This is a genomic window from Winogradskyella sp. 3972H.M.0a.05 (genome assembly GCF_040493455.1).
GTDB lineage: Bacteria > Bacteroidota > Bacteroidia > Flavobacteriales > Flavobacteriaceae > Microcosmobacter.
This window is the reverse complement of record NZ_JANFDA010000001.1, coordinates 714929-766420: the sequence shown is the minus strand read 5'-3', so window position 1 is coordinate 766420 and position 51492 is coordinate 714929. Positions and strand designations below refer to the sequence as shown.

At 35.8% G+C, this 51492-nt stretch carries 48 protein-coding genes (1 of these 48 running past the window's edge); 28 read left to right on the top strand and 20 right to left on the bottom strand.

Features of this window, described 5'->3' with window-relative positions; genetic code table 11:
- Positions 1-5263 (bottom strand): choice-of-anchor L domain-containing protein (locus NCE97_RS03460; RefSeq protein ID WP_353777473.1); only part of this gene is annotated, 5263 nt, incomplete at its 3' end.
- Positions 5264-5494: 231 nt separating this feature from the next.
- The gene (locus tag NCE97_RS03455) at positions 5495-6451 is read right to left on the bottom strand and encodes an endonuclease/exonuclease/phosphatase family protein (RefSeq protein ID WP_353777472.1); all 957 of its coding nucleotides are present in this window, start codon (positions 6449-6451) and stop codon (positions 5495-5497) included.
- Between the two features lie 74 nt (positions 6452-6525).
- Here NCE97_RS03455 and hflX point away from each other — a divergent pair, with 74 nt between their 5' ends.
- Positions 6526-7740, top strand: coding sequence for a GTPase HflX (hflX, locus tag NCE97_RS03450; RefSeq protein WP_353777471.1), 1215 nt, complete (start codon positions 6526-6528; stop codon positions 7738-7740).
- Positions 7741-7788: 48 nt separating this feature from the next.
- Here the strand turns inward: hflX and NCE97_RS03445 are convergent, their stop codons facing one another.
- The 3 genes from NCE97_RS03445 to rsmI all read right to left on the bottom strand — a co-directional run bounded on the left by NCE97_RS03445 (position 7789) and on the right by rsmI (position 10084).
- Positions 7789-8727, bottom strand: coding sequence for a DUF3078 domain-containing protein (locus tag NCE97_RS03445; protein ID WP_353777470.1), 939 nt, complete (start codon positions 8725-8727; stop codon positions 7789-7791).
- A 116-nt stretch (positions 8728-8843) separates the two neighbouring features.
- Positions 8844-9416, bottom strand: a complete 573-nt coding sequence (locus NCE97_RS03440) for a uracil-DNA glycosylase family protein (RefSeq protein WP_353777468.1) — start codon at positions 9414-9416, stop codon at positions 8844-8846.
- The gene (gene rsmI, locus NCE97_RS03435; protein ID WP_353777467.1) at positions 9416-10084 is read right to left on the bottom strand and encodes a 16S rRNA (cytidine(1402)-2'-O)-methyltransferase; all 669 of its coding nucleotides are present in this window, start codon (positions 10082-10084) and stop codon (positions 9416-9418) included. The genes NCE97_RS03440 and rsmI overlap by 1 nt, the downstream gene beginning before the upstream one ends.
- 91 nt (positions 10085-10175) lie before the next feature.
- Here rsmI and NCE97_RS03430 point away from each other — a divergent pair, with 91 nt between their 5' ends.
- The gene (locus NCE97_RS03430) at positions 10176-13565 is read left to right on the top strand and encodes a DUF7933 domain-containing protein (protein WP_353777465.1); all 3390 of its coding nucleotides are present in this window, start codon (positions 10176-10178) and stop codon (positions 13563-13565) included.
- Here the strand turns inward: NCE97_RS03430 and NCE97_RS03425 are convergent.
- Both NCE97_RS03425 and NCE97_RS03420 read right to left on the bottom strand, forming a co-directional pair.
- Positions 13562-13915 carry a DoxX family protein gene (locus NCE97_RS03425; protein WP_353777464.1) on the bottom strand — a complete coding sequence of 118 codons (354 nt, stop codon included), beginning with the start codon at positions 13913-13915 and terminating at the stop codon, positions 13562-13564. The two genes, NCE97_RS03430 and NCE97_RS03425, sit on opposite strands and share 4 nt — an antisense overlap.
- A 2-nt stretch (positions 13916-13917) precedes the next feature.
- Positions 13918-14664, bottom strand: a complete 747-nt coding sequence (locus tag NCE97_RS03420) for a DUF8457 domain-containing protein (protein WP_353777463.1) — start codon at positions 14662-14664, stop codon at positions 13918-13920.
- Positions 14665-14766: 102 nt separating this feature from the next.
- Here NCE97_RS03420 and NCE97_RS03415 point away from each other — a divergent pair, with 102 nt between their 5' ends.
- The 6 genes from NCE97_RS03415 (at position 14767) to NCE97_RS03390 (ending at position 21755) form a co-directional block, all read left to right on the top strand.
- The gene (locus NCE97_RS03415; RefSeq protein ID WP_353777462.1) at positions 14767-15417 is read left to right on the top strand and encodes a thymidine kinase; all 651 of its coding nucleotides are present in this window, start codon (positions 14767-14769) and stop codon (positions 15415-15417) included.
- Positions 15410-16516, top strand: a complete 1107-nt coding sequence (gene alr, locus NCE97_RS03410; RefSeq protein WP_353777461.1) for an alanine racemase — start codon at positions 15410-15412, stop codon at positions 16514-16516. The genes NCE97_RS03415 and alr overlap by 8 nt, the downstream gene beginning before the upstream one ends.
- Positions 16517-16600: 84 nt before the next feature.
- Positions 16601-16996: a large conductance mechanosensitive channel protein MscL gene (gene mscL, locus NCE97_RS03405; protein ID WP_353777486.1), complete on the top strand. Its 396-nt coding sequence runs from the start codon at positions 16601-16603 to the stop codon at positions 16994-16996.
- 97 nt (positions 16997-17093) lie between these two features.
- A complete protein-coding gene (locus tag NCE97_RS03400; RefSeq protein WP_353777460.1) occupies positions 17094-18083 on the top strand; it encodes an aspartate-semialdehyde dehydrogenase in 990 nt (329 codons plus the stop codon).
- Positions 18084-18207: 124 nt separating this feature from the next.
- Positions 18208-19584 carry an Ig-like domain-containing protein gene (locus NCE97_RS03395; protein ID WP_353777459.1) on the top strand — a complete coding sequence of 459 codons (1377 nt, stop codon included), beginning with the start codon at positions 18208-18210 and terminating at the stop codon, positions 19582-19584.
- A 68-nt stretch (positions 19585-19652) separates the two neighbouring features.
- On the top strand, positions 19653-21755 hold the full coding sequence (locus tag NCE97_RS03390) for an FG-GAP-like repeat-containing protein (protein ID WP_353777458.1): 2103 nt from the start codon (positions 19653-19655) through the stop codon (positions 21753-21755).
- Between the two features lie 68 nt (positions 21756-21823).
- On the opposite strand, the gene NCE97_RS03385 is transcribed toward NCE97_RS03390, so the two are convergent.
- Positions 21824-23368, bottom strand: a complete 1545-nt coding sequence (locus NCE97_RS03385; RefSeq protein ID WP_353777457.1) for a glycine--tRNA ligase — start codon at positions 23366-23368, stop codon at positions 21824-21826.
- 68 nt (positions 23369-23436) lie between these two features.
- A complete protein-coding gene (locus NCE97_RS03380) occupies positions 23437-24321 on the bottom strand; it encodes a DUF8428 domain-containing protein (protein WP_353777456.1) in 885 nt (294 codons plus the stop codon).
- Positions 24322-24391: 70 nt separating this feature from the next.
- On the opposite strand from NCE97_RS03380, the gene NCE97_RS03375 reads away from it, so the two are divergent.
- Positions 24392-25072: a ComF family protein gene (locus NCE97_RS03375; RefSeq protein ID WP_353777455.1), complete on the top strand. Its 681-nt coding sequence runs from the start codon at positions 24392-24394 to the stop codon at positions 25070-25072.
- Positions 25073-25126: 54 nt separating this feature from the next.
- Positions 25127-26731, top strand: coding sequence for an Ig-like domain-containing domain (locus tag NCE97_RS03370; RefSeq protein WP_353777454.1), 1605 nt, complete (start codon positions 25127-25129; stop codon positions 26729-26731).
- Here NCE97_RS03370 and NCE97_RS03365 read toward each other — a convergent pair.
- The 3 genes from NCE97_RS03365 to NCE97_RS03355 form a co-directional block, all read right to left on the bottom strand.
- Positions 26718-27497: an amidohydrolase gene (locus NCE97_RS03365; RefSeq protein ID WP_353777453.1), complete on the bottom strand. Its 780-nt coding sequence runs from the start codon at positions 27495-27497 to the stop codon at positions 26718-26720. The genes NCE97_RS03370 and NCE97_RS03365 overlap by 14 nt on opposite strands.
- Before the next feature lie 87 nt (positions 27498-27584).
- Entirely contained in the window at positions 27585-28061 is a 477-nt protein-coding gene (locus tag NCE97_RS03360) for a hypothetical protein (RefSeq protein ID WP_353777452.1), read from the bottom strand.
- 58 nt (positions 28062-28119) lie between these two features.
- Positions 28120-29262 (bottom strand): methionine aminotransferase, encoded by a 1143-nt coding sequence (locus tag NCE97_RS03355; RefSeq protein ID WP_353777451.1) that lies wholly within the window; start codon positions 29260-29262, stop codon positions 28120-28122.
- A 103-nt stretch (positions 29263-29365) separates the two neighbouring features.
- On the opposite strand from NCE97_RS03355, the gene NCE97_RS03350 reads away from it, so the two are divergent.
- Complete coding sequence (locus NCE97_RS03350) at positions 29366-30103, top strand: hypothetical protein (RefSeq protein WP_353777450.1); 738 nt, start codon at positions 29366-29368, stop codon at positions 30101-30103.
- A 46-nt stretch (positions 30104-30149) separates the two neighbouring features.
- Positions 30150-32240: a S46 family peptidase gene (locus NCE97_RS03345; RefSeq protein ID WP_353777449.1), complete on the top strand. Its 2091-nt coding sequence runs from the start codon at positions 30150-30152 to the stop codon at positions 32238-32240.
- Here NCE97_RS03345 and NCE97_RS03340 read toward each other — a convergent pair.
- Entirely contained in the window at positions 32237-32707 is a 471-nt protein-coding gene (locus tag NCE97_RS03340; protein WP_353777448.1) for a very short patch repair endonuclease, read from the bottom strand. The two genes, NCE97_RS03345 and NCE97_RS03340, sit on opposite strands and share 4 nt — an antisense overlap.
- 25 nt (positions 32708-32732) lie before the next feature.
- Between NCE97_RS03340 and NCE97_RS03335 the strand changes: the two genes are divergently transcribed.
- A complete protein-coding gene (locus NCE97_RS03335) occupies positions 32733-33515 on the top strand; it encodes an Eco47II family restriction endonuclease (RefSeq protein ID WP_353777447.1) in 783 nt (260 codons plus the stop codon).
- Positions 33516-33679: 164 nt separating this feature from the next.
- Positions 33680-34405 carry a PmeII family type II restriction endonuclease gene (locus NCE97_RS03330; RefSeq protein WP_353777446.1) on the top strand — a complete coding sequence of 242 codons (726 nt, stop codon included), beginning with the start codon at positions 33680-33682 and terminating at the stop codon, positions 34403-34405.
- On the opposite strand, the gene dcm is transcribed toward NCE97_RS03330, so the two are convergent.
- Both dcm and ahcY read right to left on the bottom strand, forming a co-directional pair.
- Positions 34339-35622, bottom strand: a complete 1284-nt coding sequence (dcm, locus tag NCE97_RS03325) for a DNA (cytosine-5-)-methyltransferase (RefSeq protein ID WP_353777485.1) — start codon at positions 35620-35622, stop codon at positions 34339-34341. The genes NCE97_RS03330 and dcm overlap by 67 nt on opposite strands.
- Before the next feature lie 139 nt (positions 35623-35761).
- Complete coding sequence (gene ahcY, locus NCE97_RS03320) at positions 35762-37078, bottom strand: adenosylhomocysteinase (protein WP_353777445.1); 1317 nt, start codon at positions 37076-37078, stop codon at positions 35762-35764.
- 66 nt (positions 37079-37144) lie between these two features.
- On the opposite strand from ahcY, the gene NCE97_RS03315 reads away from it, so the two are divergent.
- From NCE97_RS03315 to NCE97_RS03280, 8 genes are all read left to right on the top strand, one after another.
- Positions 37145-37771: a 4'-phosphopantetheinyl transferase family protein gene (locus NCE97_RS03315; RefSeq protein WP_353777444.1), complete on the top strand. Its 627-nt coding sequence runs from the start codon at positions 37145-37147 to the stop codon at positions 37769-37771.
- The gene (locus tag NCE97_RS03310) at positions 37771-38514 is read left to right on the top strand and encodes a phosphoglycerol geranylgeranyltransferase (RefSeq protein ID WP_353777443.1); all 744 of its coding nucleotides are present in this window, start codon (positions 37771-37773) and stop codon (positions 38512-38514) included. Before NCE97_RS03315 ends, NCE97_RS03310 begins: the two co-directional genes overlap by 1 nt.
- Positions 38498-38758 (top strand): thiamine-binding protein, encoded by a 261-nt coding sequence (locus tag NCE97_RS03305; protein WP_353777442.1) that lies wholly within the window; start codon positions 38498-38500, stop codon positions 38756-38758. Before NCE97_RS03310 ends, NCE97_RS03305 begins: the two co-directional genes overlap by 17 nt.
- Complete coding sequence (gene pnuC, locus NCE97_RS03300; protein WP_353777441.1) at positions 38742-39374, top strand: nicotinamide riboside transporter PnuC; 633 nt, start codon at positions 38742-38744, stop codon at positions 39372-39374. The genes NCE97_RS03305 and pnuC overlap by 17 nt, the downstream gene beginning before the upstream one ends.
- Positions 39335-39895, top strand: coding sequence for an AAA family ATPase (locus tag NCE97_RS03295; RefSeq protein WP_353777440.1), 561 nt, complete (start codon positions 39335-39337; stop codon positions 39893-39895). Before pnuC ends, NCE97_RS03295 begins: the two co-directional genes overlap by 40 nt.
- A 5-nt stretch (positions 39896-39900) precedes the next feature.
- Entirely contained in the window at positions 39901-41454 is a 1554-nt protein-coding gene (locus NCE97_RS03290; protein WP_353777484.1) for a DUF4301 family protein, read from the top strand.
- Entirely contained in the window at positions 41454-41861 is a 408-nt protein-coding gene (gene arfB / locus NCE97_RS03285) for an alternative ribosome rescue aminoacyl-tRNA hydrolase ArfB (protein ID WP_353777439.1), read from the top strand. The genes NCE97_RS03290 and arfB overlap by 1 nt, the downstream gene beginning before the upstream one ends.
- Before the next feature lie 267 nt (positions 41862-42128).
- Positions 42129-44309 carry a TonB-dependent receptor gene (locus NCE97_RS03280; RefSeq protein WP_353777438.1) on the top strand — a complete coding sequence of 727 codons (2181 nt, stop codon included), beginning with the start codon at positions 42129-42131 and terminating at the stop codon, positions 44307-44309.
- Between the two features lie 41 nt (positions 44310-44350).
- Here NCE97_RS03280 and NCE97_RS03275 read toward each other — a convergent pair whose 3' ends face one another.
- Positions 44351-44782: a hypothetical protein gene (locus tag NCE97_RS03275; RefSeq protein WP_353777437.1), complete on the bottom strand. Its 432-nt coding sequence runs from the start codon at positions 44780-44782 to the stop codon at positions 44351-44353.
- Positions 44783-44919: 137 nt separating this feature from the next.
- On the opposite strand from NCE97_RS03275, the gene greA reads away from it, so the two are divergent.
- Both greA and NCE97_RS03265 read left to right on the top strand, forming a co-directional pair.
- Entirely contained in the window at positions 44920-45393 is a 474-nt protein-coding gene (gene greA / locus NCE97_RS03270) for a transcription elongation factor GreA (RefSeq protein ID WP_353777436.1), read from the top strand.
- 83 nt (positions 45394-45476) lie between these two features.
- Positions 45477-45869, top strand: a complete 393-nt coding sequence (locus NCE97_RS03265; RefSeq protein ID WP_353777435.1) for an HIT family protein — start codon at positions 45477-45479, stop codon at positions 45867-45869.
- A 24-nt stretch (positions 45870-45893) separates the two neighbouring features.
- Here NCE97_RS03265 and NCE97_RS03260 read toward each other — a convergent pair whose 3' ends face one another.
- Both NCE97_RS03260 and NCE97_RS03255 read right to left on the bottom strand, forming a co-directional pair.
- Entirely contained in the window at positions 45894-46460 is a 567-nt protein-coding gene (locus NCE97_RS03260) for a hypothetical protein (protein ID WP_353777434.1), read from the bottom strand.
- Between the two features lie 52 nt (positions 46461-46512).
- On the bottom strand, positions 46513-47676 hold the full coding sequence (locus NCE97_RS03255) for a sensor histidine kinase (protein ID WP_353777433.1): 1164 nt from the start codon (positions 47674-47676) through the stop codon (positions 46513-46515).
- Positions 47677-47800: 124 nt separating this feature from the next.
- Here NCE97_RS03255 and NCE97_RS03250 point away from each other — a divergent pair, with 124 nt between their 5' ends.
- Genes NCE97_RS03250 through NCE97_RS03240 form a run of 3 tightly spaced genes read left to right on the top strand, consistent with a single transcriptional unit; the run spans position 47801 to position 49585 of the window.
- The gene (locus NCE97_RS03250) at positions 47801-48670 is read left to right on the top strand and encodes a flavin reductase family protein (RefSeq protein ID WP_353777432.1); all 870 of its coding nucleotides are present in this window, start codon (positions 47801-47803) and stop codon (positions 48668-48670) included.
- Between the two features lie 15 nt (positions 48671-48685).
- Positions 48686-49063, top strand: a complete 378-nt coding sequence (locus NCE97_RS03245) for a DUF3127 domain-containing protein (RefSeq protein WP_353777431.1) — start codon at positions 48686-48688, stop codon at positions 49061-49063.
- Between the two features lie 6 nt (positions 49064-49069).
- Positions 49070-49585: a DUF2480 family protein gene (locus tag NCE97_RS03240; RefSeq protein WP_353777430.1), complete on the top strand. Its 516-nt coding sequence runs from the start codon at positions 49070-49072 to the stop codon at positions 49583-49585.
- A gap of 47 nt (positions 49586-49632) precedes the next feature.
- On the opposite strand, the gene lysM is transcribed toward NCE97_RS03240, so the two are convergent.
- A complete protein-coding gene (lysM, locus tag NCE97_RS03235) occupies positions 49633-50127 on the bottom strand; it encodes a peptidoglycan-binding protein LysM (RefSeq protein ID WP_353777429.1) in 495 nt (164 codons plus the stop codon).
- Positions 50128-50288: 161 nt separating this feature from the next.
- Positions 50289-51236, bottom strand: coding sequence for a nicotinic acid mononucleotide adenyltransferase (locus tag NCE97_RS03230; protein ID WP_353777428.1), 948 nt, complete (start codon positions 51234-51236; stop codon positions 50289-50291).
- A gap of 173 nt (positions 51237-51409) precedes the next feature.
- On the opposite strand from NCE97_RS03230, the gene NCE97_RS03225 reads away from it, so the two are divergent.
- Positions 51410-51492 carry the start of an NAD(P)H-dependent glycerol-3-phosphate dehydrogenase gene (locus tag NCE97_RS03225; protein WP_353777427.1) on the top strand. The gene runs 916 nt beyond the window's last position, so only the first 83 of its 999 coding nucleotides appear in the window; it begins with the start codon at positions 51410-51412; its stop codon lies beyond the right edge, outside the window.

Here is a 51492-nt window from a genome sequence, read left to right as displayed (position 1 = left end):
TCAGGTCGAAACGGTCGTTCAGACCATCAACCTCGCCTGGCGAAATACCCTCTGGAAACTCGCAAAACTCCAGTTGAACTACTTCTACATCTGTTGTATTAAAACATCCTGTATCGTTAAAGGTTACTTCTATAGAATATGTTCCGCCTTCGGTAACACTTATCGTAAGACCATTACCTGAAATTGGCACACCATCTCTAAACCAAGCTATAGATACTTCGCTTACATCATAGTTTCCTGCTATGGCAGTAACTTCAATTGGTGCGGCACTTGGAGGTGGGCACACTTCGTAATCGATATCTGATGGGAAGCTTGTTAAAGGTGTTGTTCCTATCACAAGATCGAAACTGTTAACAACGTAGCAATCTGCAAATCCTACAGTTTCTACTCTTACATAAACTGTTTCTCCTGAACTTGTATATGGACTACTAAGTGGGTTAACATTATTATTGGCATCGTCTTCTGTATTATGGTAAGAGACATTAAATTCTGAAGGGTCCTGAGTACCTAATACATTAGAATTATGAGCATCTAAGTCAAAATCAGCTTGCCCACTACCATCGTTACTACATTCAATAATATCAACACTATCTGCTGTATGCGATGGTGCAGAGATAACTAGATTGAAAGCTGTTGTAGCATGACATCCTGTTACATTGTCTTCAACTCTTACATATATAGTTTGAGGGTTAGATACGTTTGTATAAGGAGATGCTAAAGCTCCTGTATCGTCATCTGCCTCTTGTTGCGTTAAATGATACGTTACTGTAAAAGCGGCAGGATCTTGCGCTCCTAACACTTGAGCATCACTATCAGTTAAGTTAAACAATGCTGTTGGTCCTGTTGAACAACTTTCAAGATCTTCTGGTGTGTTTGCTTCTGGAAGCGCAAGGAATTCAACATTAATTTCATCTTGAATAATACACTGACTACTAAAAATTACTTGAGCAGTATATACACCCGGTTCAGTAGCTTCAAAAATTGAAGATGTTTCTCCAGGGATGGCAATTCCATCCAAGAACCACACATGCTCTAATGCAGGTGCTTGCGTGTCTAATATAATTGGCTCTCCTAAACATGCTGCAGTACCAGCTGCAATCGTAATATCGTCTCCAAGTTCTAATTGACCAAGATCGAAACTACCTGCTTCTAAGAATACACCAGAATCTAAAGCTGTATCCGCATCATCTCCAATTACTAATTTGATATGATATGTCTCACCTACATTTACTGGAGATTGAGCGGTAAAGACCACTGTTCTACCATCAAATGATGTTGATGGTAAGTTTTGAGGTGTATATCCTCCAAAATACTCTTCGTTAACTGCATCACATCCTGCATTATCTGGATGAATATTGGTTACCAATATTGGCTCTGTTGTACCTGGTAATACAGCTAAGTTAGTCGTGATACCGTTTTCATCTGTAAGGAAGAATGCAAATGCATCTGAGAATGTACATTCAAATGTACCTCCTGTTGCTCCATTATATTCTTCTGAAGCCATTAAGAAGTCAAAACTTATTTCTTGTGCTAGAGGCACAAAATCGAATTCAATAATGGTTGCATTATTAGATTGAACATTTCCTCCACCTGGCTCAACCAAGGTGTCTAAGTCTGGATCTCCAGGCCATGCAAATCCTCCTGTACTCATGGCATTAATGTTTGGTCCATCTGCCAAGGATGCATCTCCGTTTGTCATTAAGATTCCTTCTTCAAAAGGGAATCCGTCTCCATCAACAGAGAAGTATGCAATACCATTCACATCTCCAAAGTCTGTACCTGTAGACCACGTAATGTTAGATATCTGTGCACATTCTCCACCAATTAAAATATCTTCTACAAGTTCTTCAACTGTATAAGTGGTTTGGTCTGTAACAACATTTCCACTTCCTGGTTGGATACATAAATCGAATGTGATATCACTTGGATCACCTCCTGCAGAGAAGACTCTTATATAATATGTATTCCCTACTGTTAAGTTTTCAGCTATACTAGCATCAGCCACTGAACAATATAATTCAGTAAGGTTTCCACAATCTGCGCCTTCATACACAGCATGATCTAAATCATTGAAGAATCCTCCTCCTTGAATATTTTGTAGAATGATTAGTTGAGTTTCTTCTAATGCTGTAAACTGATACCATACATCGTCATCAGGGTCACCTCCACATGATCCATTAGGAATACCAGAATCTGTCGCTTCTACTAAAGTTCCTGGATTAACAATATCACATGTATTATCTGCATTTACACCTGCAACAGTTGCATCTACACAATTATCATTTTCAGGTGGACATGCTTGTAATTGTATTGGATTTGAGTTAATGACACAGTTCACATCATCATCACTAGATACTGTGAATACTACATCGATACCAAACCCATAAGGTCCAAATTGAGTAACGCCTGTTGCATTTACAGATACTGGTGCAGACCCTTGGTTATCAGTAATGGTAACCGATGCTGCATCTCCTAATGATGTTATGTTTACATCAACCAAGAATTGATCTCCATTATCACAATCGTCAACAACAACATAGGTTGCTTCAGGATTGATACATGTCGCACATGCTACTGTATAGTTGATTCCATCTGAACAGCAGAAACTACCAGAAGCACAACTTACTGAACCATCTGAAGTCACAGTAATGAAAATTGTATCTCCTGTAGACTGGAATGTTAATCCTGAAATATCACCTGCATTACCTTCACCATTATATAGTTCTGTAACACCATCACTATCTAAAATCACCAAGAAATCGAAAGGTGCTCCTTCAACTTCTCCAGAATCTATTGTAAGGTTTAAAGGTGATCCATCTGTGGATGTATATTCGAATACATTACCTTCGTTGTTATCGTAGCAATAGAACGCACTAACTGGTCCTACATTACAATCTACTATAGTATCTAAACAAAACTCTTGATTAAAGGTTTCGCTCATTATTGTACAATTCGCGTCCTGATCATTAACCAAGGTTATTTCTACATCTGTGTTATTTGTATAAGGTCCGAAAGTATATAATCCTGTAGCATTTACTACTTGAGAGTTAGCTTGGTTATCACTTATAGTTATTGATGTTGCAGAACCTAAGTCTGTTAAATCAATATCTACATTGAACGTTCCTACTGGGCAGTTTGACACAAAAGTGAAGGTTGCCTCAGGAAGTACACAAGTAAGTGCTTCAATTTCTAAAGTAAAATCTTGAGTAACACCAAATGCACCATTAAAACATGGGTCTGGAGCACCAAAATCTAGTGTACCAATTCTCATTCTATGCTGTCCTGGAGGTGCATCTATCGGCATTAAGAAGGTTGCGTCGAAAGTTGTTGGATTATCTCCTAAAGATACTCCTTGGAATACAAGCTCATCGGCCTCAAAGACTAAGTTATCATCAAAATCTATCCAGATATTTACATCATAAGTAAATCCTGTTTCGAAAGTAATTTCTAATGGTAAGTCAACTCCAGGGAACGCATTCACTGGTGTCGCTGTAAAGTTTTCGTATCCTAAAGGACCTCCACTTGGGAATGAAGTTCCATTAACTACCGTTTCTGCTATACCATTTCCATCTACTGGATCTGGTACTGACTCACAATATCCTGTAAAGAAGTTTACTGGCCCTATCCATATACTTGTCCCATTTCCACCGCAATCTGCTTGAACATAAACATCATAAGATGTATCTGAAGTTAAGCCTGTAGCTACATATGGGTTGGTTACTCCTGTAGCAGTTGGAACTCCTGTTGGAGGCGTTCCTGCGTCAACTATCTCAACGTTCCATGACGTAGCTGATCCATTTTCAGTCCAGCTAAACTCAGTTGATGTTAAACTAAGGTTATTTGCAGTAAGCCCAGATGGTTCTGGACATGTTGGTACTGCTCTTACCCAAAAATTATCTACAAAGACATCATTATCTTCTGGGTCATCTACTGTTCCTTCAGAACCTAAGATTGCGAACTGTACTGTTTGTCCACTGTAGGCAGCCAAGTTTACAACATAACGATCACCACCTGCAGGAACTACAGAGGAAGAATCGAAAGTCAATAAGCTAGTCCAGTTGGCACCATTATCGGTAGTAATGTAGAGCTCTACTGTATCATCGGAACCTAAAGTTCCTGCGTTGGTTTGACTACCAAATTGCATAATAGAGAAATCAAACTCTACTTGGAATGGTCCACCTGTTAGATCAAAGAAAGGAGAAATAATCCAATCGCTCTTTTCGGCTAGCCATAAATTTATTTTATATGCTCCATCAAACCCGTTATTAGCAAAACCGTCTGCAGTCCAGGCTCCTGCACCTAGATCTTGTGGCCCCGTAGTTCCGTCTCCATTATCTGCTTCGTCCCAGCAGTCTGGGATTATTGTAGCAAAGTCTTGAGTATAGTCTGGCACAAAAACATCACAGAGTGTTGTAAATGTCACTGGACCTACCCAGTCACTCAATCCATCTCCACCACAATCTGATTGCACATAATAATCATAAGTTACCACAGGCATTAATCCCATAGCAGTGTATGGATTAGTTACACCTGTTGCTGTTGGCACTCCTGTCGGAGGTGTCCCCGAAGTTACTATCTCAACATTCCAAGAGGTAGCTGCATTATTTTCTGTCCAGCTTAGTTCAGCAGTAAAAGCAGTTATAGTTCCCACAGCTAAATCGGAAGGCACTAAACATGTTGGTGGCGCTTGTGATGTAATTGTTGGAGCATCGAAACAAAAACCCCATTCCCAAGCTGCTCCTCCAGCACCTCCATCATCTAAATATGATAGACGGTATCTAAAGCCAGATTGTTGACTAGCTGTAAAACCAGAAATATCCAGAGGATCACTCTGAAAAGAATCTCTTGCCCCAGCACAAAAATCATCATTTGGCTGATCTGCTGTCCCCGCAAAAAGTTGCCAAGCAACCCAAGCTGCTCCATCGGCATCCCAATACTCTAATGTCAGTGATGCTGCTAAAGGGTTGTACGTATAATCAGCAGCTACGAGCAGCCAAGTCTCTCCCGCTCCAAAAGCAGGGGTAAGATCTATGACTGGAGATTCTGCAGCAATGTCATCATCATTTCCATTGCCAGCATCATCATCATCAAAAGCAAAATTTGCTGTTGTTGTAGGATCTGCTTCAAATGCCGTTGGGTCTGTGTTATAGACCCCAGTTACTGACCAGTTGGCATTAGGCCAGTTTGCCGGTTGGTTCAGTACCTGAGAATAAGAATACAGGCAACTGACCATGAGCAAAACTAATAGGGTAGTCTTTTTCATTTGAAAATTGGTTTAGTTAAATATGTTATCACTCATAGTTATTTGACCGTGAGTAACTTATTTTTTTAGGTTGTTCCTTTAGGGTTAGGGGGATTAAAAAAGCCTTAAAAAGAATATCTTTTAAAGCTTGTCGAATATAAAAAAAAACTTACTTAACAACTTATTAACAAAGGCATAATGGACTAACGACTTTTTTTTACGATTAAAAGTTATGCTTACATAACACAATTGCTAAGTTTTGAGAATAATATAGACCGGAAAATGATCACTATACCCTCCTTTGTATTTTTTACCTACAAAAGTTCTAAATGGTTGTCCTTTATATTTGCCTTTATATTGTGTTAAAAATTTTTCATTAAACACATCTGCTTCACTAAAGCGCAATTGCTCAACATCAGCATTCAAAAAGTTGGCACTAACTAATATTTGATCGAATAAATTCCACTTAAAATCATGATTTTGACTTCCTTTATCATAAGACCAAACGGTATCCATAGGGTTAAACAGATTACCATTGGTAACCAAATATTTTATGCTTTCATTATCTGGATTGTCATTAAAATCTCCCATGACAATAATCTTGGGGTCTTCTTCAGAATTTCTCAATTGCACAATGGCTTCTACGACCTCTTTAGCAGCAGCCATACGTTTATGACTTGTTTCATCTTTACCGTCTCTTCTAGATGACCAATGATTAACAATAACATGTACTTTTTCGTTAAGTAATTGTCCTGAAACCAAAAGAATATCTCTGGTATAATCTCTAGATCCATCATCATCTTCTAAGTAGACTGAAAATGTTTCTGATGATTCAACTGAAAAATAATCTTCATTATAAATCAATCCTACATCGATTCCTCTTTCATCCGCAGAATCATAATGGACTATTCCATAATTAGTCCCTTCTAAATCTTTTGTTGCCAGAAGGTCTTCAATAACTTGCCTGTTTTCAACTTCAGCCAAACCAACGATGACTGGTAATTTATCTGTTTGGAGGTGTCCTATTTTCGAAATTGCTGTACCAAGTTTATACAACTTTCTATCGTAGCGCTTTTGGGTCCAGCGTTTTCGTGATGTTGGTAAGAAATCATTATCATTAGTATGCTTATCGTCAATAGTGTCGAATAAATTTTCAAGATTATAAAAAGCAACAGTTAACTTTTCATCATTATGTATAGGATTAGCCATAATCTTAATTTAAGCTTTAAAAATACAAAACCAATGCTATTCATTTATGTAACTTTGCAGTTTGAAAGAAATTTATGATTGAGAAGAAAGACATTTCATTAGAAAAAACTGTATTAGTAGGAATCATTACTCAAGAACAGGATGATGTAAAATCTAAAGAGTACTTGGATGAGCTAGAATTCCTTACCTATACTGCTGGTGGAGAGGTGCTAAAACGGTTTACTCAGAAAATGACCATGCCAAATCCTAAGACCTTTATTGGTACTGGTAAGATGGAAGATGTAAAGCATTTTGTGGAAGAACACGAAGTAGGTACTGTGATTTTTGATGATGAGCTTTCTCCTGCTCAAGAACGAAATATTAGCAAAATTCTTAACTGTAAAGTACTCGACAGAACCAACCTCATCTTAGACATATTTGCTCAGCGTGCACAAACAAGCTACGCCAGAACGCAAGTAGAGCTTGCACAATGCGAATATCTTTTACCTAGACTTAAAGGGATGTGGACTCACTTAGAGCGGCAGAAAGGTGGTATTGGTATGCGTGGTCCTGGTGAAACAGAGATAGAAACCGATAGACGTATTGTACGAGATAAGATTTCCTTATTAAAGGCTAAAATCAAGGCAATCGATAAACAAATGGCTGTACAACGTGGTAACAGAGGAAAACTTGTTAGAGTTGCTTTGGTTGGATATACCAATGTTGGTAAATCTACATTGATGAATATGATTAGCAAGAGCGAAGTTTTTGCTGAAAACAAGCTCTTTGCAACTCTAGACACTACAGTGAGAAAAGTAGTTATTGGAAATCTCCCTTTCCTTGTGAGCGATACTGTTGGGTTTATCAGAAAGCTTCCTACACAATTGGTTGAATCTTTTAAAAGTACATTAGACGAAGTACGAGAAGCTGATCTTTTATTGCATGTTGTAGATATTTCTCATTCTAATTTTGAAGAGCATATAGAATCGGTAAACAATATTCTTACAGATATTGAGAGCCTTGGAAAACCCACCATTATGGTCTTTAATAAAATTGATGCTTATCAACCAGAACCTTTTGATGAGACCGACTTAATTGAAGAACGTACTACAGCCAATTTTTCTATTGACGAATGGAAAAACACCTGGATGCACAAAGTAGGTGATAGAGCCCTATTTATTTCAGCATTAAATAAAGAAAATCTCGATGGTTTTAGAAAGCGCGTTTATGAAGAAGTGAGAAAAATTCATATTCAACGTTTTCCTTACAATCATTTCTTATATCCTGATATTGAAGATTTTGAAGCATAAAAAAGGCTATCGTAACGATAGCCTTTTTCTTTATATTTCTTTTAAACTTTAGAAAGAATAACTCAATCCTATAGTCCAAAATGTTTGTAAGTCGTTATCAACATTATCAAATGTTGGCATTGGGTTTCCACTCATAGGATCAAACTGACTCAAGGCAAAGTTTAATGCTTCTTGCTTGTTGTTTCTTAAACCAAAATCAAATCCTACTCCAATCATTTTCCATAGTGTGTAGCTAAATGAGTTTGTCCATGTCCAGTTAGATAAATCACTGCTCTTATAGCTTTGGAATGCTGATAAGTTGGTCTTAAAGTTTATCGCTCCAATTTTCTTTGTATAGTCTGCAACAACTTTGGCTCCCATGGAAGAATCGAAGACTGTATCATTGTCTGAAAATACAAAGTTGTAGTTTGCAGGATGAATCACCACAACTAAGTCTGTAATTGGTGTCCAGGTAAAACCAACACCTACATCTAAATATCCAGGATCATTAAAGTTATTGAGTACCGTAGTTCTGTATTCTACTAATCCTGAAACCGCCCATTTTTCATTTAATCTTCTACCGTAAAGTGACGTTAAATTAAAAACATCTGTAGTTGGGTTAAAGCTATCATCATCAGCTGGATTGTCCTTATCATCTAGTTTTACCCAGTTGAAGTTCATAGTTAGGGCATTTCTCCAGAAATATTTTTCCCTGATATCATTTGCATAACCATTGAATGTTATTCCGATGCTTCCAGATGAGTTGTTTGGAGTACCTTGTGCATACCAGTTATTGAAGTTAGACAAGCTACCTCCAATAGTTCCAAAAGCACCCACTCGCCATCCAGGAAGGGCATCAATTTGGGCTTGTAACGCATCTGCTTCTGCCTGATATTTATCAGCCTCGGCTTGTTTTTCTGCTTTTTGAGCTTCTAATTCTTCTTTGGTTTGAGCATTTAAGCTAAAAACACCAAACCCAATGATTAATAGTAAAATAAGTTTCTTCATATTGTCGATTTTGAAAGTGCAAAGATAAATGTTGATTGGTTTTCAACCAATCTTATCGATAGGTTTCGACACCAAAAAATAATTAAAGTCACTACTATAATAAAAAAACTTAGTGTTTATTTAAGTTGATTTTTGACTATGGCTCTCAAATCTGGTATTACTTCTTTTTCGAACCAAGGATTCTTACTTAGCCAAAATCGATTTCTTGGGGAAGGGTGTGGTAATGGAAAATATTTTGGTAAATGATCTTTAAAATTGGCAACGGTTTCTGTCAGGGTCTTCTTCGCTTTATCTTTCAAATAGTAGCGTTGCGCATAAATACCGATAAGAATAACCAATTCAACTTTAGGCATTTTATCAAAAAGTTGATCATGCCATTGCGGAGCACACTCAGGTCGTGGTGGTAAATCTCCACTCTTACCTTTTCCTGGGTAACAAAATCCCATTGGTATGATGGCAAACTTAGATTCATCATAAAAATCCTCATCAGAAACATCTAACCATCTTCTCAATTGCTTACCACTCGCATCATCCCATGGAATACCTGAGGCATGAACTTTTGTACCTGGTGCTTGTCCAATAATTACAATCTTAGAGTTTACATCAGCAGTAGCTATAGGTCTTGGGCCTAGTGGCAAATAATCGTTACAGATTGTACATTGTCTTATATCGTGAAGTAATTCTTCCATTAGCTTTTACCAGCCACCACAATAACGATTTCCCCTTTTGGTGGTTTGTTGGTGTAATATTCAAGGACTTCTTTGGCACTCCCTCTTATGGTCTCCTCATACAGCTTTGTTAGTTCTCTAGACACCGACAGCATTCTGTCTTCTCCTAAATACTCGCAAAAGTTAGTTAAGGTCTTGACCAGTTTGTGTGGGCTCTCATAGAAAATCATTGTTCGCGTCTCTTCAGCGAGTAACTTTAGTCGGGTTTGCCGTCCTTTTTTTACAGGCAAAAATCCTTCGAAGACAAATTTATCATTCGGCAGTCCCGAATTAACCAATGCTGGTACAAATGCTGTAGCACCAGGCAAGCACTCAACCTCAACACCTTCTTCTATACACGCTCTAGTCAGCAAAAATCCGGGGTCAGAAATTGCTGGTGTTCCTGCATCACTGATCAAGGCTACTGTTTCTCCCGATTGTATTCTGCTTACTATGCCTTTAACTGTTTTATGCTCATTGTGCATATGATGGCTTTGCATAGGTGTTTCAATTTCGAAATGCTTTAAAAGTTTCCCTGAGGTTCGGGTATCTTCGGCAAGAATTAAATCTACTTCTTTTAAAATCTCAACAGCTCTAAAGGTAATGTCCTTAAGGTTTCCAATAGGTGTCGGTACAAGATAAAGCTTCATTCAGAATAGATTTATCATCAAATTTACAATCTTTTGTATATCTTGACGCAACGAATCTAAATCTTTTGCATCTTAGTAAAAAGACCAACCAATGAATAAGACTGTAATTACTATTCTTTTCTTTTTAGTTACGCTTTGTACTTATTCCCAAACCACGGATTTAGCTACTTCGGTAGAAGCACAAGACCTCAACGGGAGTGATGTTTCTCAAGTAAATATTTTTCAAGAATTTCAATATGTAACGACAATAATCAATTCTGGAGATAGTGTTAATAATGCGCTATTCTCTCAGGTACTGAATGATCAATTAACAGTGGTGTCGATTACTTCTCAAAACCCTGCTGGTGGTGCAAGTGATGTTACAGATTTTAATGTCACAGGTAGTACAGTTAGTGGTCTCATTGCAAGTATGCCAGCTGATTCTAGTGTTGAAGTAAAGATTGTGGTCGTAGCGCCTGCGCAAATTGGAGGTATTGCAACCACAGCTTCGGTATTTCCTCCCAATGGCACCACGGATACTAACCTAGCTAATAATGATTCTGTCATATCTATTGATGTCCTTGATGTCCCAGTTGATTTTACTGTGACTCATTCCCAAATTACACCTCCAGAGAATACTCCAATTAGTGCTTGGGGAGATACAGTAGTCTATGAGTTCACCATCACTAATAATAGTGAAATTTCTTTTCCTTTGAATGGGTTTTCAGGAAACTTAGAGCTAAACTCTTCACAGAATTACGGTCAGCCAATTGTGGAGTTCGAATATATTGATTGTATTGATACGTCTAATGGCATGGAATGTCCAGATTTATCAGGTATTCCTACTATTACTTTCACCTTAAATAACAATCAAGAAGTATTTCTTTTTTCTGAACAAATTGTTTTTGAACCCAATGGATTCATAACCTTTCAAATGGCTTACAAGTACCTTGATTCGCTATGTGCTTTTGACCCGCAACCCATTTCGGTAAGAAGCTATATTGAAATCACCGCTAATGATGGAGATACTATAGACGAAAACACATCAAACTTTGTAGTTACTGATTTGTTAACGGCAGAATCATGCGATTTCACAGACATCTGTATCGAAACAGTTCAGCTAAGTCCTGCATTAGACACAGTAGTAGATTATGGCGACCTCATAACTTTTGAAACTACAGTCTGTAATAATGGTCCTTTGGATGCGCCTATGCGATTTTTTCTTCAGAACTTAACGGCGTCTATTCAATGGGAAATCCAAAGTCTAGAGTGTGTTGGAACTACGGGTTCAATCACCTGTGATGATTTTACACTATCTGTTGGTGACCAGTTTTGGGTATCCAGTAATTATGTAATGCCAGCTGATGCCACTATTACAGTAATCACTACTTTAATTTATTTAGAACCTGAATGCATTACTGGCGAACCTATTTTAGAAACTCATGTCCGCTCTGCAACAAACATCCTATCGCCTATAATTTTTGATTTAGATTTATCTAACAACTTTGATAGTGATTTTGTTGACGTAAATAATAGTGGAACGGAATGCCCTGAAGCTAATCTTCAGGTTTCAAAAACTCAAATATCTCCTCAACTTCCAGAAGGTAGCGACATGGATAATACTACTGCCTGGGGAGAAATCACATATGAAATCACAATTACCAATGCTGGTGCAGATGATGTACAAGTTGCACTGGTTGATTTAATGCCGCCTTCTAATATTGATATAGCCACAGCAAGCCTAGTTTCTATAGATTGTGTGAATACAACAGGAACAGCTGCTTGCCAACCCGTTATTAATGCAAACTTTGATGTTGAATTTGATGGGGAAAGTAATCAAGCCAATATTCCCGATATCTTTTGGGAAATTACTGAGGATGAAAACTGGGTTCTTCCTGCCAATAGCTCTGTTACTTACCATGTTGTTGTAGACTGGCAACCGATATGCTCTTTTAATGCAATTTCGGTAGAAAATACGGTTTCTGTTACTCCCATAGGCGATTTTGGCGAAGCACAAGGCAATGATAATACATCAACAAGCACAACCTATTTTGCACCTTGTGTAGATTTGATTGTACAAACCTTCCCAGAATTCACACAGGTTGGCGTCAATGAACCCTTTAATTGGATTGTTGATATTAGTAATAGTAGTACAAGTTCGCCTGCTTTTGAAGCCATTTTTGAAAACCTACTAGATCCTTCTTTTACAATTACAGGAACACCAACATGCGTTAATACCTCTGGTAATGCAGTATGCCCTGCAACTTTTAATATTAATGGAAATTCTATTGATGCTGTCATCCCTTCAATAGATGTTGGATCTACAATTAGAATTGAAATTCCTGTTATTGCTCCAGGTACAGGAGGTGCTTTTACTAACACTTCTGAAGTTATTCCAAGTGAAATAAATAATGAAGAGCTTGTCCCAGAAACCAATATCTCGATAAGTAGTGTTCAAGTGATCTCTCCAAGTCTATCTAAAATTTTTGAGCCAGATACTATTTTTACTGGTCAGGAAAGCACACTAACATTTACGGTTTTCAATACTGGTTCTAATGAATCTCAGGAAAATATTGCTTTTACCGATAATCTACCTAATGGTGTTACATTATCTGGAAGTCCATTCTGGTCTGAAGCTAATGGATGCACAGGGAATTTTATTGGAGATGCAGGTGATGATTTTGTTGGAATTACAGATTTAATGTTTCCCGAGGGGGTAGAAAGCTGTTCATTCTCTGTCACTGTTACTTCAAATACTATAGGGCTTTACATAAATGAAGAACTCAATTTTACTGATCAATTAAATATTGATACTTCTGGTGTTTTTGCAACTCTAAATGTTACTGAGGATACTACTAATGTAGATATTGAAGTCATAAAAACTGTAACTCCAGAAGAAGTAACGCTAGGTGAAGATGTCGAATTTTCAATAACAATCACTAACATTGGAACTACAGTTGCCACATCAATAGAAATTTTTGATGCACTGCCCAGTGGTTATTCATTTATAAATGCATCGACGACATTAGGGTCGTATGATGACATTACAAATCTATGGTCTGTACAAAGTCTTTTCCCTGGTGAATATGCTACATTAACTATTGCTGCTACTACGATTTCAGCAACAGATCTTTTGAATATTGCATCGTTAGTACAACTAAATGAAATAGACAGAGATGACACTAATAATTCAGACTCCGCTGAAGTCATTATTAATAATTGCTTGGAGATGTATCAAGGATTTTCTCCAAATGGAGATAACCTCAACGATGTTTTGACTATTCCTTGCATTGAAAGTTTCCCAGACAACAATCTTAAGATCTTTAATCGTTTGGGTGTTTTGGTGTTTGAAGAAAGTAACTATAAGAATGATTGGGATGGTAGAGCTAATAAAGGGCTTTTGAGAACCAATGATTTGCTTCCTGTGGGTACTTATTTTTACATTCTTGACGGTACAGATATTCCCAAGAAAAGAGTCGGTTGGATTTATTTAAACTATTAATCTCTAACTCGCTTCCCGAGAAAATAAGAAATCAAAAGTATAGGAATAGCATAATAAGATAATCCTACCGGATGGCCTGCTGTATAATGTGCTGCAGAAGCAAGTATTAAGTCAAAGAAAAATCCTGCATAAGCCCATTCTGTTAGCCATTTACTGTAACGCCACAAAATCATTACCACACCCAATACTTTTAAAACTGCTAACGGAATTACAATGTAAGTTGGGTAATTGAAGCTTTCGAAAAAGCCTTTCACCATGTCTGTTTTAGTGAAATACATCGATGCGGAATACAGCATCACCAGACACAAAAGAATAGTTGTAATCCAGTACAGGAGTTTTTTATACTCCATATTTAGTTGAATTTATTTTGAACGATTTCCATGAAGCGCTCTTCGTATTCTTCCTTGCCTTCCCAATCGTTATAATCTGGTTTAATGATATTTTGAATCAAACGCTCAGCATCTTCAAGTGTAGAAGCAGTATTAATTTGCGATACAACACGATCGTAATCTTCACTTTTACCATCAAATAGATGTTTTATAAAAGCAATCTTGTCATTTAATCCTATTTGAAGACTTCCTACCTTTAGTTTATCATTCAAAGACTTTGGTTTACTTTCTTCTTCACGTTTTAGAGCATCTTCTAGAGGTTCAAACTCTGGCATTTCGGCAAAGTCCGCTACAATAGATTCTAATTCTTCTGTGTGTTGCCCATTTTCTTTAATCGGTTCAGCTTCAAGTATAGTGTCTACTTGTTGTGCCTCTTGTGGCATTTGAGCAACCAAATCTTTAATCTTTTCCATTAATGGCTGCGTAATGACTTCACGATCTGTATCAAGGTTCACATAAATCTTATCTTCTACCTCAATATTATCACTTACTTTATTATTGAAAGCCGTATCCAACATTCCGAAGAAAGAAGAATCTCCACCAATGGTTGGCATATCGTCTTCAAAATTCTCTTGCCCAAACTTAAGAACCGTCAACTTTTCATAAAGTGCAGCTACTTCAGCATGCATTTTTATGACATCTTCCTTTCCTTTTAATTTAAGAATTCTATGTGCAATGCTTATTAATTCTGATTCTAGTTTCTTCTTCATAACTTATAAGATTAAAATGCCAAATACTTTTGTTTTTTAATAAATTTGCGTCACCTTTATAAAAAACGAAATAAGCCTCGTTTTAGTCTTTAAAATTACAAAATGTTTCTCGAAAATACCGTAAATCATAAAGAACAATTTGGATGGATAGAAGTGATTTGTGGCTCAATGTTTTCTGGTAAAACCGAAGAGCTCATAAGAAGACTCAAACGCGCCCAATTTGCAAGACAAAAAGTAGAGATTTTCAAACCTGCTATTGACACCAGATATGATGATGATGAAGTTGTCTCGCACGACGATAATTCTATCCGCTCAACACCTGTTCCTGCTGCAGCAAATATTCCTATCCTAGCAGATAGTTGTGATGTTGTTGGTATTGATGAAGCACAGTTCTTCGATGATGAAATTGTAAGAGTATGTAATGATTTGGCCAATAAAGGTATTCGCGTTATCGTAGCAGGGTTGGACATGGATTTTAAAGGCAATCCTTTTGGCCCAATGCCTTACCTTATGGCTACAGCTGAGTACGTTACTAAGGTACATGCCATTTGTACCCGAACAGGGAATTTGGCGCAATACAGCTACAGAAAAGCCAAAAGTGATGACTTGGTTTTACTTGGAGAAGTTGATGAATATGAGCCGCTTAGTAGAGCTGCTTTTTATAAAACCATGTTACGAGACAAAGTTCGTAATATGAAAGTGAAAGATGCCGAAGAGGTATCGCCTAAAACTCAAAAAAGGTCTAATGCCTAAAGCTCAAGAAACTTGTCTTGAAATAGATTTAAAGGCACTTGAGCATAACTTCAAGCACCTAAAATCTAAATTAAATCCTCATACTCGATTTTTAGCAGTAGTTAAGGCTTTTGCTTATGGTAGCGATGCTGAAGTTATAGCTAATCACCTTCAAAAATTAGATGTCGATTACTTTGCTGTAGCCTACACTACCGAAGGTATTGCATTACGCAATGCAGGAATTACCAAGCCTATTATGGTGCTTCACCCTTTACCAGTTCATTTTGAAGACATTATTGAGCGTTGCTTAGAACCTGCACTTTACAATGCTAAAGTGCTTAATGAATTTATAGCTAAAGCCGAAGCACTAAATCAAAAAGCCTATCCTGTTCATATAAAATTCAATACAGGTTTGAACCGATTAGGGTTTTGGGAAAATGATGTTGATTTTATTGCTTCAAAGGTTTCAGAATCAGAATCCATTACCGTACGATCAATATTCTCACATCTTGCTGCAAGTGAAGATCTAAATGAAAAAGAATTCACTTTGAAACAAATTGAAGATTTTAAAGCCATAGCTGAAGAATTTTCAAAAAAAACCAATACTAATCCTTGGCTACACCTGTGTAATACTTCTGGAACCATTAATTATCCAGAAGCACATTTAGATATGGTTCGTTGTGGTATAGGACTTTATGGTTTTGGCAATGATAAAAATGAAAACAAACATTTAAAACCAATTGCTACACTAAAATCTGTTATTTCTCAAATTCATCTCATTGAACCCAATGAAACTGTCGGATATAACAGAGCCTACAGTGCAAAAAGTTATGAGAAAACAGCAACGATACCTATCGGTCATGCAGATGGTATTGGCAGACAATATGGTAATGAAAAGGGCTATATAATTATCAATGGTAAGAAAGCACCTATTATAGGTAATGTCTGCATGGATATGATTATGGTGAATATTACTAATATTGAATGTCGCGAAGGTGATGAAGTGATTATTTTTAATGGAGAACATTCTGCTGAAGACTTTGCATCACAAGCCAATACTATTTCTTATGAAATTATCACTGCCATTTCTCAAAGAATAAAACGAATCGTAATAGCATAATTCCTCTTCATAATTTTAACATTTCTCTTTTTTGGTTATTTTAGTAATCTATTAACTAACTAATTAAACATATACACTATGGGAATGTTAAAAGAATTTAAGGACTTTGCCATGAAAGGCAATTTAGTAGACATTGCAGTTGGTTTTGTAATGGGTGCTGCCTTTAACAAGGTGGTTGCTTCATTTACTGGCGGTATTGTCTCTCCGCTTATTGGTCTAATTTTCAACGCCGACTTTAAATCTTTAAAGTATGTATTAAAAGAGGGAGTTGCTAATGCGGAAGGTGTCATTGAAGGTGAAGTTGCGTTACATTGGGGAGCTTTCTTAACCAATGTTATTGACTTTATTATCGTAGCATTTGTGATGTTCATGGTTGTCAAAGCGGTTAACAAAATGAAGAAGCCAGAAGAACCAGCACCACCATCTGGGCCATCTGAAATTGATTTATTGACAGAAATTAGAGATTCACTTAAGAAATAAACATTCTTAATAAAACTATAAATTCAAAGCCACTTCTAAACAGAAGTGGCTTTTTTATTGAAAACTTAAGTACATTTGCTTCATAATTGAATTATTTATGAAAGTAGCATTAGTTGGAGCCACTGGTTTAGTTGGTGAAGTTATGTTGAAAGTTCTTGAAGAACGTAGTTTTCCTGTAAGTGAATTAATCCCTGTAGCTTCCGAAAGAAGCATTGGTAAAGAAATTTCATTCAAAGGAAAACCATACAAAGTCTGTGGAATGACCGATGCTATAGGGCAAAAGCCTGATATTGCTCTGTTTTCAGCTGGTGGTGGAACTTCAAAAGAATGGGCACCAAAGTTTGCTGAAGTAGGCACAACAGTCATAGATAATTCATCAGCTTGGCGAATGGATCAAACCAAAAAATTGGTAGTTCCAGAGATTAACGCCAAAGCGCTCTCATCTGATGACAAAATCATTGCAAACCCTAATTGCTCTACGATACAAATGGTAATGGCTCTTGCGCCGTTGCATGATAAGTACAAAATTAAACGTATCGTAGTTTCTACTTACCAATCTGTTTCTGGTACTGGAGTTAAAGCAGTAAAGCAACTAGAAAACGAAATGGCTGGTATTAAGGGCGAAATGGCCTACCCTTACCCAATACACAGAAATGCTTTACCACACTGTGATGTTTTCGAGGAAAATGGATATACCAAAGAAGAAATGAAATTGGTTAGAGAGACTCAAAAAATTCTTGATGACAGAACTATTGCAGTAACTGCAACTGCTGTGCGTATACCAACCTCTGGTGGCCATAGCGAATCTGTAAATATTGAATTTGAAAATGACTTTGATATTCAAGACGTCAGGCAGATTCTCAATAATACCCCTGGTGTAACGCTTCAAGATAATATTGATGTCAATACTTATCCTATGCCAATCTATGCTCATGGAAAAGATGATGTTTTTGTAGGCCGTATTAGAAGGGATGGTTCTCAGCCTAATTCATTAAATATGTGGATAGTAAGTGACAACCTAAGGAAAGGTGCTGCTACCAATGCTGTTCAAATTGCTGAATATTTGGTTAAAAACAGTCTGGTTTAGAACCACAACATTTGCACATCATCGATTTTTTATTCTCCTTGGCAGCAAAAAGTTGCCATACAACTAATTAATTCCCAAAATACTAGCTTAATTTAGTATATTCGGTATCCAAATTTTACTGTAAATGCTAAAAAATTGCTGTAAATTTTCAGGAGTTCTATTACTCCTGCTGATTTTTTTATCCTGTTCTGAAGATAATGGAACTATGCAACCATTGTTGGTTAATGCACAGGATGATAGTGCGCAGGTATTTCAGAATGCCTCTGTCGATATAAATGTTTTATCCAATGATACTAATGTGATGAATGAAGGCTCTTTTACATTAGGCACTAGTATTAATGCAACTCTAGAAGTATTAGATAACGGAACTCCTAATAATCCTAGTGATGATAGAGTACGCTATACTCCTAATGCTGATTTCTTTGGAGAAGACTCATTTCAATATACCATATGTTCAAGTCCAGAAAACTGTTCATCAGCTACAGTGACAGTAACAGTTAACCCTGTTACTATCGTAAATTTCAACTTAGATGAAATGCCATACGACACTTTAGATGAATATAACTTCTTCAGTGGTAATATGGCGGATTTAAATCCTACTTACGGCGTTCTACCATACGATATTATTACACCTTTGTTTTCGGATTATGCTACCAAGAAAAGATTTATTTGGATGCCAAATGGAAGCAGTGCATCATACATAAACGATTATTCGATAATGGACTTCCCTGTTGGTACTATTTTGATTAAAACATTCCTGTACGACAATGTCTTACCAGCCGGAAATAAAAGAATCTTGGAAACAAGACTACAAATAAAAAAAGAAAGTGGTTGGCAGTTTGCCAACTATAAATGGAATGAGGCTCAAACCGAAGCTGTGTTTGACCTTTCCGGAAGTTTTGAACAGATAGAGTTTGAAATTGATGGTGTGGTTAGAAATGTAAACTATGGTGTTCCTGCTGAACCTTCGTGTTTAACATGTCATAAATCAGCAGCTGATGTGCCATTCCCAATTGGAATGAAACCTCAGAGTCTAAACAGAATGTATGCATATGATGAAGGCACTATGAATCAACTGCAAAAGTGGGAAGAGTTTGGATATTTAGAAAGCGGATACCCTACAGATATCGTTAGCCACGTAGATTGGGAGGACGAATCAGAACCTTTAGAATTAAGGGTTAGATCTTACTTAGACATTAACTGTGCACACTGTCACTCAGAAAGTGGGCATTGTAATTATAGACCTGTTAGATTTTCTTTCAAAAAATCTGGGGAAGACATTGCTAATCTTGGTGTATGTGTAGACGCTCATGAAGTGTTTGATGCGTCTTTGACAAAGATTATTGAACCTGGTAATGTTGATAGGTCGATACTAGCATTTAGAATAGATACCGTTGAAGAATCACTGAGAATGCCATTACAGGGTAGAACACTGAGACATGATGAAGGCGTAGCCCTTGTACAAGAATGGATTAACTCATTAACCGTAGAATGTGAATGATATAATAATATATAAACAAATTAAATTTTAACTCACTAATTAGAATACCAAAATAAATAACCCCGATTATGAAAAAATTATTACTTTTTTGTATCAGCATGGCGACTGCACTATCGGTTTCAGCACAGGTTGGAGAAGATAGTTGTGCAGATGCTTTAGCTGCAACATCGATAGTTGCTGATGTTACTTACTCCATAGGCACTATAAACGGTGACGACCCACCACTATTTTGTGTTGGTAGTAGTACAAATGTTACTGGTGGAGAATGGGTAAAATACGTACCATCTCAAGATTATATAGTATCTGTTAGTGCTGATTTGGCACAAAACGAAGGAAAAGATACTAGAGTTCATGTTTTTACTGGAGACTGTGGTTCTCTAACTTGTGTAGCTGGTGACGATGACACAGGTGTCATTGGAAACCCTAGCTACTTATCTGTTGTTGAGTTTGACGCGGTTGCAAATACGACTTACTACATCGTATGGGATGATAGATGGGGAGACAGTAGCGATTTTGATTTTATCTTAACTGAGACTGATCCACCACCTCCAGCACCAACTTCTCCAATTACATTTGTTCAATCTTCTATAAGTGCTCCTGGTTCTTATGATCTTGGATTGATAGATATGAATGGAGACTTCCTGGATGATCCTGTTTCTGTAAGTTCTAACAAAATCTATATCAACGAGCAACAACCAGATGGTTCATTTGTATTTAGAGAAATCACTACAACTTCTGCAGACTTCCTTCCTGGATGGAGTATGGCTGCAGGAGATTTTGATGCTAATGGATATAATGATTTATTATATGGTTCTGGTACTGGTGTTACCTTTATGCAAGCAAATGCAGATGGTACTGCTTATACAGAAATTTCAGGTCCAGAATATGTTTTCTCACAAAGATCAAATTTTGTTGACCTTAACATTGATGGTCATTTAGATGCCTTTGTTTGTCATGATGTAGCGCCAAGTGTATCTTATATCAACGATGGATCTAACAACTTAGTCTTCAACAATTCTAATGGTCTTGGAAGCTATTCTTCTGGTGGTAATTATGCCTCTATATGGGTTGATTATGACAATGATGGTGATATAGATATGTTTATGGCTAAATGTGGTGGTTCTGGTGACAGACCAAAAAACCAATTACATAGAAATGATGGAAATGGAAGTTTTACTGAAATTGCCAACGATCCTGGTATAAACCTATGGGACAATATCCAAACATGGTCTTCTGCTTGGGGAGATTTTGATAATGATGGTGATATGGATGTGTATGTAGGATCTAGTACAGGTAGTGACCATACCTTAATGAAAAACAACCTTATTGAGCGTCAAAGCAACCCTTCATTAGATTTATTTGTTGATGTTACAGCAGGAGCTGGAATAACACTAACTGAATCTATAGGACATGAGAACATTGCTCACGATTTTGATAACGACGGAAATTTAGATGTATACTCTAATGGTGTTATCTTATTTGGTAATGGAGACTTAACGTTTAGTGCTATTACTACACTTACTTTACCTCCAGGTTACGGTGGTGCTATCGGAGACATTAACAATGATGGTTATTTAGATCTTTTTGCTAACGGTAGTTTATATACTAACCAAAAAGAAACCAACCACAACTGGATAAAAATTGTAACCATTGGTAAAGCTTACGATGGATTAACTAATGGTAGTAACAGAAATGGTATTGGAGCAAGAGTTGAAATCAATACACCTTCTGGAACTCAAATTAGAGATGTTCGCGCAGGTGATGGATTTAAGTATATGAATTCTCTTAACACACACTTTGGTATTGGAACTGATACACAAATTAATTATGTGAAGGTTACTTGGCCAGGTGGTATTGAGGATGTTATTTCTAACCCAGCTATTAACTCTACACTTCAGGTTCCTGAAGGAGACTTTACGTTATCTTTCGAGGAAACTAGTGTGGACAATTTAATCATGCATCCAAACCCAACTAAAGATGTTCTAAACCTTAATTCAACATTAAGCTTACAAGGCGTTGTTTATAGTGTGTTTAACATCAATGGTGGACGTGTGATGAATGGAAAGTTAAATAGTGACACTTTAGATGTATCTGAACTAGCTTCAGGAAACTATATCTTAAGACTTAAACTAGAGAATGCAACTAAAACTCAGAAGTTTATTAAGTACTAATTATTTTCATATATAAACAAAAAAGCCAGTGCAAATGCACTGGCTTTTTTGTGTTCGTTATGTTTTGACTACATCTTCATGAGCCAATTTTTCACATCAACTTCTTCTTTTACTACAGCCTTTATTTCATCAATCGCAATTCGTTTTTGCTCCATAGTATCTCTGTATCGAATTGTTACAGTATTATTTTCTAAACTTTCTCCATCGACTGTAATACAAAATGGTGTCCCAGCTGCATCTTGTCTTCTGTAGCGTCTTCCGACTGCATCTTTTTCATCATAAGCTACACTAAAGTCCCACTTAAGGTCATTAACGATATCCTTAGACATTTTCACCAATCCTTCATCCTTTCTAACCAATGGTAAAATTGCAGCTTTTGTAGGCGCTAACACAGCTGGTAATTTTAACACGTCTCTGGTAGTACCATCTTCTAATACTTCTTCTTGAAGTGAATTAGAGAACACTGCTAAGAACATTCTATCCAAACCTATCGAAGTTTCTAGTACATAAGGCACATAACTCCTATTCTCTTCATGATCGAAGTATTGCAGTTTCTTCCCAGAATATTCTTCGTGTTGAGCCAAATCAAAATCTGTACGCGAGTGGATTCCTTCTAGTTCTTTAAATCCAAATGGGAACCTGAACTCTATATCTGCTGCTGCATCTGCATAGTGTGCTAACTTTTCATGATCGTGGAAGCGGTAATTATCTTCTCCCAGACCCAATGACAAGTGCCACTTAAGACGATGCTCTTTCCAGTACTTATACCATTCTTGTTGTGTTCCTGGTTTTATGAAGAATTGCATTTCCATTTGTTCAAACTCACGCATTCTAAAAATGAATTGTCTTGCAACAATTTCGTTTCTGAACGCTTTTCCTGTTTGAGCAATTCCGAAAGGAATCTTCATCCTACCAGTTTTTTGCACGTTAAGGAAATTCACAAAAATACCTTGAGCAGTTTCTGGTCTAAGATATAGATCTGTCGCATGCTCTGCAGAAGCTCCAAGCTTAGTTCCAAACATTAAATTGAATTGCTTAACATCAGTCCAGTTTTTACTTCCAGACAGTGGGCAAGCAATTTCTAATTCTTCAATCAGAGCCTTCACATCTGCTAAATCTTCATTCTCTAAAGATCGTCCTAAACGCTTAAGGATTGCATCTCCTTTTTCTTTATACTGAAGTACTCTAGGATTAGTAGATAGAAACTGGTCTTTGTCAAAAGCATCTTCAAATCGCTTGGCAGCTTTTTTCACTTCTTTCTCTATCTTGGCATCTAGTTTTCCGACATAATCTTCAACAAGTACATCAGCTCTGTAGCGCTTTTTAGAATCCTTGTTATCAATCAACGGGTCGTTAAATGCATCGACATGGCCTGAAGCTTTCCAAGTTGTTGGGTGCATAAAGATTGCTGCATCGATTCCAACAATATTATCGTGCATTTGCACCATAGCCTTCCACCAATAATCTCTGATGTTTTTCTTTAGTTCAACACCATTTTGGCCATAGTCATATACTGCGCTTAATCCATCATAGATTTCACTACTCTGAAACACATAACCATATTCCTTGGCATGTGCAATTACCTTCTTGAATTTGTCCTCTTTATTTGCCATGCTGCAAAAATAAAAAACCGCTCTAACTGAAGAACGGTTTTTATTAAAATAATAGCTTGAGTTAAATATTATTTTAGATATATCTCTGTACTTCCAAGTTTTACTCCATTATGAAACGCACTTATGTAGTATTTACCTTCGAGCAAAGGCATTTCTTGTTTGCTAGCGCCTATAGCTGTGCAAACTCCCATAGATTGGTTTCTATAGTGAACTGTAGTCTTGGCACTGTAGATTAAGGAAGAATCATCGAATTTTGCGACACCTTTGTCTGCAAAAACATTATTCCTTGGATCTACAATTTGTATGTAAATGTCTTTTTTTCCTGGTTTTGTGAGAACGTTTTCTGCAAGTGTTATGCAAACGTCTATAACATTAGTCTTAGAAGCTTTGGTTGTAGCCAATTTTCTTCCTAGAACAGTATTGTAAGATGACACATCAAATGCCATAGCTTTTAGTGCAGATGCTTCTTCTATTGTAGTCTTTAGAGACTCATTAACCTCAGTAAGGACTGTGTTCTCATCCTGTTGAAGTTTAAGAGCTTCTTCTGCCTCTCTAACATCTTCTTCCAATTCAGCATTAGTGGTTTCCAAAGTTTCAACAGAAGCTTCTAACCTCTTGTTCTTTGAAACCAAACCACGTGCCTGATCCTTATACTTAGCAATTACGGATAAATCACTATTCAATAATCTTAGTGAGTCCAGAGCGATTTTTGTGTTTTGTTTAGCGTCTTCGAGTTCTGATGATAAAGAGGTATTAACAGAAGTTAAATCATCATTTGTCGAAATCATTTGGGACAGTTCGCTTTCTACCAGTTTTTTTTCTTCTTCTATAGCGTTTTTTTGTTGTTCAATGGATATATAGTTTGAAAAACTAAAAACTGTTAAAACTGCAATGGCAACAATTAATGAACTAATAATTAATCTGTAGTTAAATAATTGAGGGTTAACTATCATTATTAATTTTCATAATTTCAATGCACAAAAGTAACAGTATCCACAACTTTATTTTATTTTTATCGATAAAGTGATAATAAATTTGTTAAACTTATTTTTTCCCAAATCTTGTCTTGGATGTAGAACCCATCTTAGTGACAATGAAAATTACATTTGTACCTCTTGCAGACATCAACTTCCGACAACTAATTTTCACTTTGAAGACGATTCAGAAATGAAAAAAATCCTGTTCGGACGTGTTTCTCTTGAAAATGCCACAGCTCTATTTCACTTTTCAAAAAAGGGCATAGTACAAGAATTGCTTCATAATCTAAAATATAGACGACATGAATCCATCAGCACTTATCTTGGTCAGTGGCTTGGAGAAGAATTGAAATCTGTTCAATCCTATGAAGACATAGATATTGTTATCCCTGTTCCGCTGCATAAATCCAAAATGAGAAAGCGTGGCTATAACCAAGTCGCAGAGTTTGGTAAAGAAATAGCGAATGCTTTACAAGTGGATTACAATGACACACTTCTTAAAAAAAGCTCGGCATTGAAAACTCAGGTTTTCAAAAGTCGAATAAAACGTTGGTCAGATAGTAATACTGCTTTCAATCTTACACAAACAGAACATCTAAGTGGCAAGCATATTTTATTAGTGGATGATATTATTACTACTGGAGCTACAATTGAGGCCTGTGCTAATGAATTGTTAAAAATTGAGAATATAAAGTTAAGTATTGCAACAATGGCAATTGCGAATTAATTTTTACGTTTGTATGCCAAATAAGTCGTTTCTTTGCGCCATAATAATCTGAAAATGCTCAAACGCAGTTCTCAATTTCTTTTTGCATTAATTTCTCTTAGCTTTATTATTGGTTGTGCCAATCGAGGTACGCCTTCTGGAGGTGAAAAAGATGTTACACCACCAGAAATCATAAGATCCACACCAGAGAACTTTACGACCAATTTCACAGGTGATGAAATAAGAATTTATTTTGATGAGTATATCAAAGTTAAAGATCTTCAAAAACAGCTTATTATTTCACCACCAATGGATCCAGAACCAGACATCATACCTCTAGGGACTGCAAGCAAATATATTCGCATCAAAATTAAAGACACGTTACTTCCCAACACCACTTATGCCTTTAACTTTGGGCAAAGTATTGTCGACAATAATGAAGAAAATCCATATCCTTATTATCGCTATGTGTTTTCTACAGGAGAAACCATTGATTCACTGTCTGTAAGCGGTCAAGTTATGGATGCTAGCAATAGAGTTACAGATAAGTTTATTTCTGTAATGCTGTATGAGGTTGATTCAACATTTACAGATTCTATTGTATATAAAGAAAAACCAAAATACGTTACCAATACGCTCGATAGTACTACTGTCTTCAGTATCGACAATATAAAATCTGGCAAGTATATGCTTGTTGCACTAAAAGAAGAGAGCGGCAACTTTACGTTTCAACCAAAAACTGATAAAATTGGTTTCCATAAAGAGTTTATCGAGGTACCAACAGATTCTACCTATTTGATAAAATTATTTCAGGAAGAGCTAGATTTTAAGGCATTGAGACCAAGGCAAGTTGCAGGTCAAAAAATTGCTTTTGGCTATGAAGGTAATTATAAAGGCACTACCATTGATATGCTCGATTCAAAGCCTGAAGGCTCTGAAATTAGAATCACAAAGGATAAAGATGTAGATACTTTATATTATTGGTACAAGCCAAAAGTAGAACTCGATTCAACGTTATTTAGGATAACCAATAACACTCATGTTGACACGCTCAAACATCGCTTTAGAGATCTTGAAAAAGATTCGTTGACCTTGTCTTCAGAACCTAGAGGAACCCTAAAATTTGATGATGATTTTACCATTACAGGTTCTGTTCCATTTGCTAAGATCGACAAATCTTATATTACTATTATAGATAAGGATTCTTTGGCTGTTGATTACCAAACCGAGTTAGATACACTTTTCAATACGTATAAATTCAAGTTTGATAAAAAAGAGGACGAAACCTATAAGGTACAATTACTACCAAACGCATTGACAGACTTTTTCGGGAATGTGAATGATACACTAAACTATACTTTGCGAACCAAAGATTTCACACAATATTCAGATATTAGATTGAGATTAATCAATGCGAAGTACCCTGTTATTGTTCAACTTGTAGATGACACTAACAAAGTATTTTACGAGCAATACGTTACAGAAAATAAACCTGTTGACTTTGAGCATATCGCACCAAAGGACTATTATATAAGGGTTATTTTTGATGAAAACGAAAACGGTAAATGGGACTCTGGAAATTATCTTAAAGGCATTCAACCCGAACGCATAAGTTTCTACCCAGAAAAAGTAGAAGCCAGAGCAAATTGGATTAATCAACCCGAGTTTACTTTAGACTAAAACTGTCTCTATCTTCGAGAAACTGTAATTTATCTCTATAGGTTTTGATATGGCTTTTAGAAAGTGTAATAACTTCTATTTGCTCCTTACCTACTTCTATATTGTCTAATCGATTTCCAAGCACATCATACGCTGCAGAATGTCCAGAATATTCGTAATTGTTTCCATCCAATCCTACTCTATTCACACCAATACAATAACTCATATTCTCAATGGCTCTAGCTTTGAGTAAAGTGGACCAGGCATCAACTCTTACTTTTGGCCAATTGGCAACATAGATCAAAAGATCGTAATCTTCAGTATTTCTGGCCCATACAGGAAATCTCAAATCATAGCAAACAAGTGGACATATGCTCCAGCCTTTATAATCGACTATGAGTTTTTTATCGCCTGCCTTATAAACTTTGTGCTCTCCAGCCAAAGTGAATGTGTGTTTTTTATCATAGGTGCTTATTACTCCGTTTGGCTCTACAAATAATAATCGATTGTAAAATGCACCTTCTTCTTCTACAATAATACTTCCTGTTATAGCGACATCCTTTTTAGAAGCCATATCTAACAACCATTGTACTGTTTCTCCTTGCATGGTTTCTTTATTGCCATTGGCATTCATAGTGAAGCCTGTGGTAAACATTTCTGGCAGTACAATTACATCAACATCTTCATCAATACTATTTATCTTCTCAGTGAAGTTCTTTCTGTTTTGTGTAGCATTTTCCCAAGCCAAGCTCGATTGAATCAATGCGATTTTTAAGTCCTCTTGCATGCTTTAAAATTAGATATTATATACAAAAAAGAAAAGCCAAGCTTGACCATTTTCAAACTTGGCTTAGATTAACCACCTCTAAGTAGATTACATCTTTCTTTTTGCCTTGGCTTGCCTTTGAGTAAGCTTTTCTATCTTTTCTAACATTTTTCGTTCATCTTCTGGCGATAGCTTTCCTTTACTCTTAAGCTTTTCGTATTTCCTGTTGGCTTTATTCAAAGCTTTCGTTGCTTTATCAAATCCTTTTTGGGCTTTTTCTTTTTTTCTAAGTGCTCTTTCTGCTTTCTTAGCTGCCTTCTTTGCTTTTTTCTCAGCCTTTTCTGCTTTTCGTAGTGCTTTCTCTTTCTTCTTTTGAACCTTTTCAGTTTTTGCTTCCTCCGAGGCTTTTTTAAGCCTCTCAATAATTACTTTACGTTGCTCAACTGTAAACGTCTCTGTAACATCCTTATCATCAAGATAGATTCTACCCTTTTTTACCTGATATTGGTTTGTACTTTTTATATCTTCTTGTGCATTGAGTGTCAATCCAAAGCACAGACATAAAATCATCATCCATAGTTTCATACTGTCAAAAGTTTTGATTCTATACTTATGACACAGAAATTTTAAAAAAGTAACATCGTTAAATTTTACGGAGTATTTCAGCAGCTTGTTCTAAAGTCTCTTCAGTCTTGGCAAAGCAAAACCTAAGTACTTTGTCGTCTTTGTTATTATCGTTGAAAACTGAAAGCGGTATTGAGGCAATTCCTTTTTCTTTGGTAAGGCGTTTAGCAAACTCTATGTCGTATTCATTGGTGATTTCAGAATATTCTAGTACTTGAAAATAAGTCCCTTTTGAAGGTGTTGCTTTAAATCTAGATCCTTCTATTAATTGCAAAAACAGGTCACGTTTTTCCTGAAAGAATTTTGGCAACTCTAAATAGTGGTTTGGGTGCTGTAAATATTCTGCCAAACCCTGTTGTGATGGATGGTGTACCGAAAACACATTGAATTGGTGTACTTTCCTAAACTCAACCATCAAATCTTTTGGAGCACAGCAGTAACCAATTTTCCAGCCAGTATTATGAAACGTTTTTCCAAAAGAAGCCACAATAAAACTCCTGTCTTTCAAATCTGGAAACAGACAGGCACTTTGATGCTGCTCGTTATCAAAAATGATATGTTCATAAACCTCATCACTAAGTACAATACAATTGGTGCCTTTTGTCAATTCTTGAAGCTTTAACATGTCTTCCTTATACAAAATAGTGCCACTTGGATTGTGAGGTGTATTGACGATAATCATCTTTGTTTTTGATGAAAACAGTTGTTTTACCTCATCCCAATCTACTCTATACTTTGGTGCACTAAGTTGAATAACTTTAGTAATTCCTCCATTGACTTCTATAGCTGGTTCATAACAATCGTAAGCTGGCTTAAAAATTATCACCTCATCGCCTGGTCTTACAAAGGCAGAAATTATGGTGTAGATTGCTTGAGTAGCTCCAGCAGCAACTGTAATTTCAGAATCTGGGTGATATGAAACATTATACAGCTGTTCTATTTTATTTGAAATGGCTTTTCTCAAATTCAAACTTCCAGCCATTGGTGCATACTGGTTATACCCAGAGTTCATAGCTTCAGAAACCAAATCCATAAGCTTTTGATCACTCTTGAAATTTGGAAAACCTTGCGATAAATTGATAGCTTTATATTCATTAGCCAAAGCACTCATCTCAGTAAAAATGGTAGTGCCTACATTTGGAAGTTTGGATTGGTGTTGCATGCTTGTAAAGATAATAATCTAATCAAAATTTAGTTATATACTTAAACCCTAAACCTACATCATCATAAAACAAATAATTACATTTCTCTTCGTTTCAATCTTATTGGTCAACTGCAAAAAAACGGTTGACAAAGAACATGCTACAGAAATTGCACGTCCAGAAACCACTATTGTTGAAGTAGATAGTACACTAATAGATAGTACTAAGCTGGGATTGAACTTTAAAACCAAAGGAAACTATGATGTATTGCTCTCTGCAATTCAATCTGATAAAGTATATTTTAAATCACAACTTCAACAAAATGAAACGAAAGCTATAGATAGTGCTTCAGCTTATCTTAAAGACAAATTACTTAATCACCTAGTTCCACATTGGTATGGAACAACTTGGGACTTCAATGGTCATACAAATATTCCAAATGATGGTGAGATTGCTTGCGGTTATTTTGTATCTACAACATTAAAGCATTTGGGTTTCAATCTAAATCGTTACAAAATGGCGCAGCAGGCTGGTCTTATTGAAGCGCAAATGCTTCAACCAAAGTCTGAACTTAAGATTTACTCTAATCTTTCTTTTAAAGCTTTAAAAGCTAAACTCAATTCAACCTATGAAGATGGACTCTACTTTGTTGGTTTAGACAATCATGTTGGCTATGTCTTTATTAAAAACGATGAACTTTACTTCCTTCACTCTAGTTATTGCGATAATAAAGTGCTTATAGAATTGGCCGAGCATTCTTATTGTTTTCAATCTAATATCTATGTATTTGCTGAAATTACAACCAACAGAGCTCTTGCAAAAAAATGGATTTTAGATACCCGATTATCTATTCCAAATTAATGGATTGCTTTATTATCTTTGAAAGACATTCAAAACCAATTGACTTATGAAATTTTTTAGACTTCTTTTTCTCTTTGTAACCATTCAGATTTCCGCACAACAAGGAGGCATGTGGATACCTTCACTCTTAGAAGGCATGAATGAAAACGACATGCAAACGTTGGGTAGCAAGCTGACTGCACAAGACATCTATGATGTTAATAACTCTAGTCTCAAAGATGCGATAGGTCATTTTAATGGTGGCTGTACCAGTGAAGTTATTTCGCCTAAAGGATTGTTGCTTACCAATCACCATTGTGGTTATGGTCAGATACAATCGCATTCATCATTAGAAAATGATTATCTCAAAGATGGTTTTTGGGCGATGAGTCTAAGTGAAGAATTGCCAAACGAAGGGCTTTATGTTGAGTTCATAGTCAGTATTCATGATGTTACACAAGATGTTTTGGTCGCTATCGATGATAGTATGGATGCTCGAACCAAACAATCAACCATAGATCGAAATAGTAATGCTATTATGAAAGGTTGGAAAAAGGAAGACTGGCAGACACTAAAAATAAGACCATTCTACAAAGGCAATCAGTATTTCTTATTTGTTACTGAGCGTTTCGAAGATATTCGTCTGGTTGGTGCGCCACCAAGTAGCATTGGTAAGTTTGGGAGTGATACAGACAATTGGGTTTGGCCTAGACATACAGGAGATTTTTCAATCTTCAGAATTTATGCAGACAAAAACAATCGTCCTGCAAAGTACAGTACGGATAATGTGCCGTACACGCCAAAACACTACCTGCCAATATCTTTAGATGGTGTCGAGGAAGACGATTTTACAATGGTTTTTGGATTTCCAGGAAGAACCAATGAGTACTTACCAGCTGTTGCTGTAGAACAAATAACACAAAAGGTAAACCCAAGCAATATTGCCATTAGAGAAGCTGCATTAAAAGTTATTGATGCCAATATGAAGTCTGACGATAAAATTCGAATTCAATATGCATCCAAGCAAGCCAGAATTGCCAACTCATGGAAGAAGTGGATTGGTGAAAACCTTGGGATTGCAAAAAGTGGTGCTATTGATATAAAACGTGAAGCAGAAGCTGAGTTTGCTAAACAAGTCAAGGCAAAAGGTCTTGAAACTGAATATGGAAACTTACTTTCTGATTTTGACAAACTATACAAGGAATTTGAAAGTATCAATGTGAAGCGTGGCAACTTCGTTGAAGTCTTTATTAGAACCAATGAGTTAATGCAAGTCATGTTTAGGATGTATCAAATGGAAATACAGTTGAAACGAAATCCTGATCGTTTTGAAACCCTAAAAGAAAGTATGACATCTCGACTAAAAGGCACTTTTAAAAATTATAATGTCAATGTTGACAAAGGTGTATTTGAAGCTGTAATGCCTTTATATACTGATACTATTGATGCATCCATTTACGACAATACAGCTTTTACGAGTTTGGATAGTGCTTTAAGCATGCTTGAAGGTAGTGCTGAAGACGTGATGAAAAGACTCAATGCTGATACGGCTTATCAATATGCAAAACCATTTGTAGAGGAGTTTTACAGTACAATAGAACCTGAATGGCAACAAAAGAACACTCAAATTAATGCAGTACAAACCAAGTACATGAAAGCCTTAATGGAAGTGGTTCCAAGCGAACGTTATTTCCCAGATGCTAATGGAACACTTCGAGTTACATATGGTAAAGTCAATGGCTATGCACCAAGAGATGCTGTGTACTATACTCATGTTACATATCTTGATGGAGTTATGGAAAAATATGTGCCTGGCGACTATGAATTTGATGTTCCTGAAAAGTTGAGAACACTCTACAACAATAAAGATTATGGACAATATGCTGATAGCAATGGTAAGTTGCCTATCTGCTTTATTGGTACAAACCATACAACTGGTGGGAACTCTGGAAGCCCAGCCATCGATGCGAATGGAAATCTTGTTGGATTAAATTTTGACAGAGTTTGGGAAGGTACCATGAGCGATATCTATTATGACCCTGAAATTTGCCGAAACATTATGGTCGATTTGCGTTATGTGTTGTTTATTATTGATAAATATGCTGGTGCTAAGCACCTCATCGAAGAAATGGAATTAGTACATCCGAAGAAGGACTAATTAAAACTTCCTGTCTGCAAATACACCATCACATCGTTGATACAAGTCTTTAGGTCTTGCTTTATCTCGTGTTCCCAAAACCTAAAAATAGTATAGCCCATAGCTTGTAGTTTATCATTGACTTCTAGGTCGCGTTGTATATTGCGTTCAATCTTTGGGATCCAAAAGGCACGATTACTTTTTATATTCAGTTTTCGTTCTTCCCAATTATGACCATGCCAAAACTCCCCATCTATAAAGATAGCGAGCCTATATTTTTTTATCGACACATCTGGCTTTCCTGGTAACGATTTTGTATGCACTCTGTAACGAACATTTTTCCGCCACAATGCTTTTCTAAATAAAAGTTCTGGTTTGGTATTCTTGGATTTGATTCTACCCATTTGTTTAGATCGCCTCTTTGTGGTATAAAACCCTGAAGCTTCATTGAAACGAGGAACTTTTATTTTTTTATATTCGTAACCCATAGAAATCCTTCTAAAATAACTATTAATGAGCCATTTAGAAAATAATTATTTAGATTATGTGAGTGACAAACATTTATTGCAATGTATTTCTAATCTTTATAATTCCTATATACAAGCTAAGACAGAAAAGACTTCCACAATTCCTAAATTCTATAGAAATAAGGTTGACACTTTTAAGTTGACTTTTGATTTAAAATTCAATAATCTCAGTGAAGAAGATTTAATCAAGTTTGAAGTATCTCGGCAAATTGACAAGTCGATAAATAATGCTATAGGAACATTTCATGAAGAAATTTTAGGAGGTATTAAAGGATTTAGCAATGGAAAGCTTAGTGGTTATGATATTAAAGCTGATGACAATTCTCTTTTTGCTGAAATAAAGAACAAACATAACACTATGAATAGTAGTTCTGCGGAAAGTGTTTTTCAAAAATTAGAGCAATTTGCTAATGATAATCAACAAGCTAAGTGTTATTTGGTTCAGACATTAGCCAAAAAAAGCTTTAAAAAAAAATGGGAAGCAACAATTAATAAAACGCCATATAGGCACGATAGAGTCTTTATGATTTCTGGGGATAGGTTTTATGGCCTTTTAACAGGGGACGAAAATGCACTTTTTAAGTTATACGAGGTACTACCAAAAGTTATCGACGATTTCTTAGCGACTAATGGCGAATCTGTTACCGAATCTTATAATATTCTAGAACAAATATCAAATAATGCTTTAGTCTCTAGGAGAAATATTTTGGATGAAATTTCATTTCAAAACTTTGGCTATTATCAAGGCTTCGATTCTTTAAACAGTTAGAACTTTGTTTCCTGTTTTCAACAAAAAACATTCTATTTCATTCAAAAACTAACGATTTAACAACCATTATTTGAACGTTTTGTAAAACCCAAAATCTTTATCAAAGCGAGGAGCTTTATTTTTTATATTCGTAACTTATTGACATTTAAATGCGAAAAACAAAAATGGATGATCAACAGAGAATTAAAATTCTTAACAATGCCAAAGATTTTTTTAGAAATGAAATAGTAAACTCTCATCTTGAAGGTGCTACTAAAAGAGCAAGTTCTCTTAAATCATATAAGATTAATCCGTTTTTATTAGCCTATTTAGCAAATTTTCTAGAAGGGACTTCTACTCCTGAGAGTTTTGCCAAAGCTCTTGTTTTTCCTCGCTTATTAAGTACATCTATTACCACTACTTTTGGCAATAAGGCGCAAAAAATGATTTCAGAGCTATTTGATGGTATGATGGGATCTGTTGTTCAAGGAATAGATATAGAATTTATAGATGCTTATGATGGCAGGAAAAAATATTGTCAGCTAAAGTCCGGTCCAAATACTATAAATAAAGATGATGTAAAAACAATAATTGATCACTTTCAATCGGTTCAAAATTTAGCCAGAACTAATAACTTAGACCTAAGAGTTGATGATATGATTATTGGTGTTCTGTATGGTGAAACAAACGAATTAAGTTCTCACTATAAAAAGATCAACGATCGTTTCCCTGTGATAATAGGCAAAGAATTCTGGAGTCGTCTTACTGGAAAAGAAAATTTCTATTTTGAAATAAGCAATGCCATAGGGCAAGTTGCATTAGAAATTGACGGAAGTGAAAAGCTTCAAGAAACCATAGATACCTTGGCTGATGAAATTCGCAAAGTATTTCCTTCAGATACATTTTCATAATCGTTCAAAAAACTAACAATTGAATATCCTATTTCTTTTGCTAAGTTAACTGGTACAGCATTCCCTATTTGTTTGTATTGCTGAGATACAGAACCTTCAAAATGCCATTCATCGGGAAATGTTTGAATCCTTGCATATTCTCTAACTGTAAATGGTCTTGTTTCGTCGGGATGACAACGCTCTGTTTGTTTTTGAGCTGGGCTACAAGTTAATGTCAAACAAGGTTCATCCCACCCAATTCTTCTCGCCATTCCTGTTTTCCCTCCTCCTAAATAAAAGCTTTTCTGCATATATTCTTTCTGAATATCCAAAGGCAAATCCCTCCAATAACCTTTTGGAGGAACTAAATCTAGAACTTTCTTTTTGTGGTCTGGATATAAGGCACCTTTAGATTTTGGTACTTTCTTATTAAATAACTTTCCTTTTTTTAAAGCGTCTTTTAAAGTATAGATTTCAGAAAAAGGTTTTGGGTAACTATAATCAACTTCAATATCTTTTCTTACAGCAGCCAAAATTAGTCGTTCTCTTTTCTGAGGCACATTGTAATGGATTGCCTTTAAGACTTCTACTGGAGCAACCACGTTATATCCAATCTCATCTAAAATAGAAATCATTCCTTCTAATGTCCTCCCTTTATCATGATTTAAAAGCCCTCTAACATTTTCGCCTATACATATCTTTGGCTGTACTTCTTTAATTACTCTAGCAAACTCGTAAAACAAAGTTCCTCTTGCATCTTTTAGTCCCAATTTCTTTCCTGCATAACTAAATGCTTGACATGGAAACCCTCCTGTTACCACATCTACTTCGCCTTTGTAGCCTGAAAAGTCAATCTCTTTAATATCTCCTTCAACAATATCCCACTCAGGTCTATTTTTTCTAAGTGTTTGACAAGCCCACTTGTCGATCTCATTTAAAGCTTTACATTTTAAGCCTGCTTGTTCCAGTCCTAAGGCCAAACCTCCCGCACCTGCAAATAATTCTAAAACTGAATAATCCTTATTTGGTACTACAAAATTCCCTTCATCAAGTTTATCAAAAAACCTTTTAAATTCAGGAAAGACCTCTAGTTGTTCTTTATTGTAAACTCTATAATCACTCATAGGTTCTCTAACAGCAATTAACTTGCCTTGATTATCCCATCGTCTTAATGTTTCAGGATTTTTACCTAGAATTTCAGCAGCTTCAGAAATCGAATAACTCTCTTTTATAACCATATTATACAACATTACACATGGTTACAAAAATAAAATAGTTTTTCACTAAACCAAATAATAGTTTTCAACAAAAAATCCCAAACATTTCTGCTTGGGATTTTGTTCTATATGGGATGCTGAAACAAGTTCAGCATGACAATTAATATCTATAATACTCTGGCTTAAAAGGCCCTTCAACCTTAACACCAATATAGTCTGCTTGCTCTTCTCTAAGTTCAGTTAATTCAACACCAATCTTAGCCAAGTGAAGCTTCGCTACTTTTTCATCTAAGTGCTTCGGTAACATATACACTTTGTTCTCGTAGCTCTCAATGTTATTCCAAAGCTCTATTTGTGCTAGAGTTTGGTTCGTAAAAGAGTTACTCATTACAAAGCTTGGGTGACCTGTTGCACAACCAAGATTTACCAAACGCCCTTCAGCAAGGATAATGATGTCTTTACCATTTACAGTGTACTTATCCACTTGAGGCTTAATTTCAACCTTGGTATCACCATGGTTGTCATTTAACCAAGCCATATCGATTTCATTGTCAAAGTGACCAATGTTACAAACAATAGCCTTGTCTTTTAACGCTTCAAAATGACGTCCTTGTACGATGTCTTTGTTTCCTGTCGTTGTAATTACAATATCAGCATTACCAACAACAGTTTCTAAGCGCTTTACTTCAAAACCGTCCATAGCTGCTTGTAATGCACAGATTGGATCAATTTCAGTTACAGTAACGATACTTCCAGCACCTCTAAACGAAGCAGCAGTTCCTTTACCAACATCTCCATAACCACAAACAACAACACGCTTACCAGCTAACATAATGTCTGTTGCACGACGAATTGCATCTACAGCACTTTCTTTACAACCATACTTGTTATCGAACTTAGACTTAGTCACTGAATCGTTAACATTGATTGCCGGTAATGGTAAAGTTCCTTTTTCCATACGCTCATATAATCTATGAACTCCAGTAGTCGTTTCTTCAGAAAGACCATTGATTCCTGGAACTAGTTCAGGATACTTATCCAAAACCATATTAGTTAGGTCTCCACCATCATCTAGGATCATATTCAATGGTTGTCTGTCTTCTCCAAAGAATAAGGTCTGCTCAATACACCAATCGAATTCTTCCTCAGTCATGTCTTTCCAAGCATATACTGGTGTTCCAGCTTCTGCAATTGCTGCAGCTGCTTGATCTTGAGTTGAGAAAATATTACAAGAACTCCAAGTCACTTCAGCTCCTAGAGCTTGTAGAGTTTCAATTAATACAGCAGTTTGAATCGTCATGTGAAGACATCCAGCAATACGAGCTCCTTTAAGAGGTTGAGAATCTTTGTATTCTTCTCTAAGGCTCATTAATCCTGGCATTTCAGCTTCTGCCAATTCAATCTCTTTTCTTCCCCATGCTGCAAGCGACATATCCTTTACTTTGTAAGGTACGTAAGGAATTGTTTTTGTATTCATAATTATATCTTTGTATATATCTATATTTGCGAGTGCAAAGATAACTATTAACTTTCAGAATATTAAATGCCTTTATATAAAACGCTCAATCCCAACTCACAAACTTGCGTTAAAATCTGGAAGATTGCAGAGTCTTACGAGGAATTGATAGGTAAATCATCCTTGAGACCTGAAAGTCTGGAGCGCTTACAAGGCATGAAAAGTGAATTGCATCAACGTGGCTTTTTGAGCGTGAGACATCTACTCAGGGAATTTGGTTATACCGACCAAGACTTATACTACGATGATCATGGAAAACCACACCTAAAAGATGGAAAACACATCTCAATAACGCACTCGTTCAATTTTTCTGCAGTCGTTGTTAGTGATGCTATTGTTGGCATTGATATTGAAATGCAACGCGATAAGATTACAAGAATCGCTCGAAAATTTATCGATTATGAATTCGATTATTTGGATGCTAATCATTCAGAATATGTAAAAAAACTAACCGTAATTTGGTGCATCAAAGAGACACTTTACAAACTCTATGCAACACCTGGACTCAGTTTCAAACAACATACGCTTGTCATTCCGTTTACTTTAGATGAATCAAATACTTCTGCTTGGATAGATTTTGATACCAAGTCAAAATATATGGCAGATTTTTTAGAGTTTGAAGGGTTTACATGTGCTTATACATTACCTGCTTAATGACAAGCTATCAAAACATATTAGATTCTAAGTCTTCTAACCAAAGATTGTTAGCTGTTCTCATCGACCCAGATAAGATAGTACTACATAATGTTGAGCATTTTATCAGCAAGCTAAATGCTTCGATAACTACACATATTTTTGTTGGTGGTAGTGATGTTGAAGACACTAAAACTGATGTCTTGGTTAGAGAAATAAAAAAATGGACAACGCTGCCTGTGATTTTATTTCCTGGCGATGTCAGTCAGATTACTTCCGAAGCTGATGCTATTCTGTTTTTATCATTGATTTCTGGTAGAAACCCAGATTATCTTATTGGTAAGCATGTGGAGGCCATTTCTAAACTTGAAAGTACTACTTTGGAAGTAATTCCTACGGGTTATATTCTTGTTGAAAATGGCAAGCAAACCGCAGTCGAAAGAATCTCTCAAACCAAACCACTTTCAAGAGACAACATTGAACATATCGCCAACACGGCAAAAGCTGGTGAACTCTTAGGCATGAAGCTTATTTATCTTGAAGCTGGTAGTGGCGCTATTCACCCCATAAATAAAGACATTATAGAACAGGTAAAAGCCAAGCTCTCCATTCCATTGATTGTTGGTGGTGGCATTAAAACCAAAACCCAGTTAGAAGATGCTTATGTTGCTGGCGCTGATTTGGTTGTTATTGGGACTGCTTTCGAAAATGATGAAAGCTTCTTTGAAGAACTAAAAAAACCTCAAAATGAAAATATCTGTTGAATTGACCTTAACACCACTTCAAAATACTTTTGAAGATCCCATTATAGAGTTTATTAAAACCTTAAGAGCTTCCGAATTTAAAGTCTTAGAGAATCCTTTGAGCACACAAATCTATGGCGATTATGATGCTTTAATGCCTTATCTCAACAAGGCGATAAAAGATAGTTTTGAAGCTTTGGATAATGTAGTTTTAAGTATGAAAATTGTAAAAAGCGATCGTAGCGACTATGAACCAAATTTTTGATTTCTTTTTAGATGCTTATAAAAGCGCTCCTACATATGCAATCATATTAGAAGCTATTGCTTTTGTATTCGGCATTGCTAGTGTCTGGTATGCTAAGAAGGAAAATATATTAGTTTATCCAACTGGTTTAGTTGCTACAGTAATTACCGTCTATCTTTTATATAAAGCTGAATATTTTGGAGATATGATGATGAACTTCTACTATTCTGTGATGAGCATTTATGGATGGTGGAATTGGTCTAGAAAGAAGAATAATAAATATGTAGTGCCTATATCTCGAACAAATACAAAAGAAAAATGGATTGGCTTTGGTATGTTCTTAATGACAATATTAGTCACATTCTTGGTATATAAAGGCTTTGATAAAACAATAGCTATAGAAAACTATATTGATATTTTCACTTCAGGTATTTTCTTTACAGCAATGTGGTATATGGCCAATAAGAAAATTGAAAATTGGACGTTATGGATTTTTGCAGACCTTATTACAGTTCCTTTATACGCCTATAGAGGTTTAGGCATGCTATCGCTTCAATATTTAATCTTTACTATTTTAGCAATTCAAGGATATATTGCATGGAAGAAACACTTAAGCAACAACCTTCAAACTGTATAAAAGTAGTTTTATTTGGCCCTGAATCTACAGGAAAAACTACACTTGCCCAACAGTTAGCCAGACATTACAATTCTGTTTGGGTGCCAGAATATGCAAGAGAATATCTTCAAGATAAGTGGAATAATGAGCGTAAAACTTGTGAACCTCATGATTTGCTCCCAATCGCTCTAGGTCAGATGAGATTAGAGAATGATTTAGCACAAAAAACAGATACAGTTTTAATATGTGATACCGATCTTCTTGAAACCAAAGTATATTCCGAAGTATACTATTCTGGAACTTGCGATCCATTGCTGGAAAAATATGCCTTAGAAAATACATACGATCTCTACTTTTTAACTTATATTGACACGCCTTGGGAAGCAGATGATTTGAGGGACAAACCCAATGAAAGAGAGGAAATGTACAATGCGTTTAAAGATGCATTAATAAGTACCAACAAACCATTTGTAGTCCTGAAAGGAAATAAAAAAGAACGCTTACAAAAAGCCATTGATCACATAGATCAACTAATGCAGTAATGATTATGACATTTAACGAAAATGATCTTAAACAAATAGAGAAAAAAGGCATCACACTTCAAGACGTGAATCGTCAAATACAACTTTTCGAAAAGGGGTTACCTTTTGTAAACCTAAAAGAAGCAGCAACACTCTCTGATGGTATCGTAAAAATTGAAAAAGACAAAGAACAGGCTTTCATAGATCTTTTCGAAAATAAACGTCCAAATCTGTCTATTACAAAGTTCGTTCCTGCATCTGGAGCAGCCACTAGAATGTTTAAGTTTCTCTTTAGCTTTTTAAAAAAATACAAACCAAATAACGGCACTATAAATTCTTATATCAATAAGAATAAAGCCAATGACATGTCTTTGTTTTTGGTTGGAATGGAAAAATTGCCTTTTTATGATAAAGTTCTTCAAAAAACCAGGGATCAACATTCTGATTACGAAGACTACTCCAACGATAAAAGAATAATGGCTTTTATCACTACGATGTTAGATATCGATAAACTAAACTTTAGTTTCTACCCTAAAGGGTTATTACCATTCCATAAATATAAAGACCATGTCGCAACAGCATTTGAGGAGCATCTTTTTGAGGCTGCTTTATACGGATCTTCAAATCAGGAGGCAAACCTTCATTTTACCATATCCGAGCAGCACAATCATATTTTTGATGAAGAATTTAAGCGTATTGAAGAAATTGTAGAAGAAAAAACAAATACAAAATTCAACATATCATTTTCTTATCAGAAACAATCTACAGACACCATTGCCGTAACTGCAGACAATGAACCGTTCCGCAATTCAGATGGAAGCTTATTATTTCGTCCATCGGGTCATGGTGCTTTGTTAGAAAACTTAAATGATCTTGATGCTGATATCGCTTTCATAAAAAACATTGACAATGTTGTAGTCTATAAGTACGAACAAGATGTTGCTTATTATAAAAAACTTCTTGGTGGTATTCTGCTAGAATTACAATCTCAAGCTTTTGAATATTTAGAATTACTAGACTCTGGTTCAGTAGATGAAGAGAAGATTATAGAAATTGCAGAATTTCTTACTCAAAAACTAAATGTGGACTTAAGCGAGGAGTTCGAAAAATATGCAACAAAGTATCAAATAGAATATCTACATGACAAGCTGAATCGTCCATTACGAGTTTGTGGTATGGTAAAGAACGAAGGAGAGCCTGGTGGTGGTCCGTTTTGGGTAAAGGATGAGCGTGGTTATACCTCGCTTCAAATTGTAGAATCTGCTCAAATCAATAAAAAAAATAAGCTGCAAAAAGCCATCTTAGTAAACTCAACCCATTTCAACCCTGTAGATTTAGTTTGTGGTCTTAAAAACTATAAAGGTAAATCCTTTGACCTGAAAAAGTTTGTTGACCCAAAAACTGCCTTTATAAGCATGAAAACAAAGACAGGAAAGGATATCAAAGCCTTAGAACTTCCTGGACTATGGAATGGCAGCATGGCTTATTGGAACACTATTTTTGTTGAAGTGCCTTTAGTCACCTTTAATCCTGTAAAGACTGTCAATGACCTCTTGAAAGCACAACACCAAATTACCTAATGTACTCTATTAGTGATCTTATTTCTGAACTGAAATTCAAAGCCATTCGCAGCTCTGGAAAAGGTGGCCAACATGTGAATAAAGTATCCTCCAAAGTTGAGTTAAGCTTCAACCTAAATACTTCTAAAGTGTTTTCTGATGAAGAAAAACAACGCCTTTTGCAATCACTTCAAAATAGATTTGCCAATGAAGGTGTATTAATACTTCAATGCGACGAATCTAGAAGTCAACATCAAAACAAGACTATAGTAATTCAACGATTTCTCAAACTCATTGAAGAAGGTTTGGTGGTTAAGAAGCCAAGAAAAGCTACAAAGATTCCTAAGGCAGTAATTGAAAAACGCTTAAAAAGCAAACGATTAAAATCCGATAAAAAAGCCTCTCGCAAAAAACCAGATATTGATTAACTAATAGTTGTTAATTATTATTAATGGCATATCTTTGCACCGTTCTCAAAAAGGGGTGCCAAAAAGTGGCTGAGATCATACCCAATGAACCTGGAACAGGTAATGCTGTTTAGGGATTACGAACATCAAGAAAACGTTCGGTGAACGTTTTCAGTGAGTGCAGAAAAAGGCTTTAGTATTTTTCCAAACCCACAAATTGATGTTCATAAATTATTTTACTAACAATAAGAATAATGACCTCTTTTTATTCGATTATAATTAATCGTAATGAAAAAATTATTTCATGTTCTTGTGGTGTTTATTGTATCATTCTACACCTATTCACAAGACAAAAAACAAGACTCAACCAAGGTTGAAAAACTAGATGAAGTCCTCGTAAAAGCCGTTAGAGTCGATGCGACTTCGCCAATCACTCACACTAATGTGACTAAAAAAGAAATCTCTAAACGAAATCTTGGACAAGATGTCCCAGTATTACTCAACTTCTTGCCTTCAGTAGTAACTACTACAGATGCTGGTGCTGGTATAGGCTATACAGGCATTAGAGTAAGAGGTATTAGTGCCCAATCTACCAATATCACTATAAACGGAATTCCGTACAACGATGCTGAGTCATTAGGAACCTTTTGGGTAAACCTAGGTGACTTTGCCTCATCAATAGAAAGTCTTCAGTTGCAGAGAGGTGTAGGTACCTCAACAAATGGCTCAGGTGCATTTGGTGCAAGTATCAATATTCTAACTGATGCTGTTTCAGATAAAGCAAACGGAGAAATTTCTAATTCCTTTGGGAGTTATAATACTAGAAAACATACGGTGAAGTTTAGCACAGGTTTAATGAATAATCATTTCGAAATTGCTGGTCGACTTTCCAATATTGTTTCAGATGGCTATATCGATAGAGCTTCAACCGATTTAAAATCCTATTATCTACAAGGATCTTATGTGGATGATAATACGCTGATTAAGGCCATTACTTTTGCTGGGCAAGAGGTAACCTATCAATCCTGGTTTGGTATTGATGAAGCGACATTGCAAAGCAACAGAACCTTTAATCCTGCTGGTCAGTATACTGATGATGATGGTAATACTAGGTTCTACGATAATGAAGTAGACAACTACAATCAAGATCATTACCAACTTCACTGGAACCAACGTTACAATAACCGTTGGTCTACGAATTTGGGTCTAAACTATACTTATGGTCGTGGCTATTTTGAGCAATTTAGAGAAGATGATGATTTTGACACTTATGGTTTTGAGCCACTAACTGTAAATGGTGAAACGGTAACTACCACAGACTTAATCCGTCGTCGCTGGTTAGACAATGATTTTTATGTGATCAATGCTAGTGCCAACTATAAGAACAATAATTTGGATATGATCTTTGGTGGGTCATACAGTCACTACAATGGAGATCATTTTGGTGAAGTTATTTGGGCTGAATTTGCTAGTCAAAGCGAAATCAGAGATCGTTATTACGATGGTAATAGCCGTAAAAATGACTTGTCTGTATTCTCAAAAGCGAATTATAGAGTTAATGAAAAGATTCGATTATACGGAGACCTTCAAGTTAGAAATGTAACCTATAAGACTACTGGAACTTCATCTGATGTTATTCCTTTTGAAGTTGATAAAAACTTTACGTTTTTCAATCCTAAAGCGGGAATCACTTATCAATTGAACACCAATAACGACTTATACTTTTCGTATGCCAGAGCAAATCGCGAACCAAATAGAACTGATTTTGAAAGTAATGAAGGTATAGAGCCGGAACAGCTTAATGATTTCGAACTTGGTTGGAGACACCGTGAAGGAAACTTCAGTTTTAATGCCAATGCCTACTATATGCATTATAATCAACAATTAGTACTTTCTGGTCAGCTGGATGATGTAGGAAATCCTATAAGAACCAACAGTGGTGAAAGTTATCGTTTAGGGTTAGAGTTAGAGGCTATTATTCCGGTGACAAAGACCTTAACTCTACAGCCAAATATGACTCTAAGCTCTAACAAGAATAAAGAAACATTTGCTTCTATAGATGGTGTATTGAGAAACTTAGGCAAGACCAATATTTCATTTTCACCAGAATTTATAGCAGCTAACGCTATTGTATTTCAACCTGTAAAAGATTTACAAGTATCATTCTTAAGTAAATATGTTGGTGAACAATTTATGGGTAACACCGATTCTGATGTTTCAAAATTGGATAGTTACTTTGTAAATGACTTGAATATTATCTACGAAATAGAAACCAATTCTATTTTTAAGTCTATTATACTAACTGGCTTAGTCAACAATATCTTTAATGAAAAGTATGTTTCTAATGGATATTACTTCACTTTTGATGATGATTTCAGTAATCCAGGAACAATTACTACTGTAGAAGGTGCAGGCTTTTATCCACAAGCTACGACCAACTTCTTAATAGGTGCAACGTTAACGTTTTAAACAAAAAAGAGGATTGTTAAATAACAATCCTCTTTTCATTTTTAGTTACTTATTAGCAGAGAATTTCCGCCTTGCTGAATCCTGTAAGGTTTCAGTCCACAGCTCAATCCTTCTGTAAGCGGTAATCCTGTATTAATATCATATTTGTTTTCGTCTTCACAATTACTAGTTGCAATAGTGCCTTGGACTGTCATGATGGAACATGTCTGAAACACACGGTTAGGATCAGCATTGTCCCAAGCCACAAATGAGTCTCCAAAGTTTCTCATCACAATAAGACCTCCTACACCCTGACCTGGTATCACCACCGGATTTTGAGGGGTCAACAAATTTTGAAACTGAGGAAGCGCAAGGTTTACTTCAAAATTAACTAGCACATTTGGTAAAAGCCCACAATTGTTGTTGCCGTTATCATCACTTTGGCAACTTATTAGTGTAAGAATCATTACAAATAGTAGTCCCAACTTTTTCATATCATCACTTTTTTTGAGGTGTGCAATTTACAATAAATTAAAGCTTACCGTAAATATTTTGTATATTTGCATAGTAATCTCGTGTGAGCGAGATTTTTTGTGTTTATATGAGCACACAAATTTAAAACGATGAAGTTATGAGTAACGTATCTTATTACACTGAAGAGGGGCTAAAAAAATTAAGAGAAGAATTAAATTATCTTAAGGATGTTGAGCGTCCAAAAGCATCGCAAGCTATTGCTGAGGCTAGAGATAAAGGAGACTTAAGTGAAAATGCTGAATATGATGCTGCCAAAGAAGCTCAGGGTATGTTAGAAATGAGAATTTCTAAAATGGAAACGACCTTAGCTAATGCAAGAATCATAGATGAGTCGCAATTAGACACTAGTAAAGTATTGGTTTTATCTACTGTGAAGTTAAAAAACCAAATGAATGGCATGGAAATGTCGTATACTCTAGTGGCTGAAAGTGAAGCTGATTTAGCGTCAGGAAAAATCTCTGTTAATTCTCCTATTGGAAAAGGGCTTTTAGGGAAGTCTGTAGGCGATACTGCTGAAATCCAAGTGCCTAATGGTGTTATAAAATTCGACATCTTAGAAATAACAAGATAGAACGCTTTCACAAATAAATTTTTAAAAAGATTCCTATTCTCATAGGAATCTTTTTTATTTTTATCCTAACCTATCGTAACTCAATGGCTTCAATATTCACTAAAATAATTCAAGGTGAAATCCCTTGCTATAAGGTGGCAGAAACTGATGATTTCCTTGCTTTTTTGGACATTAATCCAAATGCAAAAGGTCATACGCTATGCATTCCGAAGAAAGAAGTAGATAAGATTATGGACTTGGATGAAGAGACCTATATTGGTCTTATGCGTTTTGCTAGAACCGTTGGTATTGCTATTGAAAAAACGATTCCTTGTAATCGTGTTGGGATGACAGTTATTGGTTTGGAAGTGCCTCATGTACATGTGCACCTAATACCTTTGAATTCTATGGAAGATGCACGTTTTCTTTCTAAAGAAACGCTTTCCAAAGACGATTTTGAAGCTGTGGCAAAAGCGATAAACTCTAATTTAGAATAAAAGAAATCAGATGACTATTGCTTTTCAAGGAAAAAAATACCCTCTAGCTTTCAAAACACCATTCTTTTTTAATTGAAATAAATCTTCGATATAATGCCCATACACTGCTGTGGCTTTATCTCCATTTATTTCAAAGTATGGTTCAGGGAATAAATCCTTTGACATCTCCTTTCTGTATTTACTTAAATCAAACTCTACTGCGGGTTCAAAATCAATCTTAACTGGCTCAATTGTAGTATGTTCGTTATAAATGTGGTTATAATCATAAAGCGCATAAGTCCCTGCCCATTCCCCTCCTTTAGTTTTATAAAGTGCAGAATATTGATATTTTGAATGATAAAATTTGCCATCTATTTTCACAACATAAAGTAGTACATGCTTATAGTTAGAAAATGGAGGTATTCCATAATGATCATAGGCTTCAAAAGCTATTACGTCCAAATTCAATCTACCATATACCTGTTCCAGGATTCTATACTTTGCTTTAAAAGCACGATCCATTAACATCTCTTTAGGCTGGAATTCTTTTACTTCTATTTTTTCCCCAACAAATACATATATTTCTTTATCCTGTCCTGTAAAATTGCTCACACTAAAACTTAAAAGAAGAAGAATTATGAAACGCATTTCTGATGAATTATTATTAATGATTTCTTTTCAAACTGATTTGCATCGTCGTACCTTTTCCAATTTCAGAAGAAAGCACTTTTATGCGTCCATCGTGGTAATCTTCAATTATACGTTTTGCCAGTGATAATCCTAATCCCCAGCCACGCTTTTTACTGGTAAATCCAGGTTCAAAAATCTTAGAAAATTGAGTTTTAGGAATCCCTTTACCAGTATCTGTGATATTAATTTTCACATATTTATCAGAGTTCAAAATCTCTACTTTCAACTTCCCTTTACCCTTCATCGCATCGATAGCATTTTTAACCAGGTTTTCAATGGTCCAACTATATAATTGTTGATTGAGGTTAACCATAATTGACTCTTCTGGTGCATCAATCTCAAAATCTATCAATTTTGAAGATCTAGTCTTTAAATAGTCATAAGATAGTTGTGTCTCTTGTACAACATCTACAGTTTCTAGTGTTGGAATAGACCCTATTTTACTAAAACGATCTGTTATGGTTTGCAGACGAGTAATATCTTTTTCTATTTCTGTGATGTATTCGTCCTTAACATTTTCAGATTTAAGTATTTCTGTCCAGCCAACCAGAGAAGACAAGGGTGTTCCTATTTGATGCGCTGTTTCTTTTGCCATTCCGGTCCACAGCTTGTTTTGTTCTGCATTTTTTGTACTTCTATAGAAGAAATACACAACACCAGCAAACAGTAGAATAATAAGAATTAATGCTAATGGATAATACTTCAATTTGTTCAACAAAGGAGAATTCCCATAGTACAGTTTTCCTCTTTCTTTGTTTAGTAATTCCACTTCCAAAGGAATATTTTCGGACATTAATTGATTCATTATTTTTAGAGTAGCAGATGGGCTCTGTACCTCAGAACTATCAATGTTTCTAAAGCTTATAATACCATTATTTTTATCTAGTAAAAGCATTGGAGCCGTCATCGTAGTATCTAGTACAATCTTTTCTGCTATAACATTAATATCTGCTTCTGGATCAATTAAATTACTTGAAAACTCTTCATACGAGAATGTCCAAGTTTCCATTTTTGTACGCTCTTCAGCTTTAAATTTTTGAAAGAACGAATAGGTGTTCCATAAGATGAGTGAAATAATGATAAAGGAAGCCAGGATAATCAGCCAACGGGTTAGGTTTCTATTAAAAGATAGTGTCATTAACTATAGTTTTCAATCCTAAATATAATGCTATTATAACAATAATATTGCTCAGGAAGTTTAGGCTTATAAAACTTTTAACTTTAGACACGAAACGATACCTTTGTGCAAATTCATTTTACCAATGATTTCATTAGATCCTAAAGACCTTTCAACAGGACGATTACATGGTCATTTATTGAGTACTGTTGCACCAAGACCAATAGCTTTTGCAAGCACTATAGATGAAGAAGGACGACCAAATTTATCGCCTTTTAGCTTCTTTAATGTGTTTAGCGCTAATCCTCCTGTAATGATTTTTTCTCCTGCAAGGCGTGTTAGAGATAATACGACTAAGCATACGCTCGAAAATGTGGAATCGATCAAGGAAGTGGTGATCAATGTGGTGAACTATGATATTGTTCATCAAATGTCATTGAGTAGTACGGAATATCCTGAAGGTGTTAATGAATTTGAAAAGGCTGGTCTTACAATGCTCGAATCTGATGTTGTAAAACCTTTTAGAGTTGCTGAATCTCCAGTACAATTTGAATGTAAGGTCAATGATGTTGTGAAGTTAGGAACTGAAGGTGGCGCAGGTAATTTGGTAATTTGTGAAGTTGTAAAATTACACATCAGCAAGGACGTTATGAATGATGACGAGACTATAAATCAAGAAAAACTTGATTTGGTTGCCAGAGCTGGCGGCAGTTATTACAGCAGAGCTAAAGCAGGCTTTTTCGAAATTCCTAAACCGCTTAGAACTCTTGGAATTGGTGTTGATAATATGCCAGAACATGTTAAGGACAGCATGATTCTTACTGGGAATGATTTGGGAATGCTGGGTAATGTAGAGGCATTGCCAAACCAAAAAGATATCGATGCTTTTATTGATGACGTTAGTGAGCGTTATCCAGATATAAAAGCAATGTCGCATAGAGAGAAGCACAAGATTGCCAGAAACTTTTTAAGCTATGGTGATGTAGAGAGTGCATGGAAATTATTATTAAGTTAAATACATACATATTAAATGGAAATTCAAGGAAGAGTAAAAGTGATTGGAGAAACCCAAACGTTTGGAAGTAACGGGTTTAGAAAGCGTGAAATAGTGATCACTACAGAGGAGCAATATCCTCAACACATTATGGTAGAATTTGTTCAAGATAAAACAGATTTATTGAATAACTACCAAGTTGGTCAGATGGTGAAAATCAGCATCAACCTAAGAGGAAGAGAGTGGGTAAATCCACAAGGAGAAACAAAGTATTTTAACTCAATACAAGGTTGGAGAATCGAAAATCTTCAAGCTGAAGCGCAACCAGAAGGTATGCCTCCAGTACCACCAGCTGATGCTTTTGAACCAGCAGGTGATTTGAACGAAGATGATCACGATGATCTACCTTTCTAAAAAACAATGAGCAACGCCGAGGAACATATTGTCAATAGAGTCGCAAAAAGCCCTCTAAAAGTTATTGATCTGGAGGATTATTATCCAGATGGAGAACGTGCGCTATTCGATATTAAAGATTGGCTATATGAAGGTTTTGTGCTTCGCGAGAAGGATTTTAGAGCAGCCGTAAAGCAACACGATTGGTCGCAATACAAAGATGCTTATGTGGCACTGACATGTAGTTCTGATGCTATAGTGCCCATTTGGGCCTATATGCTTATTACTGTTTCATTGGAGCCTTATGCGAAGTCTGTACTTATTGGTGATTTAAATACTCTGGAAACTTCAATATATCAGGATATCATTACAAATCTCAATATTGAAGATTATAAAGATGCGCCTCTGATTATTAAGGGCTGTTCTAATAAGCCTATACCAGACAGTGCTTATCTAATGCTAACTGAACGCCTGAAACCTATTGCCAAATCCATCATGTATGGTGAGGCTTGTTCGGCGGTTCCGCTTTATAAAAAGAAATAAAAAAGGAGGCTTTAAAGCCTCCTTTTCTTCATATATATATCTAGCAATTAATCTAGATTCGGGATTCTAAGTACTTGCCCTGGATATATTAAATTAGGGTCTTTCAGCATTGGTTGATTTGCTGTGAAAATCGCGTTGTATTTCATGGCATCTCCATAATAGTGCTTAGCAATTTTGCTTAATGTATCTCCGCTTTCAACCGTATGAAATTGTGCTTCTGGCTCTGTATGTTCAACCGTCATTAAATCTTCTACAGAAGCAATTCCAGCAGAGTTACCCAATACCAAAACAACTTTTTCTTTTGTAGATTGATCGTAAGCCATTCCAGAGACTGTTACTCTATCATCATCTACAAGAACGCTTAAGTCTTTAACCTCTAGGCTAAGATCTCTTATGGTTTCTTCTAGTCGTCTTGCCATTGCAGCTTCTTCTGCTAATTCAGCAGCTTCAGCAGCAGCTTTTTTTGCTGCAGCTTCTTCCTCTTCGTTTTTACCTCCAAAAATCGCAGAACCTGCCGCTTTAATAAATGAAAATAAGCTCATTCGTTTGTGTGTGTTTTAAGTTAATATTGATTAAGGTTGTGTATCCTTCTATTCTTTAGACACACAAAATCGTGTTGAAGTCACATTTTATAGAAAAAGAAAACGCTCAAACCGAATGGAATTCGGATGAGCGTTCTCGAAACTAAATAACCAACCAAAATTTAGCCTCTACTATTCTCTCTAGGGTTATCCTTCTTCTCAGTCTTTTGTTTACGTTTCTTAGGCTTGTCTTTAAATTCAGTTACTCTTCCACTCGTATCAGACTCTCTCAAAAACTGAATGTAGCCTCTTCCTGTAAACTCATATATCGTTCCTGAAGAAGGATGGTACAACTCTATCGTTGCATCATTAATAACGCTTAGATCAAAACTTTCATTATCGAAGAAATCATAATCTAATGTTAATGTTTTTAAATACATATTGCCTGGGACATCTCCTACTCCATATACACCTGTATAATCCCATATAATGTCATTAAGATTTATTGGCGGAATATCTTGCGAACTTCTAAATGTAGAATCGTTTCCACCAGATAAAAACTGTAAATAGTTTTCGTTGTCAAACTCATTCAATACTCCCATTTCGCTCGTGTATGTCTTTTCCCACGCTTCATATTCTTGCAAGAAATAATGGATGTTATCATAGAATACAAAATCGTAATCGAAGTTGTTGATTTGGTATCCATTCAAGAAATAGGATGTATCATTAAACGGATTGTATAGTTCTATTGTATTGTTATCTATTTGATACACATCAAAGCTATCGTAACCATCTATTACATGATCTATATCCAGAATCATATCATAAGCATCGTAATTACCTATAGGAACTCCAAAACCATTACCTTGCTGGCCAAAGCCCACCAAATTATTATTTGCATACAGCACGCCATTTCTAAACGAAACCGTGAATGCTATTTGCAAGAAAGGTGTCTCGCCATACCCTATAGTTTCATTAATATCTACATACCAAAGATCGTAGGAGTTCAATAACTGGTTCAGGGAAATACCTGGGTTGTTATCAAAATCATCTACAATAACTTCCGTGTAGCAAGAGGTCAATAAGGTTGTAGTTAGTGCAAATCCTAAAAGTAATTTCAAAGTTCTCATAAGCTAAGTTTTTTGATTAATGACATCTCACCGAAGACTTTTATTAAGGGTAATCTTCTTGAGATTACAATACTAGTTTCAAAACCTGTGCCAAAAAAGCTAAAGCCTTGTTATAAAAGCATTGTAAGACCTATAATTTGTGTATTTTTGAGTAGACAAACTAACTACTATTTATGAGTTCATATAAGTACGCTGTTTTTGGTGCTGGAAGCTGGGCAACAGCTATCGTAAAAATGCTTTGTGAAAATGAGAATGA

What these genes read in the sequence shown, in the direction of transcription:
- NCE97_RS03455 (WP_353777472.1), bottom strand. Translation starts at nt 6,451, where the DNA reads ATGGCTAATCCTATACATAATGATGAAAAGTTAACTGTTGCTTTTTAT.
- hflX (WP_353777471.1), top strand. Translation starts at nt 6,526, where the DNA reads ATGATTGAGAAGAAAGACATTTCATTAGAAAAAACTGTATTAGTAGGA.
- NCE97_RS03445 (WP_353777470.1), bottom strand. Translation starts at nt 8,727, where the DNA reads ATGAAGAAACTTATTTTACTATTAATCATTGGGTTTGGTGTTTTTAGC.
- NCE97_RS03440 (WP_353777468.1), bottom strand. Translation starts at nt 9,416, where the DNA reads ATGGAAGAATTACTTCACGATATAAGACAATGTACAATCTGTAACGAT.
- rsmI (WP_353777467.1), bottom strand. Translation starts at nt 10,084, where the DNA reads ATGAAGCTTTATCTTGTACCGACACCTATTGGAAACCTTAAGGACATT.
- NCE97_RS03430 (WP_353777465.1), top strand. Translation starts at nt 10,176, where the DNA reads ATGAATAAGACTGTAATTACTATTCTTTTCTTTTTAGTTACGCTTTGT.
- NCE97_RS03425 (WP_353777464.1), bottom strand. Translation starts at nt 13,915, where the DNA reads ATGGAGTATAAAAAACTCCTGTACTGGATTACAACTATTCTTTTGTGT.
- NCE97_RS03420 (WP_353777463.1), bottom strand. Translation starts at nt 14,664, where the DNA reads ATGAAGAAGAAACTAGAATCAGAATTAATAAGCATTGCACATAGAATT.
- NCE97_RS03415 (WP_353777462.1), top strand. Translation starts at nt 14,767, where the DNA reads ATGTTTCTCGAAAATACCGTAAATCATAAAGAACAATTTGGATGGATA.
- alr (WP_353777461.1), top strand. Translation starts at nt 15,410, where the DNA reads ATGCCTAAAGCTCAAGAAACTTGTCTTGAAATAGATTTAAAGGCACTT.
- mscL (WP_353777486.1), top strand. Translation starts at nt 16,601, where the DNA reads ATGTTAAAAGAATTTAAGGACTTTGCCATGAAAGGCAATTTAGTAGAC.
- NCE97_RS03400 (WP_353777460.1), top strand. Translation starts at nt 17,094, where the DNA reads ATGAAAGTAGCATTAGTTGGAGCCACTGGTTTAGTTGGTGAAGTTATG.
- NCE97_RS03395 (WP_353777459.1), top strand. Translation starts at nt 18,208, where the DNA reads ATGCTAAAAAATTGCTGTAAATTTTCAGGAGTTCTATTACTCCTGCTG.
- NCE97_RS03390 (WP_353777458.1), top strand. Translation starts at nt 19,653, where the DNA reads ATGAAAAAATTATTACTTTTTTGTATCAGCATGGCGACTGCACTATCG.
- NCE97_RS03385 (WP_353777457.1), bottom strand. Translation starts at nt 23,368, where the DNA reads ATGGCAAATAAAGAGGACAAATTCAAGAAGGTAATTGCACATGCCAAG.
- NCE97_RS03380 (WP_353777456.1), bottom strand. Translation starts at nt 24,321, where the DNA reads ATGATAGTTAACCCTCAATTATTTAACTACAGATTAATTATTAGTTCA.
- NCE97_RS03370 (WP_353777454.1), top strand. Translation starts at nt 25,127, where the DNA reads ATGCTCAAACGCAGTTCTCAATTTCTTTTTGCATTAATTTCTCTTAGC.
- NCE97_RS03365 (WP_353777453.1), bottom strand. Translation starts at nt 27,497, where the DNA reads ATGCAAGAGGACTTAAAAATCGCATTGATTCAATCGAGCTTGGCTTGG.
- NCE97_RS03360 (WP_353777452.1), bottom strand. Translation starts at nt 28,061, where the DNA reads ATGAAACTATGGATGATGATTTTATGTCTGTGCTTTGGATTGACACTC.
- NCE97_RS03355 (WP_353777451.1), bottom strand. Translation starts at nt 29,262, where the DNA reads ATGCAACACCAATCCAAACTTCCAAATGTAGGCACTACCATTTTTACT.
- NCE97_RS03345 (WP_353777449.1), top strand. Translation starts at nt 30,150, where the DNA reads ATGAAATTTTTTAGACTTCTTTTTCTCTTTGTAACCATTCAGATTTCC.
- NCE97_RS03340 (WP_353777448.1), bottom strand. Translation starts at nt 32,707, where the DNA reads ATGGGTTACGAATATAAAAAAATAAAAGTTCCTCGTTTCAATGAAGCT.
- NCE97_RS03335 (WP_353777447.1), top strand. Translation starts at nt 32,733, where the DNA reads ATGAGCCATTTAGAAAATAATTATTTAGATTATGTGAGTGACAAACAT.
- NCE97_RS03330 (WP_353777446.1), top strand. Translation starts at nt 33,680, where the DNA reads ATGGATGATCAACAGAGAATTAAAATTCTTAACAATGCCAAAGATTTT.
- dcm (WP_353777485.1), bottom strand. Translation starts at nt 35,622, where the DNA reads ATGGTTATAAAAGAGAGTTATTCGATTTCTGAAGCTGCTGAAATTCTA.
- ahcY (WP_353777445.1), bottom strand. Translation starts at nt 37,078, where the DNA reads ATGAATACAAAAACAATTCCTTACGTACCTTACAAAGTAAAGGATATG.
- NCE97_RS03315 (WP_353777444.1), top strand. Translation starts at nt 37,145, where the DNA reads ATGCCTTTATATAAAACGCTCAATCCCAACTCACAAACTTGCGTTAAA.
- NCE97_RS03310 (WP_353777443.1), top strand. Translation starts at nt 37,771, where the DNA reads ATGACAAGCTATCAAAACATATTAGATTCTAAGTCTTCTAACCAAAGA.
- NCE97_RS03305 (WP_353777442.1), top strand. Translation starts at nt 38,498, where the DNA reads ATGAAAATATCTGTTGAATTGACCTTAACACCACTTCAAAATACTTTT.
- pnuC (WP_353777441.1), top strand. Translation starts at nt 38,742, where the DNA reads ATGAACCAAATTTTTGATTTCTTTTTAGATGCTTATAAAAGCGCTCCT.
- NCE97_RS03295 (WP_353777440.1), top strand. Translation starts at nt 39,335, where the DNA reads ATGGAAGAAACACTTAAGCAACAACCTTCAAACTGTATAAAAGTAGTT.
- NCE97_RS03290 (WP_353777484.1), top strand. Translation starts at nt 39,901, where the DNA reads ATGACATTTAACGAAAATGATCTTAAACAAATAGAGAAAAAAGGCATC.
- arfB (WP_353777439.1), top strand. Translation starts at nt 41,454, where the DNA reads ATGTACTCTATTAGTGATCTTATTTCTGAACTGAAATTCAAAGCCATT.
- NCE97_RS03280 (WP_353777438.1), top strand. Translation starts at nt 42,129, where the DNA reads ATGAAAAAATTATTTCATGTTCTTGTGGTGTTTATTGTATCATTCTAC.
- NCE97_RS03275 (WP_353777437.1), bottom strand. Translation starts at nt 44,782, where the DNA reads ATGAAAAAGTTGGGACTACTATTTGTAATGATTCTTACACTAATAAGT.
- greA (WP_353777436.1), top strand. Translation starts at nt 44,920, where the DNA reads ATGAGTAACGTATCTTATTACACTGAAGAGGGGCTAAAAAAATTAAGA.
- NCE97_RS03265 (WP_353777435.1), top strand. Translation starts at nt 45,477, where the DNA reads ATGGCTTCAATATTCACTAAAATAATTCAAGGTGAAATCCCTTGCTAT.
- NCE97_RS03255 (WP_353777433.1), bottom strand. Translation starts at nt 47,676, where the DNA reads ATGACACTATCTTTTAATAGAAACCTAACCCGTTGGCTGATTATCCTG.
- NCE97_RS03250 (WP_353777432.1), top strand. Translation starts at nt 47,801, where the DNA reads ATGATTTCATTAGATCCTAAAGACCTTTCAACAGGACGATTACATGGT.
- NCE97_RS03245 (WP_353777431.1), top strand. Translation starts at nt 48,686, where the DNA reads ATGGAAATTCAAGGAAGAGTAAAAGTGATTGGAGAAACCCAAACGTTT.
- NCE97_RS03240 (WP_353777430.1), top strand. Translation starts at nt 49,070, where the DNA reads ATGAGCAACGCCGAGGAACATATTGTCAATAGAGTCGCAAAAAGCCCT.
- lysM (WP_353777429.1), bottom strand. Translation starts at nt 50,127, where the DNA reads ATGAGCTTATTTTCATTTATTAAAGCGGCAGGTTCTGCGATTTTTGGA.
- NCE97_RS03230 (WP_353777428.1), bottom strand. Translation starts at nt 51,236, where the DNA reads ATGAGAACTTTGAAATTACTTTTAGGATTTGCACTAACTACAACCTTA.